The organism is Pseudomonas sp. Pseusp15 (genome assembly GCF_059492165.1).
In genome coordinates, this window is sequence record NZ_CP168523.1 from 5622400 (window position 1) to 5679167 (window position 56768).

Here is a 56768-nt window from a genome sequence, read left to right on the forward strand (position 1 = left end):
AGTGGTTCTTCGTCACGCCGTCCAATCATCGGGCTCACCATGCACAGAACGCTCTCTACATGGATCGCAACTACGGCGGGGTGTTCATTATTTGGGACCGTCTGTTCGGCTCGTTCCAGAAAGAGGACGATAACGAACCGGTGATATTCGGCGTGACCACGCCGCTGGCGAGCTGGAATCCGTTGTGGGCGAACGTGCAGTTTTACGCGCAGTTGTGGGATGACGCCCGGCGCGCCGAGCGCTGGTGGGACAAGCTGCGGATCTGGTTCATGCGCACCGGTTGGCGGCCGGCGGACGTGGCGGCCAAATACCCGATGAACAAGCCGGACCTGGCTCAGTTCCGCAAATTCGAGGTGCCGCTGGACGGACGTCAGCAGTGGTATGTGGCGCTGCAGTTCTGCGTCTACATCGCCTTGGGCAGTTACTTGATGAACTTGGAGCAGAGCCTGCCGACCGCAGCCCTGGTGTTGGGTTGGGGCGCCGTGGCGTTGGGGTTGTTCGTGTTGGGTGCAGCCCTGGAGAATCGCCCGCAGGCGTTGAAGCTGGAGCTGTTGCGGCTGGTGTCGAACCTGCCGCTGGTGTGGCTGGCACCGATGGTCGGGCTATGGCCGGGCAGCGCGGTGGGCTGGGTGGTGCTGCTCAGTTACAGCCTGCTCAGCGGCATCGGTCTCTACTGCTGTAGAAACCGCGTCACTCGATGGGCGTCGTAGGTTCGCTGGACTTGGCCTGTTCGGCTTTCAATGCCTGCTCATCGGCGTAGATCTTTTTCGCCAAGCGGGCATTCTTGAAGCGCCGCCGCAGCCACAGGACAAAGCCCAGGACCAGCAGGGCGCCCAGCACCCACAGCTCGTATTTCTTGACGCTGCCCAGCATACCTTCGAGCACCGCGCCGAAGTGATACGCAGCCGCTGCCAGCGCCGCAGCCCAGATGGCCGCGCCAATCCCGTTGAGCAGCAGATAGCGTCCCGGCGGATAGCCCGACAGACCGATTGCCACCGGCATGACGGTGCGCAAGCCATAGACAAAGCGGAAGCTCAGCACCCAGATGTCCGGGTGCTTGCGGATATGTTCCAGTGCCCGATCGCCCATCAATTGCCAGCGCGGTTTGCGCGCCAGCAATTTGCGCCCGTGCTTGCGCCCCAGGAAGTACCACAGCTGATCGCCGGCATAACTGCCGAAGAACGCCACGACCACCACCAGGTTGATGTCCATGTACCCACGGAACGCGAGGAAGCCTGCGAGTACCAGAATGGTTTCGCCTTCGAAAAACGTGCCGAGGAACAGGGCAAAGTAGCCGAAGTCATGTAGGAATTGTTGGAGCATTGTCTGGGTGCTGGCGAAATGAACGCGCAGCCTAACCCTTCGTGCACATTCATGAAAGTGTCCAAATGTGTCTCGACGTGAACATTTCCTACAAGGACAATGGAATGCGGCTACCTGTCACAGGGGTGCACACAACTGTCATACGTTGGTCATAATGGCCGCTTATAACTGTCACGCTCGCCCGCCAGCGCGGGCTCAGGAGTCTGCCGTGAGCTTTACCCCCGCCAACCGTTTGTTTCCTGCAACCCGCCTGCGTCGCAACCGTCGTGATGATTTTTCGCGTCGTCTGGTCCGTGAAAACGTACTGACCGTCGATGACCTGATCCTGCCGGTATTCGTGCTGGAGGGTGAAAACCGTCGCGAAGCAGTGGCGTCGATGCCGGGCGTCGAACGCCTGACCATCGATCTGTTGCTGGAAGAAGCTGCCAAATGGGTCGAGCTGGGCATTCCGGCGCTGGCACTGTTCCCGGTGACGCCACCGGAACTCAAGTCACTGGATGCCGCCGAAGCCTGGAACCCCAACGGCATCGCCCAGCGCGCTACCCGCGCTCTGCGTGCGCAGTTCCCGGAGCTGGGTGTGATCACCGACGTCGCCCTGGACCCGTTCACCACTCATGGGCAAGACGGCATCCTCGACGAAGAAGGCTACGTAGAGAACGACATCACCGTCGACGCACTGGTTAAGCAGGCTTTGTCCCACGCCGAAGCCGGCGCTCAAGTGGTGGCTCCGTCAGACATGATGGACGGCCGCATTCAGGCGATCCGCGAAGCGCTGGAGCTGGCGGGGCACGTTAATGTGCGGATCATGGCCTACTCGGCCAAGTACGCCAGTGCCTACTACGGCCCGTTCCGCGATGCGGTGGGTTCGGCGTTGAACCTGGGCAAGGCCAACAAGGCCTCCTATCAGATGGACCCGGCCAACAGCAACGAAGCCCTGCACGAAGTGGCGGCCGACTTGTCAGAAGGCGCAGACATGGTCATGGTCAAGCCAGGCATGCCGTATCTGGATATTCTTTATCGGGTCAAGGAAGCGTTCAAAGTGCCGACCTTTGTGTATCAGGTCAGCGGTGAATACGCCATGCACATGGCGGCGATCCAGAATGGCTGGTTGAGCGAAGGGGTTATCCTCGAATCCCTGACCGCTTTTAAACGTGCAGGCGCAGATGGCATCCTGACTTACTTTGCCGTCCGTGCTGCTCAATTGTTACGAGAGCAAAAATAGCCCTCCCAGGAACATTCGATGAATACCGAAGGACTCACTGAAGTTGCCGTAAAAGACGCTCAACCTGTGGTGGAGCAAATCGCTGAAACTCCGCCGGAGCTGGAGCCCGCTCCACCTGCGGTGGTGGCCGAGCCCGTTGTGGCGGCGCCAGCGATTGCCATTCCCGGTCTGGATGACAGCAGCCTGTACATCCATCGCGAGCTCTCGCAACTGCAGTTCAACATCCGCGTGCTGGAACAGGCGCTGGATGAGTCCTACCCATTGCTGGAGCGGCTGAAGTTTCTGCTGATCTTCTCCAGTAACCTGGACGAGTTCTTCGAGATTCGTGTGGCCGGCCTGAAGAAGCAGATCACCTTCGCCCGTGAACAGGCTGGCGCCGATGGCCTGCAACCGCATCAGGCCCTGGCTCGCATCAGCGAATTGGTGCACGGTCACGTCGACCGCCAATACGCGATTCTCAACGACATTCTGTTGCCGGAACTGGAAAAACATCAGGTCCGCTTCATCCGTCGTCGTTATTGGACTACCAAGCTCAAGACTTGGGTCCGCCGTTATTTCCGCGACGAGATCGCGCCGATCATCACCCCGATCGGTCTCGACCCGACGCACCCGTTCCCGTTGCTGGTGAACAAGAGCCTGAACTTCATCGTCGAGCTCGAAGGCATCGACGCCTTCGGTCGCGATTCCGGCCTGGCGATCATCCCGGCGCCGCGTCTGCTGCCGCGGATCATCAAGGTGCCGGAAGAAGTCGGCGGCCCGGGTGACAACTATGTATTCCTGTCGTCGATGATCCACGCGCACGCCGACGACCTGTTCCAGGGCATGAAGGTCAAGGGCTGCTACCAGTTCCGCCTGACCCGGAACGCCGACCTCGCGGTCGATACCGAAGACGTGGAAGACCTGGCCCGCGCCCTGCGCGGCGAGTTGTTCTCCCGTCGCTATGGTGATGCGGTGCGGCTGGAAGTGGCCGACACCTGCCCGAAACACCTGTCCGATTACCTGCTCAAGCAGTTCAACCTGCAGGAGACCGAGCTGTATCAGGTCAATGGTCCGGTCAACCTGACCCGGCTGTTCAGCATCACCGGCCTGGACAGTCATCCGGAGCTGCAATACACGCCGTTCACCCCGCAGATCCCGAAACTGCTGCAGAACAGCGAGAACATTTTCAGCGTGATCAGCAAGCAGGACATCTTGCTTCTGCACCCGTTCGAGTCCTTCACCCCGGTGGTCGACTTGCTGCGTCAGGCGGCCAAGGATCCACACGTGTTGGCGGTTCGCCAGACGTTGTATCGCAGCGGCGCCAACTCGGAGATCGTCGATGCGCTGGTGGATGCGGCGCGGAACGGCAAGGAAGTGACGGCGGTGATCGAATTGCGCGCGCGGTTCGATGAAGAATCCAACCTGCAGCTGGCCAGCCGTCTGCAGGCGGCCGGCGCCGTGGTGATTTACGGCGTGGTCGGCTTCAAGACCCACGCCAAGATGATGCTGATTCTGCGTCGCGAAGCCGGCGAGATTGTTCGCTACGCTCACTTGGGTACCGGCAACTACCACGCGGCCAACGCTCGTCTGTACACCGACTACAGCCTGCTGACCTCCGACGATGCCTTGTGCGAAGACGTCGGCAAACTGTTCAGCCAGTTGATCGGCATGGGTAAAACCCTGCGCATGAAAAAACTGCTGCACGCGCCGTTCACGTTGAAGAAGGGCATGCTCGACATGATTGCCCGGGAGACGCAATTCGCCCTCGACGGCAAACCGGCGCACATCATCGCCAAGTTCAACTCGCTGACCGATCCAAAGGTCATCCGCGCGTTGTACAAGGCCAGCCAGTCCGGGGTACGCATCGATCTGGTGGTGCGCGGCATGTGCTGCCTGCGACCGGGCATCGCCGGGGTATCGCACAACATCCACGTACGTTCGATCATCGGTCGTTTCCTGGAGCACACCCGGGTTTTCTACTTCCTCAATGGCGGTGAAGAGCAGATGTTCCTGTCCAGTGCCGACTGGATGGAACGCAACCTCGACAAGCGCGTCGAGACTTGCTTCCCGGTCGAGGGCAAGAAGCTGATTTTGCGGGTCAAGAAAGAGCTGGAGCTTTATCTTACCGACAACACCCACAGCTGGAGCCTGCAGTCGGACGGTCGCTACGTCCGTAATACACCGACCGGCAACCAGAACCCGCGCAGCGCCCAGGCCACCTTGCTGGAGCGGTTGGGCAGCCCGATTCTGGCGGTGCGTTAACGCAAACCTTGGGCGATAAAAAATGGCGATCCATGTGGATCGCCATTTTTTTTTACCTCGCCCGAGCGATGAGCGATGAATGACTGTGGCGAGGGAGCTCGCTCCCGCTGGACTGCGTAGCAGTCCTTCTTTTGGGGCCGCTGCGAGGCCCAACGGGAGCAAGCTCCCTCACCACAGGCTTAGCGAACGTTCAGCACGAAGCTGACGCGGGTCAGCCATTCGGCTTCCAGGGCGAAGTCGGCCTGGGTCAACTGGTTGTCATCCAGCCAATGTTCCGGGAATAACACATCCAGGCTGTCGCCGTTGGCGTGCAGCACGACCTGTGGCATTTCCTGGGTGCCACGGATGTGGTGGAACAGAATCGCAAAGCGCAGCAGCACGCACAGGCGAATCAGCTTGATGCCATCGTCGCCAAAATCGGCAAACCTGTCCTTGGGAATATTTCGACGGTGGCCACGCACCAGTAGCGCGAGCATCAGTTGGTCTTCGCGGGAGAACCCGGCCAGGTCCGAGTGCTCGATCAGGTACGAGCCGTGTTTGTGATACTGATAGTGGGCGATGTCCAGGCCCACTTCATGGACCTTGGCTGCCCAGCTCAGCAGTTCGCGCCAGACGCCGTCATCCAGCTCCCAGTCCGCGGCCACTTGATCGAAGGCATGCAGCGCCTTGCGTTCGACCCGCGCGGCTTGCTCCAGATCGACGTGGTAACGCTCCATCAGCGAGCTGAGCGTGCGCTCACGGACATCTTCGTGATGATGACGGCCCAGCAGGTCATAGAGCACGCCTTCGCGCAGGGCGCCTTCACAGTGGTCCATGCGTTGCAGTTCGAGGGCATCGAAGATTGCTTCGAGAATCGCCAGCCCGGCGGGGAAGATCGCCCGGCGGTCGGGCTTGATGCCTTCGAAGTCGATTTTCTCGACATCACCGAGTTTGATCAGCTTGCGCTTGAGCCAGGCCAAGCCTTCGGCGTTCACCTCGCCCGTGCCATGCCCGCCGGCCTTCAGCGCCAGGCCAATGGCGCGAATGGTGCCCGAGGAGCCGATGGCTTCATCCCAGGTCAGGCGGTGCAGGGCGTGTTCGATGCTCATGATCTCCAGCCGCGCCGCGGTGTACGCCTGGGCGTAGCGGGCCGGGGTGATCTTGCCGTCCTTGAAATAGCGTTGGGTGTAGCTGACGCAACCCATTTGCAGGCTTTCGCGCAGCAGCGGTTCAAAGCGCTGGCCAATGATGAATTCGGTACTGCCGCCGCCGATGTCGGCCACCAGGCGTTTGCCCGGGGTGTCGGCGAGGGTGTGGGAGACGCCGAGGTAAATCAGGCGCGCTTCTTCACGGCCGGAGATGACTTCTACCGGATGGCCGAGGATTTCTTCGGCACGGCGGATGAATTCGCCGCGGTTGCGGGCTTCGCGCAGGGCGTTGGTGCCGACGATCCGCACGGTGCCCGGTGGCATACCGTTGATCAGTTGGGCAAAACGCTTCAGGCAATCGAGCCCGCGCTGCATGGATTCTTCGCTAAGTTGACGCTCTTCGTCGATGCCGGCGGCCAGCTGAACCTTCTCCCCGAGACGCTCGAGAATCCGGATTTCGCCGTTCTGGGCCTTGGCCACGACCATGTGAAAGCTGTTGGAGCCCAGGTCGATTGCGGCGATCAGGGACAGATTCTTGACTTGGGATAGCGGCATGGTCAGGGGGTCTCGGTCGATAACCTCGACATCCTGCCACGATCAAACGCTCGCGCCAACGCGTACGGTTTAATGCCTTGATCCAGCGCACGGACGACGTGGGTTCCTGTGGCGAGGGAGCTTGCTCCCGCTGGGCAGCGCAGCGGCCCCAAAACCATTCAACGCAGTGCTTCAGGAAAAGCCGGCCAGCAGGTTTACGACTGCTGCGCAGCCGAGCGGGGGCAAGCTCCCTCGCCACAGCGGTTCAGCCCGCCGCCTCCACGGTCCCAATGAAGTTCGCCAGCTCCGCCGTCTGCGGATTGGCAAACAACACCTTCGGATCTCCCACCTCATGCACCTTGCCCTGGTGCATGAACACCAATTTGTCGCCCACTTCCCGGGCAAAGCGCATTTCGTGGGTGACCATGATCAATGTCATGCCTTCCCTGGCCAGTTGCCGGACCACGCTCAACACCTCATTGACCAGTTCCGGGTCCAGGGCCGAGGTGATTTCGTCGCAAAGCAAGACTTTCGGTGACATCGCCAGCGCCCGGGCAATCGCTACCCGCTGTTGCTGGCCGCCGGAGAGTCGATCCGGGAAAGCGTCGAATTTCTCGCCCAGCCCGACCCGTTCCAGCATCTGTCGCGCCAGTTCGGTGGCTTTGGCTTTCGGCACTTTCTGCACCACTTGTGGCGCAAGCATGACGTTTTCGCCGACGGTCAGGTGTGGGAACAGGTTGAACTGCTGGAACACCATCCCGACTTTCTGCCGCAGGCTGCGCAGGTCGGCGCGGGCGGCGTCGAGGTATTCGCCGTCGACTTCGATCACGCCGTCGTTGATCGATTCCAGACCATTGAGGGTACGCAGCAAGGTGGACTTGCCCGAGCCGCTGCGACCGATGATCGCCACCACCTGGCCTTCCTCGATACTCAGATCGATGCCTTTGAGCACATGGTGGTCGCCGTAATATTTATGCAGGGCGGAAATTCTAAGCAGAGGCATGCAGTCTCCTTTCCAGGTAGCGCGCACTGAGGGACAAGGGGTAGCAGAGCAGGAAGTAACCGAGGGCGACGAGGCCGTAGACCATGAACGGTTCGAAGGTCGCGTTGGCGAGCATGCCGCCGGTCTTGGTCAGTTCGGTAAAGCCGATGATCGAGGTGACGGCGGTGCCCTTGACCACTTGCACCGAGAAGCCCACGGTCGGCGCCACGGCGATGCGCAGCGCTTGCGGCAGGATCACGTAACGCAATTGCTCCAGCGGGTTGAGCGCCAGGCTCGACGAGGCTTCCCACTGGCCGTTGGGGATTGAGTCGACGCAACCGCGCCAGATCTCCGCCAGGTAGGCGCTGGTGAACAGCGTCAATGCAATCGCCGCCGCCATCCACGGTGAAATTTCCACACCGGCCAAGGCCACACCGAAGAACACCAGAAACAGCTGCATCAACAGCGGCGTGCCCTGGAACAATTCGATGTAGGTGCGGGCGAAGTGGCTGGGCAGGGATTTCTTTGAAATCCGCATCACCATGATCAGCAAGCCGATCAGCCCACCGCCGATAAACGCCACCAGCGACAACGCCAGCGTCCATTGCAGGCCCGTAAGCAGGTTGCGCAGGATGTCCCAGAAGGTGAAATCGCTCATTGGCTGCTCCTTGCACTGCTTTTGGACAGGTAGCGGCGGCCGATCCAGTTCAGCAATTGGCGGATCAGCAGTGCCATGCACAGGTAGAGCAGCGTGGTCAGGGCGTAGGTTTCAAAGGCGCGAAAGTTGCGCGACTGAATGAAGTTGGCGGCGAAACTCAGCTCTTCGGTGGCGATCTGCGAACAGACCGCCGAGCCGAGCATGACGATGATGATCTGGCTGCTCAGGGCCGGCCAGACTTTGCCCAGTGCCGGCAGCAGAACCACGTGGCGGAAGGCTTCGAAACGCGACATCGCCAGGGCGGCTGCGGCTTCCAGTTGCCCGCGGGGGATCGCTTGAATGCCGGCGCGGATGATCTCGGTCGAATAGGCGCCCAGGTTGATCACCATCGCCAGCACCGCCGCCTGCCATTCGGAAATCTGCAGGCCCAGCGACGGCAAACCGAAGAAGATGAAAAACAACTGCACCAGAAAGGGTGTGTTGCGGATCAACTCGACGTAGACCCCGAAAATGCCGGCGAACGGGCGGATGTTCCACGCCCGCACCAACGCGCCGACGATGCCCAGAGCGACCCCGAACACTGCGCCAACGGCCGTCAGCTCAAGGGTGAACAACGCACCGCGCAGCAGCAGGTCGGTGTTTTCCACCACCGGCAAGAAATCGAACTGATAAGCCATAAGTCGTCTCCCGAGCGAACGATCAGAGATCGGCCGGCAGCGGTTCTTTCAACCAGGTTTGCGAGTTCTTTTCCAGCGCACCGTCAGCCTTGGCGGTGGTGAGGATCTGATTGACCTTGTCCAGCAACGCCGGCTCGTTCTTGTTCACGCCGACGTACACCGGAGAGTCCTTGAGCTTCACTTTCAGGGCCGGTACGCGTTTCGGGTTTTTCTCGCTGATCGCCACCATCACCACGTTGCCGCTGGCGATCAGGTCGACTTGCCCGGCAAGGTAGGCGGCGATGGTCGAGTTGTTGTCTTCGAAGCGTTTGATGGTCACGCCTTCGGGGGCGACTTTGGTCAGCTCGATGTCTTCGATGGCGCCACGGGTGACGCTGATGGTTTTGCCCTTGAGATCGTCCAGGCCCTTGATGGCGGCGTCTGGCGGACCGAATACGGCGAGGTAGAACGGCGCGTAGGCACGGGAGAAATCAATGACTTTCTCGCGTTCAGGGTTCTTGCCGAGGCTGGAAATCACCAGGTCGACCTTGCCGGTGGTCAGGAACGGGATGCGGTTGGTGCTGTTGACCGGGGTCAGTTCGAGTTTGACCTTGAGTTGGTCGGCCAGCAGTTTGGCGGTATCGATGTCGAGGCCGCGCGGTTTCATGTCCGGGCCGACCGAACCGAACGGCGGGAAGTCCTGGGGCACGGCGACTTTAAGGGTGCCGCGTTTGACCACATCCTCCAGACCGTCGGCGTGGGCGGGTGCCTGGCTCAGCATCAGGCTGGCAAACAGGGCTGCGAGGAGGGCGCTGTAACGCTGGGTCATGGCAAATCTCCGGATCGGCGGGAAGTGATTTCTGCGGATCGACAGAGCACGGGCCATGCCAAGATTCGGTTTCAGGGGTTGCAGGCCACGGTTTTGCTGGTGTTGCTCGGTCTTACTGGTCTGAACAGTTGGGTGGCATTTCGCACCTTGATGGCGCAACCGTGAAAACTCCCGAACCCCCATGGGGCACGACTTGCCGGACGTCGCGAATAGCTTTACAACTAGCCGCTCATTGGCCTGGTTCGTCTGAAGAAACCATGAACTCGATCTCCCGCGCAGTACCTGAAGTGGCGCTGCAAGCCATCCGCAAACTGATCACCGAGCAAGGTTTCGGGGCGGGTGATGCCTTGCCCTCGCAACGGGACCTGGCGGTGCAATTGGGGGTCAGCCGGGCGTCGTTGCGCGAGGCGTTGTCGTCCCTGAGTGCGCTGGGCGTGATCAGCATCCAGCCGGGCAAGGGCGTATTCGTGCAGTCACCGGTCGATCTGCCCCGGGGCGATGCGGTGCCGGGCTGGCCATTCGCGGCCCAGGCATCGCCGCTGGACATCTTCCAGTTGCGCTATGCGCTGGAGGGTTTTGCTTCGGGTTTGGCGGCCGTGACCCTGAGCACCGAGGATCTTGATGCCCTGGAAGACAACGTCGCCGCCATGCGCAACGAACTGCGTGCCGCCAACTTCGATGCAGCGGCGCGACTGGACTTCGAGTTTCACCGGCGCATCCTCCTGGCCAGCGGCAATCAGGCGATGCTGAGCATCCTGACAGCCAGCGCCGACATCTTTCTGGAGAGCCAGAAGCTACCGTTCATCCGGGCCGAACGGGCCATGGAAACCTGGCAGGAACACCGTAAAATCCTCCGTGCACTGGCGCGCCGATCGTCCGGTGCCGCACAGAAGGCCATGCAGGAGCATGTGCGCAACGCCGCCCTGCGCACCGGGATTGCCTTCGTCGCTCCCGCCACCTCGTGACTTGAGCTATACCCAAATTCATGGGCCACCATAGCGAGACTCAATCATCTGCGGCTTCCTGAACGGGGGAAGGGCAGCTATGATGGGCCACGTTTTTTTGCTTACAACCTGGAGACTTCCATGAGCAGCGATCTTATCAAACACGTTAGCGACGCTAGCTTCGAGGCCGACGTACTCAAGGCCGAAGGCGCTGTACTGGTCGACTACTGGGCTGAGTGGTGCGGCCCTTGCAAAATGATCGCTCCTGTCCTGGACGAAATTGCCGAGACCTACAAAGGCAAGCTGACCGTTGCCAAACTGAACATCGACGAGAACCAGGAAACCCCGGCCAAGCATGGCGTGCGTGGTATCCCGACGCTGATGCTGTTCAAGAACGGCAACGTCGAAGCCACCAAGGTCGGCGCGCTGTCGAAGTCGCAATTGGCCGCTTTCCTCGACGCCAACATCTAAGCGTTGTTATAAAGCGTCATGAAAAGGCCCCGCATTATGCGGGGCCTTTTCGTTATTGAGGGCTAGACGCTCCGAAACTCAGGTGGTACATTCGGCCCCGCACTGGTTTCTCCACTGCCCCCTGCTAGCCGTCGCCGACGCACTCCTTTTCGAATAAGTACGCGATCCTGTCGCCTTCTCTGCGGCGCGGCCTCATTAAGCCAAAAGCTTAATTTCCCCCCTCCATAAATGATTACGTCATTCCTATATGAATCTGACTGAACTCAAGCAAAAGCCGATTACCGAACTGCTCGAATTGGCCGAACAGATGGGCATAGAAAATATGGCCCGTTCGCGCAAGCAGGACGTGATTTTCTCCCTGCTCAAAAAGCACGCTAAAAGCGGCGAGGAAATCTCCGGTGATGGCGTGCTGGAGATTCTCCAGGACGGCTTTGGCTTCCTGCGCTCCGCTGACGCTTCCTATCTCGCCGGCCCGGACGATATCTACGTCTCGCCGAGCCAGATCCGTCGCTTCAACTTGCGCACCGGTGACACCATCGTTGGCAAGATCCGTCCTCCGAAGGAAGGCGAGCGGTATTTCGCGCTGCTCAAGGTCGACACGATCAACTACGATCGTCCCGAGAACGCGAAAAACAAGATTCTCTTCGAGAACCTGACCCCGCTGTTCCCGACTGTGCGCATGAAGATGGAAGCCGGTAACGGTTCCACCGAAGACTTGACCGGTCGTGTCATCGACCTGTGCGCCCCGATCGGCAAAGGCCAGCGCGGCCTGATCGTCGCTCCGCCGAAAGCCGGTAAAACGATCATGCTGCAGAACATCGCGGCAAACATCGCGCGTAACAATCCTGAAGTTCATCTGATCGTGCTGTTGATCGACGAGCGTCCGGAAGAAGTGACCGAAATGCAGCGCACCGTGCGCGGCGAAGTGGTTGCCTCGACGTTCGACGAGCCGCCAACCCGCCACGTGCAGGTTGCCGAAATGGTGATCGAGAAGGCCAAGCGCCTGGTCGAGCACAAGAAGGACGTGGTGATTCTGCTCGACTCCATCACCCGTCTGGCGCGTGCCTACAACACCGTGATCCCGAGCTCCGGCAAGGTGCTGACCGGTGGTGTCGATGCCCACGCCCTGGAGAAACCGAAACGTTTCTTCGGTGCTGCACGGAACATCGAAGAAGGCGGCTCGCTGACCATCATCGCTACCGCGCTGGTTGAAACCGGTTCGAAGATGGACGAAGTGATCTACGAAGAATTCAAAGGCACCGGCAACATGGAATTGCCTCTGGATCGCAAGATCGCCGAAAAACGTGTGTTCCCGGCCATCAACATCAACCGCTCCGGTACTCGCCGCGAAGAGTTGCTGACAGCCGACGATGAACTGCAGCGTATGTGGATCCTGCGCAAACTGCTGCACCCGATGGATGAAGTCTCTGCCATCGAGTTCCTGGTCGACAAGCTGAAACAGACCAAGACCAACGACGAGTTCTTCCTGTCGATGAAGCGCAAGTAACACGAAGTACTGTCTGGTCCTGGAGTTGGTTAAACCTGTCCAGGACGGGACAAACGCTTCAAAGAAGGGCGCCCCCAAAAGGGCGCTCTTTTTTTTGCGCTCGGTATTTTGTATCTGGATTGATACTTGTCGTGCTGTAAACTGGAGCCCATTCAATGGGTGCCGCCGCCCGCTAACAGCAGATCAATTGCCCCTGTATTCAATCTGGCTGGCGATTGAGTCAAGTGTTTTGACAGATCTTTCCAGAAGTTGATCTCCGTCGAATCTCCGCAGTCGCGCTACCGGTGAGTCCCTTTTCAATCAGCTTTGTATCGGGAACGACAAGGAACGTTATGCACACATTTGGCAATCGCCGTGATATCGACGGATTGCGGGCTCTGGCCGTTATTCCGGTCGTGCTGTTTCATTTTGGCTTCAGCACTTTCAGCGGTGGCTTTGTCGGTGTCGATGTCTTCTTTGTCATTTCCGGATTCCTGATTACCAGCATTCTGTTCCGTGAGATCGGCGCGCAGCGTTTCAGCTTCGTCGATTTCTGGGCTCGCCGTGCACGACGGATCATTCCGGCCCTGAGTGTGGTGCTGCTGGCGACGCTGGCTCTGGGCTGGTTGCTGCTGACGGCCAAGGACTTCTCCGAGTTGGGAAGAACGGTTCGTTATCAGTCGCTGTTCATTTCAAATATTCTGTTCATGCGCGAAGACGGCTACTTCCAGCCTGCGTCGGAATTGAAGCCGCTGCTGCATACCTGGTCCCTGGCCGTTGAAGAGCAGTACTACATCTTCTTTCCGCTGTTGATGGTGTTGTTGATGCGCCATGTACGCCATTGGCGCTGGATGCTGTTTGCCATGCTGCTGGTGTCTTTTGGGCTCAATATTGCCTATATCGACCGCAAGCCCGACGTCGCTTTCTTCTCGCTGCCGACACGCGCCTGGGAGCTTTTGTGCGGTGCCATGCTTGCGGTCTTGCCCGCCTCAAAACAGGCTGTGCGGCCCTGGCTCTATCAGTCTGTGGGAGTGGCCGGGTTAACGGCGGTCCTGGTGGCAGTTTTCACTTTTGACAAGGCGACGGTGTTCCCAGGCTGGGCGGCACTGCTGCCTGTGCTCGGTGCAACCGCGCTGATCTGGTCTGGCGGGTACGGTTCTACATGGAGTGGTCAGGTTTTAAGTGCTCGCGCGCTGGTATGGATCGGCTTGCTCTCCTATTCCTTGTATTTGTGGCACTGGCCGGTCTATGTCTACGCCAATGCCACTTCGATCGACGGCATTCAGCCCTTGGAGGCTACGGGCTGGATGCTATTGGCGCTCGGGCTTGCTTGGTTGAGCTGGCGCTTCGTCGAGCTTCCATTCCGTGAACGGCTCCTGCTTGCCGGACGCAAGCCTGTGTTATTGGGGGGCTTGCTAGCCATGATCGCGCTGGCCGTCACCGGTTCGATGGTGCGATCGGCGGACGGTTTTCCTCAACGCCTTACCGGCAAAGCGCTGGAATATGCGCAGTCTCGAGAGTGGCGGGCCGGGCAGATGAAATGCATGTTGGTGACTTCGGACAAAGAACTGGACAAGGCGTGTCTGGTGGGTGGTAACGAAGAGATTCCGGCGACACAAATGTTCTGGGGCGACAGTCACGCGGCCGCGCTGTTACCGGCGATCGAAAGTAGCGCAAAGCGCGAGGGTCGCCCGGTATGGCTTTACAGCATGAGTGCCTGTCCGCCGGTTCTGAGCAATGACCTGCGCCAGCGTTGCAAGGATTTCAACGAGCAGACAATGGAGCGGGTTCGCAGTCTGCAGATCAAGGATGTGGTGCTGGCATCCAATTGGAACCTGTACATTTACGGTCGCGAAGACGGCGATAAAAAGGTCCTGCTTAATCAGTATGACAATATGGCTCAGGCCGAGGAACGCATGGCCATGGCGCTCAAGGCGCGGGTGGCGGCGATAAGAGGCGCGGGCGCGCAAGTCTGGTTGTTCAAGGAAGTGCCGCTGCAGCGCAAGGGCTCCATTGACCGACTGACGAGCCTGGCCCGCATCGGGCGATCGGCCGAGGGACTGGGCCGACCGCTCGAAGAGCATCTGGCGCGCCAGCGTTTTCTCAATACCTTGTTCGACTCGATGAGTGCCGCCGACTCAGGTGTGCATGTCATCGATCCCACGCCATTGATGTGTGTGGGCCAGATTTGCAGTATCGAGGTCAATGGTCATTCGCAGTACAAGGACGAGGATCATCTTTCGGACGCCGGCAGTGCCCGCTTGAGCCCGTTGTTTGCCCCGGTGCTGCTGGGTGCAAATCACAATTGATTGCTGCTGCGCACTGACAGGCTGCTGTTTGGGCGGCAGAGCAGGTAGGATGTACGCCTATTTTAGGGGTGCCATCGTCAAATGAAATTCAAGGATCTTCGGGATTTCGTGCAGCAGCTTGAGCAGCGCGGAGAGTTGAAACGCATCCAGATCCCCGTCTCTCCAGTGCTGGAGATGACCGAAGTCTGCGATCGCACGCTACGGGCCAAGGGCCCGGCGTTGCTGTTCGAAAAACCTGTCGGCTATGACATTCCGGTGCTCGGCAACCTGTTCGGCACCCCCGAGCGGGTGGCCATGGGCATGGGGGCCGAATCGGTCAGCGAGTTGCGCGAAATCGGCAAGTTGCTGGCGTTCCTCAAGGAGCCCGAGCCGCCGAAAGGTTTGAAGGACGCCTGGTCCAAGCTGCCGATCTTTCGCAAGATCATCTCGATGGCGCCGAAAGTCGTCAAAGACGCGGTGTGCCAGGAAGTGGTCATCGAAGGCGACGATGTCGACCTCGCGATGTTGCCGGTGCAGACCTGCTGGCCAGGCGATGTCGGCCCGCTGATCACTTGGGGCCTGACTGTCACCAAAGGTCCGAACAAGGATCGCCAGAACCTCGGCATTTACCGTCAACAGGTGATCGGTCGCAACAAGGTGATCATGCGCTGGTTAAGCCACCGTGGCGGCGCGCTGGATTACCGCGAATGGTGCGAAAAACACCCCGGCCAGCCGTTCCCGGTGTCCGTGGCGCTGGGCGCTGACCCGGCCACCATTCTTGGCGCCGTGACGCCGGTGCCGGACAGCCTCTCCGAATACGCTTTCGCCGGTCTGCTGCGGGGCAATCGCACCGAACTGGTGAAATGCCGCGGCAACGACCTGCAAGTACCGGCCACTGCCGAAATCATCCTCGAAGGCGTGATCCATCCGGGCGAAATGGCCGATGAAGGTCCGTACGGCGACCACACCGGCTACTACAACGAAGTCGACAGCTTCCCGGTGTTCACCGTCGAGCGCATCACCCATCGGATCAAGCCGATCTACCACAGCACCTACACCGGCCGTCCGCCGGATGAGCCGGCGATTCTCGGTGTGGCGCTGAACGAAGTGTTCGTACCGATCCTGCAGAAGCAATTCCCGGAGATCACTGACTTCTACCTGCCGCCCGAAGGCTGCTCGTACCGCATGGCCATCGTGACCATGAAGAAGTCGTATCCCGGTCACGCCAAGCGGGTAATGCTCGGTGTCTGGTCGTTTTTGCGACAGTTCATGTACACCAAGTTCGTTATCGTCACCGACGACGATATCAACGCACGGGACTGGAACGACGTGATCTGGGCCATTACCACGCGCATGGACCCCAAGCGCGACACGGTGATGATCGATAACACGCCGATCGACTACCTGGACTTCGCCTCGCCGGTCTCCGGCCTGGGTTCGAAGATGGGGCTCGATGCCACGCATAAATGGCCAGGCGAAACCACCCGTGAGTGGGGCCGGGTCATCGTCAAGGATGAAGCCGTTACCCAACGGATCGATGCCATCTGGAATCAGTTAGGAATAGATTGATGCGTGTAACCTTGCAGCCCTCCGGAGCAGTGCTTGAGATTCTGCCCGGCGAGCGGATTCTCGATGGCGCGCGGCGCCTGGGCTATGAATGCCCGCAAAGCTGTCGTAACGGCAATTGCCATGTGTGCGGCGCATTGCTGGTGGAAGGGCGGGTCGAACAGGCTGGCGATGTGCGCGACCATGGCGAGTTCTACACTTGCATTGCAGAGCCGCTGGAAGACTGCATCGTGTTGTGGGATGGCGTGCTCGCGCTGGGAGAACTGCCGGTGCGCAGCGTGTCGTGTCAGGTCATTGAATGCAGGGACGTCGGTGGCGATACCTGGCGCGTGCGTCTGCGTGCGCCAGCGGGCAAGCCGCCGCGCTATCACGCCGGCCAGTACCTGATGATCGAGCGTGAGAGTGGCGAGAAATCCGCTTTTTCCCTGGCCTCTGCACCGCATTCCGGCCGCGACCTGGAAATTCATGTGCTGGCGCGCGAAAGCAGCGCGCTGAGCCTGATCGAACAGCTCCAGCGCAACCCGATGGTGCGGATCGAGATGCCGTTCGGCGACACCCATCTGGCGGAACTGCCGAACGGTCCTCTCGTACTGATTGCTGCCGGTACCGGCATGGGCCAGATCCACAGCCTCATCGAACATTGCCGCGCCACGGGCTTCAAGCATCCGGTGCACCTGTATTGGGGCGTACGTCGTCCCGAAGACTTTTATGAGATCGAACATTGGGATGAATGGCTGAAGCTGCCCAATCTGTTCCTGCATAAAGTCGTCAGCGATCAATGCGGCTGGCAGGGGCGTTGCGGCATGTTGCATGAGGCGGTGTGTGAAGATTTCCCTGATCTGAAAGCACTGCACGTCTATGCCAGCGGCTCTCCAGCCATGGTCTATGGCACGCTCGATGCTTTGGTCGAAGCGGGGATGGATGCCCATCAAATGCGTGCCGATGTATTTGCTTACGCCCCGCGATCATAGGTGCGTGAACCGTTCTAGAAGCGCACCCCGGTTGTCACCATGGCGGCATTGAAGCCGAGCAACACCAGCTCGGCTGCCAATGGTCCGTAGTGTGCCCCGACTGAAGGAATGATCACCGGCGCGACCCCGAAGTGATTCAGAGGGATCTTGTCCTGAGACTTGCCGCTGTAACCTTGCAACAGACCACCGGTAAGTTTTATGTACACGGGATAGTCAGCGCTCTCGTAGCGTTTGCCCGCATACGCATAATATGAACGCTGGCTGAACGAGTTGCGAAAAGTTGCGCCACCAAACAACCAACCGGACGCTTGCTCGCGCTCAAGACCGATGAGGTCCTGATTGTTATTGTGGTCGGAGTCGGGGGAGAAGTGTCTGGTATAGACGCTGGCCTGCAAATACCAGGAGCCGGTGTCTTTCGCAGAGGTGTCCTCGGCCAGCGAGTGCTGCGCCGTGAGCATTAGAAGTAACCCGTAAATCCATGGTGTTTTCATTGTTCAGGCCTTTGAGGCAGTTTGGTTTGCGTCTTTGGGTGGCCGTTATACGCGACGTAAAGCTGCAATGGGTAGGCGGTAAATCCGAAGGGTTTGTAGGCATTTTCTCCTAGGTGAGCTTTATCCTAGACGCGCCGAATGCTTATGTATATTTCGTTCTGGTATTTAAGAATTCTCTTAAATGATATTAGGGTATATCGCCAAGCCCTCCAGCTTCAGTATTGGATTTTTTATAGGGGGCGCAAGGTCATAGGGCGCTTAGTACTTTTCGTTTTAGTATTACTGCTATATGTTCTATGAAGTGAAAGTTGTTTATATTTTGTAATAATTGCTGGGCCAAAATTTTATTGCCATGAGCGCCATTGAATCTGCTTTTTTGAATCTGGCTTACCCTCCGCGGCTCGATCTGGGGCCGCAGCTTACACACGAACAATTGCTCAGCTCGATGCAGTCGACCATGGCGCGCCACAAGGGTGGGCCGGTCTGGTTATTCGCGTATGGTTCGCTGATCTGGCGGCCTGAATGTGCGGCGGTTGAGCGGGTGCGCGGCCGGGTGCATGGCTACCATCGCGGTTTGTACCTGTGGTCCCACGAGCATCGCGGCACGCCGGAAGTGCCGGGGCTGGTATTTGGCCTGGATCGCGGTGGTTCGTGCAGCGGGTTCGCCTATCGTTTGCCCGAAGAACAACTCGAGGCTTCACTTTATGCACTCTGGCAGCGCGAGATGCCATTCCCTTCCTATCGTCCACACTGGCTCAACTGCCGTCTTGAAAACGGAAACCAGGTTCAGGCATTGGGATTTGTATTGGAGCGGCACCTGCCCAGCTATGCCGGCAACTTGCCGGATCACGTGCTGAGCCAAGTATTCGAGAACGCTTGCGGGCGCTATGGCACTACTCGCGAGTATGTCGAGCAGACCGCCCACGCCCTGCGTAGCCACGCCATGCCAGACCGGAATCTGGAGGCGCGGCTCAAGCGCTGTAAATCAAAGGCAGATCAGGCGAGCGCTTCGCGGCCCTGACTGGCGACGTTTTTGTGGCCCAGGGTGGGTGCCAGGAACGCCATCGCCAGCAGGCAGGCAACGACCAACAGAATGAAGCCGCCATTCCAGCCGAAATAGTCCACGGTGTAGCCCATCATGGCACTGGCCGCGACGGAACCACCCAAGTAACCGAACAGGCCGGTAAAGCCTGCGGCCGTACCCGCGGCCTTCTTCGGCACCAGTTCCAGCGCCTGCAGGCCGACCAGCATCACCGGGCCGTAGATCAGGAAGCCGATGGCGAACAGCGAGATCATGTCGATCATCGGATTGCCCGGTGGATTCAGCCAATACACGATCGTCGCAACGGTCACCAACGCCATGAACACCATGCCGGTCAGGCCACGGTTGCCACGGAAGATCTTGTCCGACATCCAGCCGCACAGCAGCGTGCCGGGAATGCCCGCCCACTCGTACAGGAAGTAAGCCCACGAGGTCTTGTCGAAGTCGAAGTGCTTGACCTCTTTGAGGTAGGTCGGCGCCCAGTCCAGAATGCCGTAGCGCAGCAGGTAGACGAAAACGTTAGCCAGTGCGATGAACCAGAGCATTTTGTTGCGCAGCACGTATTTGACGAAGATGTCCTTGGCGCTGAATTCCTCTTCGTGACTGGCGTCGTAGCCTTCCGGGTAATCGTTTTTGTACTTCTCAATCGGCGGCAGGCCCGTCGACTGCGGAGTATCGCGCATCACGATGAAGGCAAACACGGCGACCAACAGCGCCACGGCAGCCGGTACGTAGAACTTGCTGTGCCAGTCGTTGAACCAGCCCATGCCGAGAATCGCCAGCGGGCCGATCAAGCCACCGCCAACGTTATGCGCGGTGTTCCAGACCGAAACCACGCCGCCACGCTCTTTCTGTGACCACCAATGCACCATGGTTCGCCCGCTCGGCGGCCAGCCCATGCCTTGCGCCCAGCCGTTGATGAACAGCAGGATGAACATCATGGTCACGCTGGAGGTGGCCCAAGGTGCGAAACCGAAAACGAACATCACCGCGGCGGACACCACCAGGCCAAAGGGCAGGAAGTAACGCGGGTTGGAGCGGTCGGACACGATGCCCATCAGAAACTTGGACAGGCCGTAGGCGATTGCAATCGCCGACATCGCCACACCCAGTTGGCCTTTTGTATAGCCTTGGGCGATCAGGTCCGGGAACGCCAGGGTGAAGTTCTTGCGCAGCAGGTAGTAACCGGCATAGCCAATGAAAATCCCGGCGAAGATCTGCCACCGAAGGCGTCGGTAGGTGCTGTCTATTTTTTCTTCAGGCAATGGAGCCTGATGTGCGGCAGGACGAAAGAAAGCAAACATTCAAGAGCTCCAGATTTCTTGTTTTGACTGCGGATGCGAATGTTACAGTTTCGTTACCGAAAATAGCACCGGTTCGCATCGGCAAAACAGCGGAAATGTTGGAGATTGCATGTTCCTTTATGAACATGTCGCTCAGGTATAAATGAGAGTCGGTACGGGGATGACGGAGCCAGGTCGCAGGCTGCGACCTGGCTTGAAAACGATCAACGAACCTGCACGACCACCTTTCCGACCGCCTTGCGCTGGCCAAGATCATTGATCGCCTGCGCCGCATTGCTCAGTGGATACACCTGCGACACCAGCGGCTTCAATTTGCCTTCGGCGAACCAGTGAAACAACTGCTGGAAGTTCGCCGCGTTGTCCTGTGGCTGGCGCTGGGCAAACGAGCCCCAGAACACGCCGACCACTGCAGCACCTTTGAGCAGTGCCAGGTTCACTGGCAGTTCGGGGATACGTCCACTGGCGAAACCGACCACCAGAAGACGACCGTTCCAGGCGATGGCGCGGATGGCCTGGTCGAACAGGTCCCCGCCCACCGGGTCGTAGATCACGTCGGCGCCCTGGCCGTCGGTCAGGCGTTTGATTTCGTCCTTGAGGCTGGTTTCGCTGTAGTTGATCAGCTCATCGGCGCCGGCGGCTTTGGCCACCGCGAGTTTTTCCGCACTGCTCGCGGCGGCGATCACCCGGGCGCCCATGGCTTTGCCGATTTCCACGGCGGCGAGGCCGACGCCGCCGGACGCGCCGAGCACCAGCAAGGTTTCGCCGGGTTGCAGGTTGCCTCGTTGCTTGAGGGCGTGCATCGAAGTGCCGTAGGTCATGCTGAAAGCGGCGGCAGTGTTGAAGTCCATCGATGGCGGGATCGGCAGCACGTTGTAGCCCGGCACCGCGACCTGCTCGGCGAAACTGCCCCAGCCAGTCAGGGCCATGACCCGGTCACCGACCTTGAGGTGGCTGACCTTTTCCCCCACCGCGCTGACCACGCCAGCCGCTTCGCCACCCGGTGAAAACGGGAAGGGCGGTTTGAACTGGTATTTGCCCTCGATGATCAGCGTGTCCGGGAAATTCACCCCGGCCGCGTGCACGTCCAGCAGGATTTCGTTCTTCTTCGCAACAGGACTGGCGACGTCTTCCAGCACCAGCGATTCGGCAGGGCCGAAGGCTTTGCACAGCACGGCTTTCATCAGGGCTATTCCTTTGGGAGTGATGGCCGATAAGTGTAGGTGTGTGAGTTAACGGGTCAACGAGCATGCCCGACCCTGATAGTCAGCCATAAGCTTGTGCTTGAGCGGCGGGTCGTTATGCTAGGCCGCAAACCGGATAAGGAGCGAATTGTGAAAGCGTGGATCATGTTGATGCTGGCCCTGTCTCTGCCTGTGGCAGCGATGGCCGAAGAAGCCAAAGAAGGTGAAGCCCCGAAGGTCAACTACATCACCCTGAGCCCGCCGTTCGTGGGCAACTATGGGTTGGATGGCACGCCGAAGCTCAAGGTCTACAAGGCCGATGTGGCGCTACGGGTGACTGGTGACGAGGCGACCAAGGCGGTGAAGGCCAATGAGCCGTTGATCCGCAATCAGCTGGTGGCGTTGTTTGCCCAGCAGACCACTGAAACCATGAACAACGTCGAAGCCAAGGAAAAGCTGCGTCAGGAAGCCTTGAAGCAGACCCAGCAAGTGATGAACGACGAAACCGGCAAGCCGGTGGTTGAGGATCTGTTGTTCAACAACCTCATTATCCAGTAAGGCTTTTGTTGTCTGGGGCGGCCCCTTCGCGGACTTGCCCGCGAAGGGCGACTCGGCCCTTCAGGACGCCAGGCTCTTGCGAAACCGCAGCAGTGCAATGGTAAAGAACAGCAGGCCGATGGCGCTTAATGCCAGCAAGTCCGGCCAGACCACGCCGATGCCGGCGTCGCGAAACAGTATCGCGGCGCTGAGGCTGACGAAGTGCGTCGATGGCGAGCCCTGCATCACCCATTGCAGCCATTGCGGCATGCTGTCGAGGGGCGTACTGCCCCCGGAAAGCAGCAACATCGGGATAATCACCGGAATCGCCAACAAGCCGAACTGCGGTGTCGAGCGGGCGAGGGTCGCGAGGAATATCCCCAGCGCCGTGCTGGCGAACAGATAAACCGCCGTTACCAGCAAGAAAAAGCTCATGGAGCCAGCCAGCGGCACGCCAAGGGCGCCTTTGACAATGACTTCCAGCGACACCCAGGTGCACAGCACCACCACCAGCATGTTGCTCCAGACTTTCGCCAGCATGATTTCCAGTGCCGTCAGCGGCAGCACCAGCAAATGGTCGAGAGTGCCGTGTTCGCGTTCACGCAGCAGCGCCGTGCCCGTCAGGATGATGGCCAGGATCGTGATGTTGTTGACGATCTGAATCACCGCCAGGAACCAGCCACCCTCCAGATTGGTATTGAACAGCGCTCGTGTTGTCAGCCGCACGGGTGTCTGGCTCGCCGCATCGCCCTGGCCACTGTAGGTCAACAGCTCGCGCTGGAAAATCCTCCCGATATAGCCTGCCCCCATGAACGCCTGGCTCATGGCCGTGGCGTCGACGTTGACCTGCACCGCCGGCTGGTGGCCGCCCAGCAGATCGGCCTGAAAATTGGCTGGAACATTGATCACGAAGGTGTACCGCCCGTTGTCCAGCACCTCGTCCAGTTGACCATAAGGCAGCGGCACCGGTGGTTGAAATTCCGGCGGCCGCAGAACCTGGGCCAGTTGGCGTGACATGGGGCTGTGATCTTCATCGACCATGGCCACACTGGCGTTGTGCACACCGATCACTGAGCCCGCGGCCGGCATGTAGATCGCCACTGTAAAGGCGTAGAACAGGAACAGCAGCAATACACTGTCATGTCGCAGGCTGGTGAGTTCCTTGAGGCCAAGACGCAGGATGTGCGCGAGCTTATGCATCAGACCTCCTGCTTTTTCAGCATGGCCAGGCTGAGCCCGGTGAACCCGAGAAAGAACCCGAACAGCGCCAGGCATTGTGGCCACAACTGCCGGATATCCAGCGCCTTGGTAAAGGTGCCGACAGCGATATCGAGAAAATAGCCTGCCGGAAACAGCATCCCCATGACCGCGGCGGCGCCATCAAGGGATGACCGTGGCACGATCAGACCGGAAAACTGGATGGTCGGCAGACTGGTGATGATCATGGTGCCGAGAATGGCGGCGATCTGGGTTCGGGTGAACGCCGAAATCAACAGGCCCATGCTGGTGGTCGCCAGCACGTAGAGCAATCCGCCGAAGGCCAGGGTCAATGCGCTGCCCTTGAAAGGGACGCCGAACAGCCAGCGGTTCATGGCTGTCAGCACGGCGAGATTGATCAGGCTGACGGCCAGATACGGCACCTGTTTACCTAACAGGAACTCCAGGCGGGTCAGCGGTGTGGCGTAGAAGTTGGTGATCGAGCCCAGTTCCTTCTCCCGCACAATGCCCAGCGCAGTCAGCATGGCCGGGATGAACGCCAGGATCAGCGCCATCACTCCAGGGCCGATGGCGTTGACGCTGACGACATCCTGGTTGTAGCGGAAACGGGTTTCCAGTTTGGCTGGCGCTTGCCGGGATGGTGCGGGACTGGACTGATCCGCCAGTTGCTCCAGGTTGGCCTGGTGTACCGCTTCCACATAGTTGCGGCTGGTTTCAGCGCGAAACGGCATACCGCCGTCGAGCCAGGCCGCCACCGTAGGCTGGCGACCGGCGAACAGATCCCGACCGAATCCGGGGGGAATCTCCAGCGCCAGTTTGATTTCCGAGCGTTGCAGTCGTCGATGCAACTGCGCCGGATCGCTTATCGGGGGTTGTTCGTCGAAGTAACGGGAGCCGCGGAAGGCCTCCAGATAAGCCCGGCTTTGCGGGGTCTGGTCCTGGTCGTAGACCGCGAAGGCGAGTTTCTCCACGTCCAGGGAAATGCCATAGCCGAAAATCACCATCATGAGCATCGCCCCGAGCAGAGCGAAGGCCAGGCGTACTCTATCGCGCAGCAGTTCCTTGCCTTCACGGCTCGCCAATGCCCGCAGTCGCCCAAAGCTGAAGCGACGGTCTTTCATCGATGGGGTGGGTGCGAGCGTTGTGTCGATGGGCGTTGGTGGCGCCTCTGTCGCGCCCGGGCTCTGGGCCTGTTCCAGGCAGGTGACGAACGCGGCCTCAAGTGTCTGGCCGTTGAACTGCTGTTGCAGTGCTGCCGGGGTGTCGCAGGCCAAAACCTTGCCTGCGTGCATCAATGAGATGCGGTCGCAACGCTGGGCTTCGTTCATGAAATGGGTGGACAGGAAGATCGTCACGTCCTGTTCACGGGACAGTTCGATCAGCAGTCGCCAGAAATCGTCCCGCGCCGCCGGGTCGACGCCGGAGGTAGGTTCGTCGAGGATCAGCACTTCCGGGCGATGCAGCACCGCCACCGCCAGGGATAATCGTTGGCGCAGACCCAGCGGCAATGCACCGGACGGCTGATGGGCGACGCTGGTTAGGCTGAAGCGCTGGATCAGTTCGTCGATGCGCTGAGTGCTGTCGGCCTGGGGCAGATCGAACAGTCGCGCGTGCAGGTCCAGGTTCTGCCGGACACTGAGTTCGCCATAGAGCGAGAAGCTCTGAGACATGAAGCCGACGCGCTTGCGGGTGGCCAGATCCTTGGCGTTCACTGGGTTGCCCAGCAGCATGGCACTGCCTTCGCTGGCCGGAATCAGTCCGGTAAGCACTTTCATGGTGGTGGTTTTGCCGCAGCCGTTGGAGCCCAGAAACCCGAAGATCTCGCCGCGGCCGATGGCGAAGCTGACTTTATCCACAGCGGTGAAATCGCCGAAGCGCAGGGTCAGGTCATGGGCTTGGATGGCGATGTCGGCCGTAGCATTGGTTCGGGGAGGGATCACTAGCGGCTGGTTGTCGTGGCCGGTGTCACCCTGAAAGTGAGTGAAGGCTTCATCGAGCTTGCCGCTGGGGGTTACCGCCGCCAGATCGCGGCTCAAACCGGCGGCGATCAGTTTGCCGCCGTCGAGCATCAGGCAGTGTTCGAACTGCTCGGCCTCTTCCATGTACGCGGTGGCGACCAGTAGTGTCAGTTGCGGGCGTTGGCGCCGAACGTCATCGATCAACTCCCAGAAATGCCGTCGGGACAAAGGGTCGACGCCAGTGGTCGGCTCATCGAGGATCAACAAATCCGGCTCATGGATCAGTGCGCAACAGAGTCCGAGCTTCTGTTTCATTCCGCCCGACAGCTTGCCGGCCGGGCGCTCGGCAAATCGCAGTAGATCGGTGGCCTGTAGCAGGCTGTGCATGCGCTGATCGCTTTCGGCCGCGGACAGCCCGAACAGTGTGGCGAAAAAGTGAATGTTCTCGCGGATCGACAGATCAGGGTACAGGTTACCGCCCAGGCCTTGAGGCATGAACGCGATGCGCGAGTAGAGGCTGTTGCGGTGGCGCCGGTCCTGGATCGAGCCACCGAGCACTTCCAGTTGGCCCTCCTGTAGCGTCTTCACGCCGGCGATCAATCCCAGCAGGCTGGATTTGCCGGCGCCATCCGGGCCAATCAACCCACACCGGGTACCGGTAGGCAGACTGAGCGTGATGTCGGTCAGCGCATGCCGTTCGCCATAGCGGTGCTGAAGGCGAGTGGCATGCAGTGCCAGGCCGGTCATTGAAGATTGGCCGGCCAGTCAATGGGAGCGGTGCGCACGTAACCATTGCCGGGCATCCCCGGTTTGGCCTGGGGCACGGCGCTGGGACGGGTCAGGCGTAGCTTGACCCGAAATACCAGTTTCTGACGTTCGTCGCGAGTCTCGACTTCTTTGGGCGTGAACTGCGATTTGGCCGCCACGAAGCTGATTTTTGCCGGCAGTGGCTGGTCGGGCAGGGCGTCCAGCAGGATCCGCGCTTCATCGCCGACCGCCAAGCGTCCGGCGACGGATGCTGCAAGGTAGAGATTCATGTATTGATCATTCGGGTCAATCAGCAGCAACACTCGCCCTCCGGCGCCGAGCACTTCCCCGGGTTCGGCCATGCGAAGCTGAATGATCCCGTCGATGGGGGCTCGCAAACTGCTGTCGTCGATTTCGCTGGTTAACTGAGCCACTTGTGCCTGCGCCGCGCCAATGGCTGCGCCGACGGCGGACACCTGGGCGCGGGCCGCAGTAACGGCGGCGTTGGCGGTGTCGAAGCGTGACTGCTGTTGGTCGATGATCTGGCCGCTGGCGAAACCGCGATTGAACAATGCCTGGGAGCGCTTGAGCTCTTGCTGGGCAAGCAGTTGCTCGCTCTGGCGCAGTTTCACATTGGCCTGGGCCGCGGAAAGATTTTCCCGGGCGCGTATCACTTCGGCTTCAGCCTGGTTGCGCTGTGCTTCGAGGGTACGGGTGTCCATGCGGGCCAACAGTTGCCCCTGGGTTACCTTGTCGCCTTCGTCCACCAGCACTTCAGCCAATCGACCGGGTGTTTTGCTGGCGATCTGCACTTCAGTGGCTTCAAGTCGACCATTGCCGACAGACAACCCTTGGGGCAGTCGGTTAACGGTCGACCGCCAATAACCAAACCCTCCGGCGGCCAGCAATACAGCCCCCAGCAAAAAAACGAAGAAAAGCGAAGAGCGGCTGTGCGTCGACATATCTGCATCCTGCGTCTATTGCGTCCCAGTCTGACAGGAAAGTGCTAGGGCGACTTGATGTCAGTCAACTGAGGGGTAAGCCTGACCGTTTGGCAAGGTAAGCCAGAGTCACAGGCTGTAGCGCAGTATTTAGCGCAGATTAAGCACCACTGCCCATTGCTCGGCTGTCACCGGCATTACCGACAGGCGCGAGCCTTTCTGCACCAGTGGCATCTCGGCGAGTGCCGTTTGCTGCTTCAGATAATCGAGTTTAAGCACCTTGGAAAACGTCTCGACGTGAGCGACATCGATCGCGCTCCAGGCGTTTTTCTCGGCAGTGGCCTTCGGATCGAAGTAATGACTCTCGGGTTCCAGCGCCGTCGGGTCCGGATACGCTGCCTCGACGATCTTTCCGACCCCGGCAATCCCCGGCTCAGGGCAGCTGGAGTGATAGAAGAAAAACTCGTCGCCCACTGCCATGGCCCGCAAAAAGTTGCGCGCCTGGTAATTGCGAACCCCGTCCCAGCGCGCTCGGCCAAGCTTCTCCAGGTCTTTGATGGAGAGTTCGTCGGGCTCGGATTTCATCAGCCAATAAGCCATGTTTTTGCTCCTTGCGAGGTGGGTGGGCAAGTGGTCAGGCAATTTTATGACAAACCGACAGTCGGTTGACGCCAGCGTTTGCGTGTCGGTTCACGTTGTCGCAAAATGCCGGCCTTCTTAGCTTGACGCTGCTGCACGGCCTACACCTACAACGGAAACCGCTGCTGTCATCGTGTTGATGTGCCTTTGGGGGGCAGTCGATGAAACGCAAACCGGATTTACTATGGATTTTGGTTATTTTATTCGGCCTTGGTGTCGTGACCACCGGCTATGCCCAAAGCCTGTGGAACAACAAACCCGATGCTCCCGTCGAGATCGCGCAGCAACAGCCGTCGGCCTTCAAGCGCTGAGCCCGTCTTTTGGACGCCGCTGATATCAGTGGCGTCTAGTCCGCGAAATACCACGCCTTGTCAGTGACCGTGCCCTGCAACGGCACATCCCAGCTCGCCTGAGCCAATCGTTGAACCTTCTGACATTCATGGGCCAAGCCCAGCAGCGTCGGCTTGTGCCAGCTTTTTCGGCGCGCCAGGTACGCCAGGCTTCGGTCGTAGAAGCCGCCGCCCATACCCAGGCGTCCGCCGACATCGTCAAACCCCACCAATGGCAGCAACACCAGATCCAGCGCCCAGACCTTGCGTTGCCGGGCGATATTGGCCCGTGGTTCTGGAATACGGAAACGGTTGGGTTTGAGTTTTTCACCGGGACGAATCCGCTGGAACACCATTTTGGTTCGCGGCCAGGCGCTGAGTACCGGCAGGTACGTCGCCTTGCCCCGACGTTGCGCGGCACGCATCAACAGACGCGGGTCGATTTCACCGTCGGTGGGCAGGTACAGGGAGATGTGTTTTGCGCGGCGGAACAGTGGGTGCTGGGCCAATTGCTTATACAGCCCGCGAGCGGCCTCGCGCTGCTGACTGGGGGTCAGTGCGCGGCGGGCCTTGCGCAGCATGCGTCGAAGTTGCGGTCGGGGCAGCAGCGCAGGTTCGGTCATGGATTCAGGCTTCAGAAGTGCGAGTACTAAAAGCGTACCCGTAAACATGCCGATGCCGGTATGAAAACCGGCATCGGATTGAAATCAGGCTCCCCGGATGAACCGCTGCTGACTTAGCCCTTGAACCCGAAAGTTCAAGGTGGAAGATGCAGTAGGCTTTAAGGCTTTCCGTCTAGCGGACATGCACACCAGCCCAACGTGCAACCTCCAGGGTAGTGCGAATCGGCTCAGGGACGTGGTCAACTGGCAAGCACCCCAGGGAGTGATGCGAGTATAACTCAAGCGGCCTGGCGAATCAGCCCTTGGTGACATCCGGATCGGTCGACAGCGCCAGGTCGACGCGGTCCAGCAGGTCGCGAACCTGTTCGCGGGTCGAACCGCTGGCCTGCACATCTGGACGTTCTTCCTTGTGCAGAAGGTCGTGCGTGATGTTCAGCGCAGCCATCACGGCAATGCGGTCGGCGCCGATGACTTTGCCGCTGCTGCGGATTTCGCGCATCTTGCCGTCCAGGTAGCGGGCGGCGCTGATCAAGTTGCTGCGCTCTTCCTGGGGGCAGATGATCGAATATTCTTTATCGAGGATCTGCACGGTAACGCTATTGCTTGAACTCATGAGTCTTGCTCCAGGGCCTTGAGGCGCGAAATCATCGATTCGACCTTACGCCGGGCGATTTCATTTTTTTCAATGAGGTGCGCGCGTTCCTCGCGCCAGGTCTTTTCTTGAGCTAGTAAGAGTGCGTTTTGACTCTTTAGTTGCTCGACTCGGGTAATCAGCAGCTCGAGTCTGGCCATCAGCGCTTGCAGGTCGGTGTCTTCCATTGTGTCCACGTGTTCGTCTGATGGGAGGTAGCTGGCGGACAGCCTTTAATAGTCTTGGCGAGTCTGTCGATGTAGGATACAAGGCCTTCATTCTAGACATAGCGCCGTCTGGCGCCTAGCTACCCATGCCCATTCAGAATTCTCCGTACCAAGCCTTCGCCACCCTGCTGAGTACCAGCGGCCATCCCGTCTCGCCTGCCGAGTTGCACGGCCTGCTGCTCGGCCGTAGCTGCGCCGGTGCCGGTTTCGATGCCGACAGCTGGCTGGCAGACGCCGCCGAGCTGCTCGAAGGCGAGCCGCAAGACAACGTTCGCAACGCCTTGATCGGCCTGCAAGAGATGGTCAAGGGCGAGCTTACCAGCGACGACATGACCGTTGTTCTGCTGCTGCCGAGCGACGACGCGCCGCTCACCGAGCGCGCAGCCGCGCTGGGCCAGTGGTGCCAGGGCTTTCTCACTGGCTTCGGCCTGACCCGTCGCGAATATGCCCTCAGCGCTGAAGCGACTGAAGTGCTGCAGGATCTGGCCGCCATTTCTCAGGTGCAAGACGCCCTGGAAGAGTCCGACGACGGCGAAAGCGACTACATGGAAGTCATGGAGTACCTGCGCGTCGCACCGTTGCTGCTGTTCACTGAAACCAAGAAAACCGACGAAGCAGCCGCCAAACCGTCGTTGCATTAATCGCGAGCCAGGAAAAGCCATCTGCCCATGATTCATATCCCGAAATCGGAATACAGCCGTCGCCGCAAGGCCCTGATGGCGCAGATGGAACCCAACAGCATCGCCATCCTGCCCGCCGCCGCGGTTGCCATTCGCAACCGTGACGTCGAGCACGTTTACCGTCAGGACAGCGACTTCCAGTACCTCAGCGGCTTTCCCGAGCCTCAGGCCGTTATCGTTTTGATTCCCGGTCGCGAACATGGCGAGTACATCCTGTTCTGCCGTGAACGCAATGCCGAGCGTGAGCTGTGGGACGGCCTGCGCGCCGGCCAGGAAGGCGCGATCCGCGACTTCGGCGCCGACGACGCTTTCCCCATCACCGACATCGACGACATCCTGCCGGGCCTGATCGAAGGCCGCGACCGGGTGTATTCGGCCATGGGCAGCAATCCGGAATTCGATCGGCACCTGATGGACTGGATCAACGTGATCCGCTCCAAGGCGAATCTCGGTGCCCAGCCGCCGAACGAATTCGTTGCCCTGGATCATCTGCTGCACGACATGCGCCTGTATAAATCGGCGGCAGAAGTGAAGGTGATGCGCGAAGCCGCGCGGATTTCCGCCCAGGCGCATATCCGGGCGATGCAGGCCAGCCGTGCCGGTTTGCATGAGTTCAGCCTCGAAGCCGAGCTCGATTACGAGTTCCGCAAGGGCGGGGCGAAGATGCCGGCCTATGGTTCGATCGTCGCCGCCGGGCGCAACAGCTGCATCCTGCATTACCAGCAGAATGACGCGGTGCTCAAAGATGGCGATCTGGTGCTGATCGACGCCGGTTGCGAGATCGACTGCTATGCCAGCGACATCACCCGCACCTGGCCGGTCAACGGCAAGTATTCACCGGAACAGAAGGCGATCTACGAGCTGGTGCTGGCTTCCCAGGAAGCGGCGTTTGCCGAAATCGCACCGAACAAACACTGGAATCAGGCGCATGAAGCCACGGTTCGCGTCATTACCGCGGGCCTTGTGAAGTTGGGCCTGTTGCAGGGCGAGGTTGATGAACTGATCGCCAGCGAAGCCTACAAGGCGTTTTACATGCACCGCGCCGGCCACTGGCTGGGCATGGATGTGCATGATGTCGGCGAGTACAAGGTCGGCGGCGAATGGCGCGTGCTGGAAGTCGGCATGGCGCTGACGGTCGAGCCGGGCATCTACATTGCCCCGGACAACCAGAACGTGGCGAAGAAATGGCGCGGCATTGGCGTGCGCATCGAGGACGACGTGGTGGTCACCAAAACCGGTTGTGAAATCCTGACGAGCGGCGTACCGAAAACGGTCGCCGAGATCGAGGCCTTGATGGCCGCCGCACGGACACAAGCGGCATGAGTCGAGTCAATCTGGCAATCATCGGCGGCGGCCTGGTTGGCGCCAGCCTGGCGTTGGCGTTGCAGGCCGGGGCCAAGGCCCGTGACTGGAAGATCGTGCTGATCGAACCCTTTGCCCCCGGCGATACGTACCAACCGAGCTATGACGCTCGCTCTTCAGCGCTGTCGTTCGGCGCCCGGCAGATTTATCAACGGCTGGGCGTGTGGCAGGAAATCTCCCGCCGCGCTGAGCCGATCAAGCAGATTCATGTCTCCGACCGTGGGCGTTTTTCCACCGCGCGGTTGTCGGCGATGGAAGAGGGCGTTCCAGCACTGGGTTATGTGGTGGAAAACGCCTGGCTCGGCCAATGCCTCTGGCACAGCCTGGACAAGGACGTGATCAGTTGGCGTTGCCCGGCGGAAGTCACCGCCATGGAGCCGCTGACCGACGGCTATCGCCTGACGCTCAACGATGAAACCCTGGTGGAATGCGACCTCGCGGTGTTGGCCGATGGCGGCCGTTCGGGCCTGCGTGAACAGCTGGGGATCGGCATCAAGAAGCGCCCGTACAACCAGAGCGCGCTGATCGCCAACATCACTCCGAGCGAAGCGCACAACGGCATGGCCTTCGAACGCTTCACTGACGACGGCCCAATGGCTTTGTTGCCGCTGCCGGAAAACCGCTGCGCCCTGGTCTGGACCCGTCTGGGCATGGACGCGCAACGGTTGGCGGCCCTTGATGACCGCAGCTTTCTCAACGAGTTGCAGGGCGTGTTCGGTTATCGCCTCGGCACGCTGAAACAGGTTGGCGCCCGCAATTTGTATCCGCTGTCGCTGATCGAAGCCGAGGAGCAAGTCCGCCCGCATCTGGCGATCCTCGGCAACGCCGCGCACAGTCTGCACCCGATTGCCGGACAAGGCTTCAACCTGTCCCTGCGCGATGCCCAGGCTTTGGCTGACACCTTATTGAGCAGCGAGACCGCGCTCGGCGACTTTGCGACCTTGCAGGCTTATCGCGAGCGTCAGCGTCTGGACCAGAACCTGACCGTGGGTTTCTCCGATCAGGTCACCCGGTTGTTTGGCAGCACCCAGCCGCTGGTTTCCCTGGGGCGCAACATCGGCCTGCTCGGTCTCGATCTGCTGCCGCCGGCCAAGCGCTGGTTCGCCCGGCAGGCCATGGGCCTGGGTACACGTCCCGATGTTTAAGCGGGCGCACCTGCACATCAATATTCATGACGACGCGAGCACTTCGGTGACGCGCGTCGAGAGAACCCTTTACCTGCGGCTCAAGCCGCAAGAGAGACAGGCCTAAAGCATGGAAATGCGCGCAGATCTGCTGATTGTCGGGGCCGGAATGGTCGGCAGCGCCTTGGCGCTGGCGTTACAAAACAGTGGACTCGAAGTCTTGCTGCTGGATGGCAGCCCCCTGAGCGTCAAACCCTTCGATGGTCAGGCGCCGTTCGAACCACGGGTGAGCGCCCTGTCGGCGGCCAGCCAACGAATACTCGAACGCCTGGGCGTGTGGGACGGCATCGCCAACCGGCGCAGCAGTCCTTACACCGACATGCACGTCTGGGATGGCAGCGGCACCGGGAAGATCCATTTCTCGGCGACCAGCGTACATGCCGACGTACTCGGGCATATCGTCGAGAACCGTGTGGTTCAGGATGCCTTGCTCGACCGGCTGCACGACTGCGACCTCGGGATGCTGGCCAACGCACGTCTAGAGCAGATGCGCCGTTCCGGTGACGATTGGCTGCTGACCCTGGCCGATGGCCGCACCTTGCGGGCACCGTTGGTGATCGCGGCGGATGGCGCCAACTCGGCGGTGCGGCGCCTGACCGGCATTGCGACCCGCGAATGGGATTACATGCACCACGCGATCGTCACCAGTGTGCGCTGTTCCAAACCGCATCAAATGACCGCGTGGCAGCGTTTCACCGACAACGGCCCGCTGGCGTTTCTGCCGCTGGAACGGGACGGCCAGCAGGATTGGTGCTCGATTGTCTGGTCGACCACGCCGAGCGAAGCCGAACGCCTGATGGCGCTGGACGACGAAAGCTTCTGCAAGGAGCTGGAGCGGGCCTTCGAAGGCTGCCTCGGCACGGTGCTCAGCGCCGACCCGCGTCTTTGCGTGCCGCTGCGTCAGCGTCATGCCAAGCGTTACGTGGCAGAAGGTCTGGCGCTGATCGGCGACGCGGCCCATACCATCCATCCACTGGCCGGGCAGGGCGTGAACCTCGGTTTCCTCGATGCCGCTGTATTGGCCGAAGTACTGCTGCAAGCGGCCGCGCGCGGTGAGCGGTTGGCGGATGTGAAAGTGCTCAGTCGCTACGAGCGTCGGCGCATGCCCCACAACCTGGCGTTGATGGCGGCGATGGAAGGGTTCGAACGGCTGTTCCAGGCCGATCCGTTGCCGGTGCGCTGGTTGCGCAATACCGGGTTGAAGATGGTCGACCAGATGCCCGAGGCCAAGGCGTTGTTCGTGCGCGAAGCGCTTGGGTTGATCGGGGATCTGCCGGCGTTGGCCAAGGCCTGAAGCCCCCTCGCCACATTGTCATTCATTCGATTGTGCAACATCTGGTAACTCCTCCACCCAGTGTTCGATTGAGAAGCGAAATGTGAGTCCTTATCATTTGGCCTCACTTCCCCATTTCGAGAGACCGCTTCCATGTTGGCACCCAAGCGTCTACTGACCGCACTGGCCCTGACCCTGATAGGCAGCACCGCCGCCCAGGCTGCCGACGAGGTGGTGGTTTACTCCTCGCGTATCGATGAGCTGATCAAACCGGTCTTCGATGCCTACACCCAGAAAACCGGCGTACAGGTGAAGTTCATCACCGACAAGGAAGCGCCGCTGATGCAGCGGATCAAGGCCGAGGGCGAAAACGCCACTGCCGACCTGCTGCTGACCGTCGATGCCGGCAACCTCTGGCAGGCCGAGCAGATGGGCATCCTCCAGCCGTTCACCTCCAAGGTGATCGACGCCAACATTCCGCTGCAATACCGCGCATCCTCCCATGCCTGGACTGGCTTGAGCCTGCGGGCGCGGACCATCGCCTACTCCACCGACCGGGTGAAACCCGGTGAGCTGACCACCTACGAGGCGCTGGCCGATAAACAGTGGGAAGGCCGCCTGTGCCTGCGCACGGCGAAGAAGGTCTACAACCAGTCCCTGACCGCCACCATGATCGAAGTCCATGGCGCCGAGAAAACCGAGAAGATCCTCAAAGGCTGGGTCAACAACCTGTCCACCGACGTGTTCTCCGACGACATCGCCGTGCTGGAAGCGATCAATGCCGGTCAGTGCGACGTCGGCATCGTCAACACTTACTACTATGGCCGTCTGCACAAGCAGAAGCCGGACCTGCCGGTGAAACTGTTCTGGCCGAATCAGGGCGACCGTGGCGTGCACGTCAACCTGTCGGGTATCGGCCTGACCAAACATGCACCGCACCCGGAAGCCGCCAAGGCGCTGGTGGAGTGGATGACCACGCCTGAAGCGCAGAAGATTTTCGCTGACGTGAACCAGGAGTTTCCGGCCAACCCTGCCGTTCCGCCTTCGGCTGAAGTCGCGAGCTGGGGCAAGTTCGTGGCCGATACCTTGCCAGTGGAAATCGCCGGCAAGCGTCAGGCTGAAGCGATTCGGATGATGGATCGGGTCGGCTGGAACTGAGTCTGCTGTTTTAAAGATCAAAAGATCGCAGCCTGCGGCAGCTCCTACCGGGTAAATACCATCCCGACGTAGGAGCTCCCGTAGGCTGCGATCTTTTTGCGGTTTGCATACACTTCGTTGATTTACCCGAGAGCTTTTCCTTGGCCCACCCCGCCCAACGCCGCTGGTATCCCCTGGTCTTCGCCATCGCTGCGCTGGTCCTGCTGCCCCTGAGCGTCCTGCTTCTTTCCTGGCAAACCATCGATCAGCAGATCTGGTCCCACCTGTGGGGTACGCAGATGCCGCGGCTGCTGGGCAATACCCTCACGCTGGTCGTCGGCGTTGGCATCGGCGTGACGCTGTTGGGCGTCAGCCTCGCCTGGCTCACCAGCCTCTGTGAGTTCCCGGGGCGGCGGTGGCTGGACTGGGCGTTGATGCTGCCGTTCGCGATTCCTGCCTACGTGCTGGCCTTTGTCTTCGTAGGCCTGCTGGATTTCGCCGGGCCGGTGCAAACCCTGTTGCGCGAATGGTTCGGCAGTGGTCTGAGGCTGCCGCGAGTGCGTTCCACCGGTGGCGTGATTCTGGTGCTGGTGCTGGTTTTCTATCCCTACGTTTACCTGTTGGCGCGCACTGCATTTCTGGCTCAGGGCAAAGGCCTCATGGAAGCGGCGCGAGTCCTTGGGCAATCCCCGTGGCAGGCGTTCTGGCGAGTGGCGTTGCCCATGGCTCGTCCGGCGATCGGCGCGGGGGTGGCGTTGGCGCTGATGGAAACCCTGGCGGATTTCGGTGCGGTGTCGGTGTTCAACTTCGATACGTTCACCACCGCCATTTACAAGACCTGGTACGGCTTTTTCAGTCTCTCCACCGCCGCGCAACTGGCCAGCCTGCTGCTGTTAGTGGTGATGGTGGTGTTATATGGCGAACGCCGTGCCCGCGGCGCCAACCGGGCGGGCAACGAACGGCCGCGGGTCAAGGCGCTGTATCACCTGCATGGGGTCAAGGCGCTGGCGGCGATGAGCTGGTGTGGTCTGGTGTTCGCCTGCGCCTTCGTCATTCCCGTGCTGCAACTGCTGGTGTGGTTCTGGCAACGCGGGCGCTTCGATCTGGACGAGCGGTATGCCGGGCTGATCGTGCACACCCTGTACCTGGGCGGCATGGCGGCGTTGATCACCATCAGCGTCGCGCTGCTGCTGGCGTTTGCCCGTCGATTGGCACCGACCCGGGCGATCCGTTCCGGAATCAGCCTGGCCAACCTCGGCTACGCACTGCCGGGCTCGGTATTGGCGGTATCGATCATGCTGGCGTTCAGTTATCTGGATCGCGAACTGGTGATTCCGCTGTCGGGCTGGCTTGGCGGCGCGGGCAAACCGTTGCTGCTGGGCAGTCTGTCGGCGTTGTTGCTGGCCTATCTGGTGCGATTCATCGCCGTGGCTTACGGGCCGCTGGAAAGCAGCCTGGCGCGTATACGGCCTTCTTTGCCCGAAGCAGCACGTAGCCTTGGCGTCAGTGGGCCACGACTGTTTTTCAAAGTGTATCTGCCGCTGCTGCTTCCGGGCACGTTGAGCGCTGCGTTGCTGGTGTTCGTCGACGTGCTCAAGGAAATGCCCGCGACCCTGCTGATGCGCCCGTTCGGCTGGGACACGCTGGCGGTGCGGATCTTTGAAATGACCAGCGAAGGCGAGTGGGCGAGGGCCTCGTTGCCGGCACTGACCCTGGTTCTGGTCGGGCTGTTGCCGGTCATCGGATTAATCAGAAGGTCGGCGCATCGAAACGGCTAGGTGTCAGTCCTACACCTTGCGGCTACAATGCGCGGCATTCGGTGCGGTCCGTCTTTCAGACCGGGTTGCTGAAATCGGCTGAAAGCCTGTATTTCAAGGCATTTCACCCCGTACAGCGGCTGTCCGCACCTTCGCCACGCCCGGAAGGAGAAACCCATGGGACAGCGCACGCCTCTGTATGACCTTCATCTCGCCCTCGGCGCGAAGATGGTCGATTTTGGCGGTTGGGATATGCCTCTGCATTACGGCTCGCAGGTCGAGGAACACCATCAGGTGCGCCGCGATTGCGGGGTTTTCGATGTATCCCATATGACCGTGATCGATGTCGACGGCCCCCAGGCCAAGGCCTGGCTGCAATACTTACTGGCCAACGACGTCGAGCGCCTGCACAGCCCCGGCCGTGCCTTGTACAGCGCCATGCTCAACGAGCACGGCGGTATCGTCGATGACATGATCGTCTATCGCCTCGATGACGGATATCGGCTGGTGGTCAACGCCTCCACCCGCAATCAGGACCTGGCCTGGATGCAGGCTCATCTCGGCGACTTCGATGTGCGGCTCAACGAGCGCTCCGAACTGGCGATGCTGGCCATTCAAGGGCCTCACGCCCGGCACAAGATTGCCGAACTGGTGACCCAGTCCCGCGCTACGTTGATCCAGCAGCTCAAACCTTTCGAAGGTCAGGCCGACGGTGACTGGTTCATCGCCCGCACCGGTTACACCGGTGAGGACGGTCTGGAAATCGTGCTGCCGGCCGATCAGGCGCCGGGGTTTTTCAACGATCTGGTGGGCGCAGGAATTTCCCCGATCGGCCTCGGGGCGCGCGATACCTTGCGGGTCGAAGCCGGCATGAACCTGTACGGTCAGGATATTCATCAAGACGTTTCGCCATTGGCTTCCAACATGGCCTGGAGCATTGCCTGGGAACCGGCCACGCGCCAGTTCCTTGGCCGCACCGCCCTGGAGGCCGAGCAGGCCGCTGGCGTGCAGCACAAACTGGTCGGTCTGGTCCTTGAAGAACGTGGCGTTCTGCGGGCTCATCAGGTGGTTCGCATCGCCGATGTTGGCGAAGGGGAGATCACCAGTGGTAGTTTCTCTCCTACGCTTAGCAAGTCGATTGCACTGGCGCGCGTGCCGGCGGCTACCGCCGACCGCGCTGAAGTGGAAATCCGTGGCAAGTGGTACCCGGTTCGAGTGGTCAAGCCGACCTTCGTACGCCATGGCAAAACCTTGATCTAACCTTTTTTGGCGGTCAATGACTGCCGACATTTTTCTTGAGGACACAGAACATGAGCGAAATTCCTGTCGACCTGCGTTTTGCCGAAAGTCACGAATGGGCCCGTCTAGACCATGATGGCGGCGTGAAAGTGGGTATTTCAGACCATGCTCAGGAAGCCTTGGGTGATGTGGTGTTCGTCGAGCTGCCGGAAATCGGCAAAGTATTCGCTGCCGGTGAGGCTGCGGGTGTCGTCGAGTCGGTCAAGGCTGCGTCGGATATCTACTCGCCGGTCTCCGGCACAGTCATTGCCGTCAACGAAGAGTTGGCCAACAGCCCGGAACTGGTCAACAGCGCGCCTTATGACAGCTGGTTCTTCAAACTCGAGCCAAGCGATACCTCTGAGCTGGACAAGCTGCTCGACCCGATGGGCTACAAGGCCGCCATCGGCGAGTAATGCCCGCTTTGCAGGAGCTGTCTTCGGCAGCTCCTGCAAAGGCCGAATCAAGTCCGCAACACGGCTTTCACCGCAGCCACCGAACGCTCGACATCCGCTTTATCCATGGCCGTGAACATCGGCAGCGAGACGATCAGTCGTCCGACCCGTTCGGCGACCGGGAACATGCCTTCCTTGAACCCGCGTTCGCGGTAAAGACTCAGCAGGTGGATCGGCGGGTAGTGATAGCCGATACCCACTCCCAGTGCCTGCATCTGCTCCATGAAAGTGGCCCGTGCCGGTTTGCCATCCTGGCGTTCCGGGAGCACCAGTTGGAACAAATGCCAATTGCTGTTCTCGAAATCCGCCGGGGGCAGTTGAGCACCGTATTGCGCTTCGAAGTCCTCGCCGAAGCAAGCGAAGTAATGTTTGGCCAGCTCACGACGATGAGCGGTGATCGCTTCGATGTGGGCAAACTGCCCCAGGCCAATGGCTGCAGCGACATCGGTCATGTTGAACTTGCCGCCCAGCACATCAACGTCCAGCCCGTCGAAACCGCTTCGGGTGACGCCCTGCAAGCGGTACTTTTCCGCCAGCCGCGCTTCCTCGGCGTTGTTCAGTACCAGGCAACCGCCTTCTGAACAGGTGACGTTCTTGTTCGCCTGGAAACTGAAGGACACGAAATCGCCAGTCGCACCGATTCGCTGGCCGTTCCAGCTCGAACCCAATGCTTGGGCGGCATCTTCCACCACTCGCAAACCATGCTTTTTTGCAATCGCGTAAAGGCGCGTCATGTCCACGGGCAGTCCCGCGAGAAACACCGGGATGATGGCTTTGGTGCGTGGGGTAATCGCTGCTTCAAGCTGCGTCAGGTCTATATTGCGGGTGACTGGGTCGATGTCGGCAAACACCGGCGTGGCGCCAACTTCCAGAATCACGTTGGCGGTGGCCACCCAGGAAATCGGCGTGGTGATCACTTCATCACCCGGTCCGACGCCGGCAATTCGCAATGCGATCTCCATGGTGCAGGTGCCGGAATTGAACGTACGCACTGGGCGCCCGCCGAAATATTCCGAGAGTTGCGCTTCAAAAGCCTGCACCTTGGGGCCGCTGGTAATCCAGCCCGAGCGCAGCACATCGCCGACAGCGGCAATCGTGGCTTCATCGATGGTGGGTTTGGAGAAGGGCAGGAAAGACAGTTGGCTCATAAATGTGGATACCCGATCAGCGAACGTTTGTAGGCGCCGAGCATAATGATCCGGATTGACCGACAGCGCCACGCCATCCGTGCCGGTATCGACTGCTATGCTGGTTTGACCGAGTTGCATCGACGCTGAGCGCCAGTCATGAGAGAGCCCGTCATGTCCCAGTTGCCGTCCTTGAGCCAGTTACGCGACCCCAATACCTTCCTGCGCCGCCACCTCGGGCCCGATGCCGCCGAGCAGCAGGCGATGCTCGACAGCCTGGGCCTTGGCAGCCGCGTCGAGTTGATCGAGCAGACGGTGCCGCCGGGAATCCGCCTGAACCGACCGCTGGACCTGCCGCCGGCCCTCGATGAGGTAGCCGCACTGGCCAAACTGCGCGGCTACGCCGAACAGAACCAGGTCTGGACCAGCCTGATCGGCATGGGGTATCACGGCACCCTCACGCCAGCCGTCATCCTGCGCAACGTTCTGGAAAATCCCGGTTGGTACACCGCTTACACGCCTTACCAACCGGAGATTGCCCAAGGCAGGCTCGAAGCGCTGTTGAATTTCCAGCAACTGACCATCGACCTGACCGGCTTGGAACTGGCCAACGCCTCGCTGCTGGATGAAGCCACGGCGGCCGCCGAGGCCATGGCGCTGGCCAAGCGTGTCGCCAAGTCCAGAAGCAATCTGTTCTTCGTCGACGAAAACTGCCACCCGCAGACGATTTCCGTGGTGCAGACCCGGGCCGAAGGGTTCGGTTTCGACCTGGTCATCGACGCTGTGGATAACTTGAAGCAGCATCAAGTGTTCGGCGCGTTGCTGCAATATCCCGACACCCATGGCGAAATTCGCGACCTGCGTCCGCTGATCGATCATCTGCATGCCCAGCAAGCCTTGGCCTGCGTCGCCACCGACCTGCTCAGCCTGTTGTTGCTGACTCCGCCGGGAGAGTTGGGCGCCGATGTGGTGTTCGGTTCATCCCAGCGCTTCGGCGTGCCCATGGGGTACGGCGGCCCGCACGCGGCGTTTTTTGCCAGCCGCGACGAGTACAAACGCGCGATTCCCGGGCGGATCATCGGCGTGTCGAAAGATGCTCGCGGCAATGTCGCCCTGCGCATGGCCCTGCAAACCCGCGAGCAACACATTCGCCGGGAGAAGGCCAACTCGAATATCTGCACCGCCCAGGTGCTGCTGGCCAATATCGCCAGTTTCTATGCGGTCTACCATGGCCCGGAAGGGCTTAAAAATATTGCCCAGCGTGTCCATCGGCTGACCTGCATCCTCGCCGCCGGTCTGGAACGCCATGGCGTTACACGTGTGAACCAACAGTTCTTCGACACGCTGACCCTGGAGGTCGGTGGCACTCAGACCGCGATCATCGAAAGTGCCCAGGCGGCGCAGATCAACTTGCGCATTCTCGGTCGCGGGCGGTTGGGCCTGAGCCTCGATGAAACCTGTGACGAAGGCACCGTGGCGAAGCTGTTCGATGTATTTCTCGGTGCCGACCATGGGCTCAACGTCGGCGAGCTGGATGCTGAGACCCTGGCGTCCGGCATTCCTGCAGGATTGCAGCGCAGTACGCCTTATCTGCGTCATCCGGTGTTCAACGCCCATCACAGCGAAACCGAAATGCTGCGTTACTTGAAGCAGCTGGAAAACAAAGACCTGGCGCTCAATCAGTCGATGATCCCGCTGGGATCCTGCACCATGAAGCTCAATGCCACCAGCGAGATGATCCCGATCACCTGGCCGCAGTTCGCCAACCTGCACCCGTTCGTGCCGAAAGAGCAGGTGGTGGGTTATTCCTTGATGATCGAGGAACTGGAACGCTGGCTCTGCGCAATCACCGGTTTCGATGCGATCTGCATGCAGCCCAACTCGGGCGCCCAGGGCGAATACGCCGGGTTGCTGGCGATCCGTAAATATCACGAGAGTCGTCATCAGGGCGCGCGGGATATCTGCCTGATCCCGTCTTCGGCCCACGGCACCAACCCGGCCTCGGCGCAAATGGCCGGGATGCGGGTAGTGATCGTCGAGTGTGACGAGGCGGGTAATGTCGATCTGGAAGATCTGAAAGAAAAGGCCATCGAGGCGGGGGATAAACTCGCCTGCCTGATGGCGACTTATCCTTCGACCCATGGGGTTTACGAGGAAGGCATCAGCGAGATCTGTGAAGTTATCCACCGCCATGGCGGTCAGGTGTACATGGATGGCGCCAACCTCAACGCGCAAGTCGGGTTGGCGCGGCCGGCAGATATCGGCGCCGACGTGTCGCACATGAACCTGCACAAGACTTTCTGTATTCCCCACGGCGGTGGTGGGCCGGGGATGGGCCCGATTGGTGTCCGGGCGCACCTGGCGCCGTTTGTCGCCAATCACCCGGTGGTGCCGATCGATGGCCCGCTGCCGGGGAACGGAGCGGTAAGCGCAGCCCCTTGGGGCAGTGCAAGCATTCTGCCGATCAGCTGGATGTACATCGCGATGATGGGGCCGCAACTGGCGGATGCGAGTGAGGTGGCGATCCTCGCCGCGAATTACCTGGCGCAGCATTTGTCCGGGGCGTTCCCGGTGCTCTACACCGGGCGCAACGAGCGCGTGGCCCACGAATGCATCCTCGACTTGCGTCCGCTCAAGGTGCTGACCGGGATCAGCGAAGAAGACGTTGCCAAACGCCTGATGGACTACGGCTTCCATGCGCCGACCATGTCATTCCCGGTGCCGGGGACGTTGATGGTCGAACCGACCGAGAGTGAATCGAAGGCGGAACTGGACCGTTTTATCGATGCGATGCTGAGCATTCGCGCGGAAATCAACGAGGTGCAGAACGGCAACTGGCCGGCGGAGGACAACCCGCTGAAGCGTTCGCCGCATACCCTGGCCGACATCACCGGTGTCTGGGAGCGGCCGTACAGCATCGAGCAGGCGGTGACGCCGGATGCACACACCAAGGCCCATAAGTATTGGCCGGTGGTGAACCGTGTGGACAATGTCTACGGCGATCGCAACCTGTTTTGCGCGTGTGTGCCGGTGGATGAATACCGCTGAAGTCACTCGCCCCTACAAATCAGGGGCGAAAAAATGCCGCTCATTTAGAGCGGCATTTTTTGTTCAGCAACGAACCTTACTTCGAGGCGATGGCATTCTTCGCCAGGATGGCGTTCGCCAGTTCCATGTCCGTGGCTTGCAGGCCAGGGTTTTCAGCGCGGACTTTCTGCATGGCGGCTTCCAGATAGGGGCCGCGAATGGCGCCGTCACTGGCGACAAAGCTACCGGCGTCGTCCTGGGCGGCGACGATCAGCTTGTGATCCCTGGAGGTCAGGTAGGACGTACCGGTGGTGGCACCGGAAGTAAGGACGTTACGCAAAAAGCTGTCATCAGCCATCGCCGAACCGACTTGAAGGGACAACACGGCGACGGTAGCGACAGCAAGTTTGAGACGCATAAAAGGTGACTCCACTGGGTTTTAACTGCGGCCTTTGATTGCCAATAACCCAATCGAGTTCCGTGACGTTAGTCGGCCCGCTCCACCAGTAAAATCGCCCCTTGTTGCCCGATCACCCGAACACGGCTGCCGGACGCGGCATCAGGCCCTCGGGCCATCCACACACCGTCGGCGACCTTGATCTTGCCGCGGCCATCGACAATCGCTTCAGTGACCACGAACACCTTGCCGATCAGCTCTTGCCCTCGCAGGTTCAGGTTCGGCTGATCGCTGGCCCGCACCACACTGCGCTGACGTCTCCACCAGTACAGGGCGGTGAGAATCGAAAAAACGGCAAACAACAGCACCTGCCATTCCCAGGGTAAACCCGGTATCAGGAACTTCAGCACGCCGACGGCGGCGGCTGCCATGCCGATCCACAGCAGATAACCGCCGGCACCGAACACCTCGAGGATCAGCAACAGCGCACCCAGGGCCAGCCAGCTCCAGAACGAGAACAGTTCCATGGGCGGCGACCTCAGCCTTTCTTGCCGTCGAAGGTGGCCTTGACGATTTCGCCGATGCCGCCGACTGCACCAATCATCGAACCGGCTTCGAGCGGCATCAGGATCACTTTGCTGTTGTTGGCCGAGGCCAGTTTGCCCAAGGCATCAATGTACTTCTGTGCGACGAAGTAGTTGACCGCCTGCACGTTACCGCCGGCGATGGCTTCGGACACCACTTTGGTGGCCTGGGCTTCGGCCTGGGCCTGACGTTCCCGGGCCTCGGCTTCGAGGAACGCCGCCTGACGACTGCCCTCGGCTTCGAGAATCTGCGCCTGCTTCTTGCCTTCGGCGGTGAGGATCGCCGAAGCGCGCAAACCTTCGGCTTCCAGAATCTGTGCGCGCTTGATCCGCTCGGCTTTCATCTGGCCGGACATGGCGGCCATCAGGTCGGCGGGAGGGCTGATGTCCTTGATCTCGATCCGGGTGATCTTGATGCCCCACGGCGCCGTGGCTTCGTCGACGGTGCGCAGCAGTTTTTCGTTGATGTTGTCGCGCTGGCTGAGCATCGCGTCCAGCTCCATGGACCCGAGCACGGTGCGGATATTGGTTTGCAGCAAATTGCGCACGGCATGTTCGAGGTTGTTCACCTCGTAGGCGGCCTGGGCAGTATTGACCACCTGGAAGAAGCACACGGCGTCGATCTGCACGGTGGCGTTGTCGGCGGTGATGACTTCCTGGGGCGGAATGTCCAGCACGCTTTCCATCACGTTGATCTTGCGGCCGATGCGGTCCATCACCGGAATGATGATGCTCAGGCCTGGCTTGAGGGTGTTGGTGTAACGGCCGAAGCGTTCGACCGTCCATTCAAACCCTTGGGGCACCACTTTGAAACCCATGAAAAGAATGGCCACGACCAGCGCGACGAAGAGAATCAGTGCAATGCTCATAACGGTCCCTGTCCAGTCTGGATTGAGTTGCGATGACCAGAGTGTAGGGCAAAAGGTTTGGATGCGACTTGGGGGAAGTATCCGAGCGCAATCTGTAACCTATTTCTGCTCACTCTGCGGTGTCACCCGCAACACCTCTTCAATCGTGGTCAATCCCGCCGCCACTTTCTGCGCCCCCGACAACCGCAAACTGCGCATGCCTTCCTTGAACGCCTGACGCCGGACCGCCAGCAAATCGGTGTCGGGGTTGATCAGCGCTTTGATGCCATCCGTAAGCTGCATGATTTCGTAAACCCCGGCGCGACCGCGATAGCCGGTTTCGCGGCATTCCAGGCAACCGATGGCGCGCTGGGCATTGGTCGGCAGTGGCGCTTGCCAAGGCCGGGTCAGGGTTTGCCAGTCGTCTTCGCTCAACGTCAAGGGGGCCTTGCAGTGAGGGCATAACGTACGCACCAGACGCTGGGCCATGACTCCGAGCACCGTGGCCTTGATCAGGTAATGCGGCACGCCGAGTTCCAGCAGGCGGCTGATGGCGCTGGGGGCGTCGTTGGTGTGCAACGTCGACAGCACCAGGTGCCCGGTGAGTGCCGCCTGAATCGCCATCTCGGCGGTTTCGAGGTCGCGGATCTCGCCGATCATGATGATGTCCGGGTCTTGTCGCATCAGCGCGCGCACGCCGGCGGCAAAGGTCAGGTCGATGTTGTGCTGGACCTGCATCTGGTTGAACGCCGGTTCGACCATTTCGATCGGGTCTTCAATGGTGCAGAGGTTGACCTCCGGCGTCGCCAGTTTTTTGAGGGTGGTGTACAGCGTGGTGGTCTTGCCCGAACCGGTTGGCCCGGTCACCAGAATGATGCCATTGGGCTGGCGGATCATGTCTTGCCAGCGGCGCAGGTCCTCGGCGGAAAAACCCAGTTGATCGAAGTCCTTGAGCAGCACTTCCGGGTCGAAGATCCGCATCACCATCTTCTCGCCGAACGCTGTCGGTAATGTCGACAACCGCAGCTCGACTTCGCCGCCGTCCGGGGTCTTGGTCTTGACTCGGCCGTCCTGGGGTTTGCGTTTTTCCGCAACGTTCATCCGCCCCAGGCTTTTCAGGCGGCTGACGATGGCCATGGTCACCTGCGGCGGGAATTGATAGACGTTGTGCAGCACGCCGTCGATGCGAAAGCGCACCGTGCCTTGCTCGCGCCGGGGTTCGATGTGGATATCGCTGGCCCGCTGCTGGAACGCGTATTGGAACAGCCAATCGACGATGTTGACGATGTGCGCATCGTTGGCGTCCGGCTCCTGGTCGCTGGCGCCGAGGTTGAGCAATTGTTCGAAGTTGCCCAGGTTGCTTGTCTTCTGATCGGCGTTGGTGGCGCCGGTGACCGATTTAGCCAGGCGGAAAAACTCCACGCTGAAGCGCTGGATATCCACCGGGTTGGCCACCACGCGCTTGATCGGCAGTTTCAATACGTGGGTCAGGTCGACTTCCCAGCCGCTGACGAAGGGCTGGGCGCTGGCCACGGTGACGGCATCACGGTCGATGGCCACCGCCAGAATCTTGTGGCGTTGGGCGAAGGCATAGGACATCAGCGGCGTAATGGCGGCGACGTTGATTTTCAGTGGGTCGATGCGCAAGTAAGGCTGGCCGGCCTGCTGGGACAGCCACAGCGTCAGGCTTTCCAGATCGAGGTGTTTACCGGGACGGCTGAGGTCGTCCAGATGTTGGCTGGCGATGAACTCCAGCGGATGTTGCTGAGCATTGGTGGCGTGACGGCGGCGGGCGTTGAGTGCGTGTTCGGCAGAGTCCTGGCTGACAAAGCCCTGGGCGACCAGTTCACGCAGCAAATCGTTAAGGTCCAGCCAGCGGTCCTGAGTGGCAAGTTGAACGGACATGCGGGCTCCTTATGAACAACCGTTCGCAAAGGATAGCTGGGCACCCGCAGACCGTTGGGCCACTACCCGACCAACACGTGTCGGGTTTTTTCAGGGGAGGGGGTCAGCCCGCTGCCTGCGCCGGCTCCTGCCACGCCGAATCGGCCGTTTGCAGATTCACCGAGCAGACGCTGATCAGGTTACGCAGCTTTTCCGCGATCACCTGGGCTCGGTGCCAGCTCAGGCCGTCCATGACGATGTCGATCGACAGCAGATCGTCCAGGCGCTGCACGTTGACCTGCTGCGGCGTCAGAAACTGCAAGGCGAACAGATTGAGCGCGCGGCACAGCAGGTCCGGCTCGGCCTCGGCCAGCAGTTGGTATTGAACGCGGCAGTGGGTGTTGCTGACGTTCCAGACATCGGCGCGGGCGGGCGCGGTGTTCACGGCTTCGAGGGGCGGCATGGTCAGGCTCCAAAATCATTGGAGGAATTTTTACATTCGGTGTGGGGTATTTCTTATCTATGATTGGGCTTGTTGACGATTTATCGAATCGATCAATTCAAGATCATATTAATTTCAGGTTTTTCTATGCATAGCGAGCTGGATGGCTACGACCGCAAGATTCTCGCGTTGCTGCAAGAGGACGCTTCGCTCTCCAGCGCGCAGATCGCCGAACAGGTGGGACTCTCGCAGTCGCCCTGCTGGCGGCGGATTCAGCGGATGAAGGAGGAGGGGATCATTCGCGGTCAGGTGACGTTGCTTGACCGCAAGAAAATCGGCCTCAACACGCAAATCTTCGCCGAGATCAAACTCAACGCCCACGGGCGCTCGAACTTCACTGAGTTCACCGAAGCGATTCGCGGTTTTCCCGAAGTGCTGGAATGTTATGTGCTGATGGGATCGGTGGATTTCTTGTTGCGGATCGTCACGGCAGACATCGAGGCTTATGAGCGTTTCTTCTTCGAGAAACTGTCGATGGTACCGGGGATACAGGAGGTCAACTCGATCGTGGCTTTGTCGGAAATCAAATCCACGACGAGTTTGCCGGTGTTGCGTTGATGATGTTCGAGGGCCTTTGTGGCGAGGGAGCTTGCTCCCGCTGGAGTGCGAAGCGCTCCTAATCCGGCCATTGCGGTATGCCAGACAAACCGCGATGCCCGGATTACGACTGCTTCGCAGCCGAACGGGAGCAAGCTCCCTCGCCACAGGTGTTGGGTGTTACATGCGCAATAGCATTTTCCAGGCACGATTCTGATACACCGCAATCGCCTGCTGCTTACGCGCATCCAGCGACTCATCGGTGATCGGCTCGTTAGCCAGCAGGGCAAGCTGTTTCAGCTCACCGTACAGGCGATCCATTTCCGGGATGTCCAGCACGCTACGGGCGTGGTGCAGCCAGGCCTGGATACGCTCGATGCGCGGCAGTTGCTCGGCCAGGTCTTCCGGCTGTTGCTGGTAACGCTGCAGTTGCAGCGAGTTGGCTTCTTCGCCCAGAAGGCGTGGCAGCCAGCTGCCCAGTTGCGCGGCGCCCTGGCGATTGCCACGGGTGTTGCGATCGGCAGCCCAGGTACGGGCCAGCAACCAGCGCGAAGTGTTCAGCGAGAACAGGCCCCAGCGCGGATCTTCCAGCTCTTCGAGGAACTGCTCCGGCGCGGCTTTGCGCACGTCTTCGTCGTCCAGGCCGGCCTGTACCAGCGGGCGCCAGTCTTCCAGCAAGGCATCCAGCGCGACCCGCAGATCGTGAGTCGACTGACGCGGCGCGGCTTGACCGAGGCTACTGATCAGCGCGCGCATTTCAGCGAGGTTTTCGACCCAGTCCTGCAGCAGGCGCCAGTGGCCATTAAAGCGATATTGCTCGGCCAGGCGCTGGCTGCTGCCAAGCAAATGCCAGCACAAGGCGGCGAACGCATCGTCCAGTGGCATTTCGGCGGTGATCTGCGGCGCCGGCAAGCTCAGCGAGTAGCTGTTGGCGTCGAACAGGCGATAACCGCGTTCGGCCTTGCTGATGTCGCATGGCATCAGCGGCAGGGTCGCGGCCAGTTCGGCGGCCAGTTCCAGCAGTGCGGCCGGCTCGCCTTCGCGCAGTTCCAGTTCCAGCTCGCAGATTTCTTCTTTCTGCTTGCCGACCACCACGTGGCCCAGGTCCAGCGCGGCTTCGATGACCACTTTGGTCTTGCCACGGCCCCAGGCGATTTCCGCGCGTTCACGCACGAAATCGGTGGTGAAGATGGCTTTCAGGGTTTTCTTGTCCAGTTCGGCCAACTGCTCGGGCCAGCATTCGCCGTCGAGCTTCTTCACGTCGAGTTTGGCTTTGGGCAGGTGCCAGTCGTACTCGTGACGTTCGGACAGACCGGCGACGCTCTGGCCACGGGTCTTGAGGGTCTGAATCACTTCTTCGCCATCGCGGCGCAGGCGCAGGGCAACCTTGGCGCGGGCCAGGTCGCGCTCGGGCGTGTCGAAGTACTGGTTCATCAACTCACGGCGTTCCCAGCCACTTTTGTTGCGTTTCTTCAGTAACGGGTGCTCGCGCAGGGCGGCGAGGGTTTCGCGGCTGACGCGGAGTTTGATTTCGGTTTCTTTCTGCATGGCCGGAAAATCCAGGATCGGGAGCGCAGCCGGGGAAATGTGTGGCTGCCAAGGTCGTGCAGTGTACAGGACTCAAGGGTTGTAGGGTCTGTTGACGCTTGGTGACGGCCGCGACGGTTTATTCCTGTCGCCGGATGGCTCTATGATGGACTTCAATTCGGGAGTTGGGAGTCAGCGATGCCTTTGCCGTCCATGAAAGATCAGTTCGCTGCGCTGATCGCCGCGCCGTCCGTCAGCTGTACCCAACCGAACCTGGATCAAACCAATCGGCCGGTCATCGACTTGTTGGCGACATGGCTCGGGGAGCTGGGTTTTGCCTGCGACATCCAGCAGGTCAGCCCCGGCAAATTCAACCTGCTGGCCAGTTTCGGTTCCGGTCCCGGCGGCCTGGTGCTGGCCGGTCACAGCGATACGGTGCCGTACGACGCGGCGCTGTGGCAGACCGACCCGCTGAAACTGACGGAAGTGGACGGCCGTTGGGTCGGCCTGGGCAGTTGCGACATGAAGGGCTTTTTTGCCCTGGCCATCGAAGCCGTCAAACCCTTGCTCGACCAACCATTCAAGCAACCCTTGCTGATTCTTGCGACCTGTGATGAAGAAAGCTCGATGTCCGGCGCGCGTGCCTTGGCCGAAGCCGGGCGGCCACTAGGTCGTGCGGCGGTGATTGGCGAGCCGACGGGGTTGAAGCCGATCCGCTTGCACAAAGGCGTGATGATGGAGCGCATCGACATCCTCGGTCAGAGCGGCCATTCCTCGGACCCGAGCCTGGGCCACAGCGCCCTCGAAGCCATGCATGATGCGATTGGCGAACTGCGCGGCTTGCGTCTGGCGTGGCAACGGGAATTTCGTAATCCGCAGTTCAGCGTGCCACAGCCGACGATGAATTTCGGCTGCATTCACGGTGGCGATAACCCCAACCGCATCTGCGGCCAGTGCTCACTGGAGTTTGACCTGCGTCCGCTGCCGGGCATGGATCCCAGCGCCCTGCGCGCGGCAATCTTGCAGAAGCTCAAACCCATTGCCGAGCGGCACCAGGTGAAGATCGATTACGCGCCGCTGTTCCCCGAAGTGCCGCCGTTCGAGCAGGCCGAGGACTCGGAATTGGTGAGGATCGCCGAAAAGCTCACCGGCCATCGCGCCGAAGCAGTGGCATTCGGCACAGAAGCGCCTTATCTTCAGCGCCTTGGCTGTGAAACACTGGTATTGGGCCCCGGCGACATCGCCTGCGCCCACCAACCGGGGGAATACCTCGAAATGTCACGTTTGCAGCCTACCGTGCATCTATTACGTCAACTGATCCAACATTACTGCCTGACGCCGGCGTCGCTCGTATAAATCGCCCGTGTCACAACCCGTACTTATGAGGAGAGCACGCGTGTCGCCAAGCCTGTTCCGACGATAACCATCAGCCCGCTGTGCGTTTACTGCGTTACTCTTTTTTCGGCTGCTATTTATTACAGGCCCAGGTTCATGCCCGAATACGTCAATTGGCTTCGTCACGCTTCGCCTTACATCAACGCCCACCGCGATTGCACCTTCGTCGTCATGCTGCCCGGCGACGGTGTGGAGCACCCGAACTTCGGCAATATCGTCCACGACCTGGTGCTGCTGCACAGCCTGGGCGTGCGACTGGTGCTGGTTCACGGTTCGCGTCCGCAAATTGAAACCCGCCTCGCTGCTCGCGGCCTGACCCCGCACTACCACCACGGCATGCGCATCACCGATGCAGCGACGCTGGAGTGCGTGATCGATGCGGTCGGCCAACTGCGCATCGCCATCGAAGCGCGGTTGTCCATGGACATGGCCTCGTCGCCGATGCAGGGCTCGCGCTTGCGGGTGGCCAGCGGCAATCTGGTCACTGCGCGGCCGATCGGCGTGCTCGAAGGTGTCGATTATCACCACACCGGCGAAGTGCGCCGGGTCGACCGCAAGGGCATCAATCGCCTGCTGGACGAACGCTCCATCGTGCTGTTGTCGCCGTTGGGTTACTCGCCGACCGGCGAAATCTTCAACCTCGCCTGCGAAGACGTCGCGACCCGCGCGGCCATCGACCTGGGCGCAGACAAGTTGCTGCTGTTCGGCGCCGAGCTCGGTCTGCTGGATGAACAGGGTCGTCTGGTTCGCGAGTTGCGTCCGCAACAAGTGCCGGCACACCTGCAACGCCTGGGCAGCAACTATCAGGCCGAGCTGCTGGATGCGGCCGCTGAGGCATGCCGGGGCGGTGTGGCGCGCAGTCATATCGTCAGCTACGCCGAAGACGGCGCGCTGCTGACCGAACTGTTCACCCGTGACGGTGGCGGTACGCTGGTGGCCCAGGAGCAATTCGAGGTGGTGCGCGAGGCGGCCATCGAGGACGTCGGCGGTTTGCTGGACTTGATCAGCCCGCTGGAAGAGCAGGGCATTCTGGTACGCCGTTCCCGCGAGGTGCTGGAGCGTGAGATCGAGCAGTTCAGTGTGGTCGAGCGTGAAGGCATGATTATCGCCTGCGCGGCGCTGTATCAGATTGCCGATTCGGATGCGGGGGAGCTGGCGTGCCTGGCGGTGAACCCGGAGTACCGTCATGGCGGTCGCGGTGATGAATTGCTGGAGCGCATCGAAACCCGCGCCCGGGCTCAGGGCCTGAAAACCCTGTTCGTGCTCACCACCCGGACCGCCCACTGGTTCCGTGAGCGGGGTTTCGTGCCGAGCAGCGTCGATCGCTTGCCGTCGGCGCGGGCGTCGCTTTACAACTATCAGCGTAATTCGAAGATCTTCGAAAAAGCCCTCTGACTGAGCGGCTGTGATCGTTCCCACGCTCCGCGTGGGAATGCAACCCGGGACGCTCCGCGTTCCATCGAGAGCCGAACGCAGAGCGTCCGAAGAGGCATTCCCACGCAGAGCGTGGGAACGATCATCACTCAGTGACGTATTTGGCGCTGACATACGGCGAATAATCCGGCAGCACCGTTTCTACCTTCCCTTGCTCCCGCAAGAACTTCGCCATCTCTCCAATCGTCTTCGTCGTGCCGCCAACGCACCGCGGTCTGCTGCGCGGCGCTGACCACTTACGAACCGCGATTGAAACGACGCCAATCGACTTTATGGCCTATGGTTTCTCGAATCGCCGTCGGCTCGAAGGCCTTCGGTGGGGGGCGCCGGTTTGATAATCGACCGTGAGCGTCGTCGCCTGAGTGGAAAGAGAAAAATATTAGCGATACACAAACTGTAACAAATTGACTAGATAGTGCGCGTTTAGCCATGATGGCGTCGCCTTTTCGATAGGGATTGACGCGTACGGGATGTGCCAAAGCCAATGGGAATAAAAAAAGGCTGGTAAATACCCTTTAGGAATTAGCTTTTGGGCCAATGCCGTTATATCCGGTTCGATGAGCCGCCGGCAGGGACTCAATATTCGACGTTAGACCTTGGTCGTAGACATACATGGTTACGATTGACTTGGTAGTCACGGTCTGGCGCTAATCGCGCATCTGTGGATCCAGGGCTTTCGACCCAAGACCAAAGAACACAAAAATTAGAAAACGAGAGGAGCGAAACATGAATAAGTCCACCTTAGCCCTGGCTGTGGCCGTGGGGGTTTTGGCGCAGCAGGCAGGCGCAGCGGGTTTCCTGGAAGACAGCAAGGCTTCCGTCAGTTCCCGGACCATGTATTACGACGCCGATGTCCGTGAAGGCGACAATAGAGCTGCAAACCGTCAGCGAGAAACCGCTGAAGGTCTCAAGTTCGATTACCTGTCCGGGTTCACCCAGGGTACCGTTGGTTTCGGTATCGACGCCCAGGCACTGGTCGGCATCCACCTGGATGGCGGCAGGGGACATCACCCGCTCGGTAACAGCAACTCCTTCTTCCCGAGCGACGGCGACAGGTCCGCCGACGAGTGGAGTCGTCTGGATGGTAACGTCAAGGCGCGCTTCTCGAAGACCGAGGCCCACTTGGGTGGCGCTCTGGCACCTAACTTGCCGATCCTGATCGCGAACGACAGCCGTGTGCTGCCGCAGACCTTTGACGGTGGCACCATCACCTCGAAGGAAATTGACAATGTGACCTTCAACTTGGGTCAACTGGAGCACGCGTCGGGTCGCGCCTCCTCCAACAGAACTGGCCTGGCAGTGGCTGGCGGTGCTCAGGACAGCAACCAGTTCCGTTACGCCGGTGCTGACTGGAAAGTCACCAAAGACCTCACGCTGCAGTACTACTACGCGAACCTGGAAGACTACTACAAGCAGAACTTCCTCGGCCTGGTGCACGTCTACCCGATCGCCCCGAACCAGTCGTTCAAGACTGATATTCGTTATTTCGACAGCAGCTCCGATGGCAAGAACGGCGACGTCGGCTACCGCTTCAACAACAACAATGGCTACGCCAAGAATCCAGGCGAGGTCGATAACAAGACCTGGAGCGCGACGTTCACCTACACCCTGGGTGGCAGCGCGTTCCTGCTTGGTCATCAGCGTGTCAGCGATGACGGCGGCTTTGTCTTCTTGAACCAGGGCAGCCTGATCGATAGCAAAGGTCGTCCAGAAGGTGCCGGTGGCGCCAGCTTCTACTCGTTCACCGACGCCACCGTGGGCAGCTTCATCCGTGCCGGTGAAAACACCACGTACGGTCAGTACTCCTATGACTTCGCCTCACTGGGCGTGCCAGGTTTGAAAGCTTCGATTGCTTACCTCGATGGCCGAGACATCAAGGCAACCAACGGCGTGGGTAAAGACCTGAATGAGCACGAGACCGACGCGCGTGTGGACTACGTGATTCAAACGGGCCCACTCAAAGGGTTTGGCACGACTCTGCGTCACGGTACTTACAGCGGTAATACCAGCACCGCTGACCAAGACCAGACCCGTCTGATCTTCAACTACACCTACAGCTTCCTGTAATAACCCTCAAAAAAGAGCCTCGCCTGTTGGCGAGGCTTTTTTTTGTGTGTTTTTTCATATTCCAAAAAAATAGTTTCAGTTGATTATTTATTCTTTTTTGTTTTTTGCCCAAGTCTATAAAATGAATCCATCAGGTACTCATTGGCAGCAACACGAGTATCGGATTCAGCACCCCCCGATTTTGAAGATCAAGGAATTGGTTCATGAGCCGATACCTTGAGTCCCGGCATGGATATATATGCCTAAATGGCATTAAAAAATACCGCGGTAAATCTTTTGGTTTGTCATGTCGGCAAAAACAAGGGGGGCTGACCACCCGGCGCTCATTGCGCATCTTTGGATCCGGGCACTCGACCAGGACCAGGAACCCAGAATTAGAAATGAGAGGAGCGAAACAATGAACAAGTCCACCTTGGCCCTGGCTGTGGCCGTAGGGGTTTTGGCGCAGCAGGCAGGCGCCGCCGGTTTCATCGAAGACAGCAAGGCTACATTGGGGCTGCGCAACTTCTACATCAACACTGATAACCGTGATTCGGCAGCTAGAACTGCTTCCAATGTTCAGAGCAAAAACGAAGAGTGGGGCCAAGGCTTCGATCTGCGTTTCACTTCGGGCTACACCCAAGGCACCGTTGGCTTTGGTATTGATGCCATCGGCCTGCTGGGCGTCCGTCTGGATTCGGGTGGCGGCACCAACGGCGCAACTCCTACCTCTTACGGCGGCACTGTTTTCCCAAGTGAGTCCAACGGCAAAGCGGTTGATAACTTCTCCAGCCTGGGCCTGACTGCCAAAGCCAAGATCTCCCAGACCGAATTGAAGTTGGGTACCCTGCAGCCAAAACTGCCGGTGATCGTGACCAACGACGGTCGTCTGCTGCCGCAAACCTTCCAGGGCGGTCAGATCACCTCGAACGAAATCAAAGACCTGACACTGGTCGGCGGTCAGATCGAGCACGCCAAGGGTCGTAACTCCAGCAACAACGAAGAGTTGTCGATCGCTGGTGCGAACACGCGCGGTGCTGGTTTCCGTGACAGCAACAAGTTCATCTACGGTGGCGGTGACTACAAAATCACCAAAGACCTGACTGCCCAGTACTACTACGGCAACCTGGAAGACTTCTACAAGCAACACTTCCTGGGCCTGGTTCACAACTGGTCGATTGGTCCTGGTGTGTTGAAGTCTGACTTGCGTTACTTCAACAGCTCCGATGACGGTGCCAACGGTCACGACTCGGCTTATTTCAGCTCCGGCAACTATCAGGGCTTCCGTGCCGGTCGCGGTAAAGTCGACAACAACCTGTATAGCGGCCTGTTCCTGTACTCCGTTGCCGGTCACACCTTTGGCGGCGGTTATCAGGTCAGCAATGGCAGCAGCGACTTCCCTTGGTTGAACCAGGGTGACGGCTCGTCGGCCTACATAATTACCGACAGCCAGATCGCCAAGTTCGCCCGTGCCGGCGAACGTACCTGGCAAGCTCGCTACTCGTATGACTTCGCCAAGGTTGGCCTGCCAGGCGCTACTGCCGGCATCGTTTACCTGCGTGGTGACAACATCGACACTATCGCCAACACCGCTGCTCACCCGGTATCCGGTAGTGGCCGTTCCGAGTGGGAACGCGACCTGACCCTGGCGTACGTAGTACAAGAAGGTCCGTTGAAAAACCTGGGCCTCACCTGGAAAAACGCCATGTGGCGCAACGACATCCCAGGTCAGCGCGACCAGGACGAAAACCGTCTGATCGTCAGCTACTCGATCCCGCTGTTGTAATAGCGCCCGCATAACCGACGAAAAAAAGCCCCGCCCGGCATCACGCCGGGCGGGGCTTTTGCGTTTTCAAGGCGGGCTCACCCCCGTAAACCCGCCTTGAAGTTCCCTTTTTGCAACAACTCAAGGCCTTCTCGAACCTTGGGATCGATGTTCGTCCCGATGGCGGATCAGGTCCAGTGAACAGATCTTTAATATTTCTTTATGATCTAAATAAATTGATATTTATTCTTTTTAATTAAATTGGAACGCAGGCACAGTTGAGCTCAACAAGCACTCACCAGGAGCAGCACCATGAGCCTCAGACTTGGCGATATCGCCCCCGATTTCGAACAGGATTCCAGCGCCGGCACCCTCCGTTTCCACGAATGGCTGGGCGATAGCTGGGGCGTGCTGTTTTCCCACCCGGCGGACTTCACGCCGGTGTGCACCACCGAGCTGGGCTTCACCGCCAGGCTCAAGGATGAATTCGCCCAGCGCGGCGTCAAAGCCATTGCTCTGTCCGTGGACCCGGTGGATTCGCATCACAAGTGGATCGAGGACATCAACGAAACCCAGAACGCCATCGTCAACTTCCCGATCCTCGCCGATGCGGACCGTAAAGTGTCCGACCTGTATGACCTGATCCACCCGAATGCCAACGACACCTTGACCGTGCGCTCGTTGTTCGTGATCGATCCGAACAAGAAGATTCGGCTGACCATCACTTACCCGGCGAGTACCGGCCGTAACTTCAATGAGATTCTGCGGGTAATCGATTCGCTGCAGCTCACCGACAACTACAAGGTGGCCACACCGGCCAATTGGCAGGACGGTGATGAGGTGGTGATCGTGCCGTCGCTCAAGGACGAAGATGAAATCCAGCGACGTTTTCCCAAGGGTTACCGTGCGGTGAAACCGTACCTGCGCCTGACGCCGCAGCCGAATCGCTGAACCCTTGTAGGAGCGAGGCTTGCCCGCGAAGCGAACGCCTCGGTCTTTCTAGCGTCAGGGATGACGCCTTCGCGGGCAAGTCGGATCGCCGCACCGCTCGCTCCTACAAGGGCTGTGTAGATTTACAAAGCAGGGGATTTTCAGGCCGTTTCGACGGCCTGTTTTTTTGTCTGGAAAAAGATGAACAGCATATTCATTTAAGATATAACCAAATGAATAAATATGATTTATGGATATATAAATCACCTGTTAAGGTCATTCCATCGATGCGAGATCTCAAGCTGCGAATCGCCAACACCGCTCAAGGAATTGTCTGAATGCTGGTCGTCTCACTCGGTGGCAGCCCCAGCCTACGCTCCCGTTCCGGGGTGTTGCTGGAGCGCGCCAAACGCTGGTTGCAAGAGCAAGGTGTGGAAGTGGTGAGTTATCAGGTACGGGACTTCCCGGCTGAA

The 56768-nt window shown here is 59.8% G+C and carries 51 protein-coding genes, 1 other RNA gene and 1 pseudogene (2 of these 53 only partly in view); 28 read left to right on the plus strand and 25 right to left on the minus strand.

What is annotated here, in order from left to right:
- Positions 1–710, plus strand: partial view of a sterol desaturase family protein gene (locus ACEN8R_RS25365; RefSeq protein WP_495624426.1) — the 3' portion only. 526 nt of this gene lie to the left of the window's left edge; the window shows 710 of its 1236 coding nt (coding positions 527–1236); its start codon lies off the left edge, out of view; it ends in the stop codon at positions 708–710.
- On the opposite strand, the gene ACEN8R_RS25370 is transcribed toward ACEN8R_RS25365, so the two are convergent.
- Positions 691–1323, minus strand: a complete 633-nt coding sequence (locus tag ACEN8R_RS25370) for a DedA family protein (RefSeq protein ID WP_018927562.1) — start codon at positions 1321–1323, stop codon at positions 691–693. The two genes, ACEN8R_RS25365 and ACEN8R_RS25370, sit on opposite strands and share 20 nt — an antisense overlap.
- A 208-nt stretch (positions 1324–1531) precedes the next feature.
- Between ACEN8R_RS25370 and hemB the strand changes: the two genes are divergently transcribed.
- Together hemB and ppk1 are read left to right on the plus strand one after the other, a co-directional pair.
- On the plus strand, positions 1532–2545 hold the full coding sequence (gene hemB, locus ACEN8R_RS25375; protein ID WP_495624427.1) for a porphobilinogen synthase: 1014 nt from the start codon (positions 1532–1534) through the stop codon (positions 2543–2545).
- An 18-nt stretch (positions 2546–2563) separates the two neighbouring features.
- The gene (gene ppk1 / locus ACEN8R_RS25380; protein ID WP_018927564.1) at positions 2564–4786 is read left to right on the plus strand and encodes a polyphosphate kinase 1; all 2223 of its coding nucleotides are present in this window, start codon (positions 2564–2566) and stop codon (positions 4784–4786) included.
- Positions 4787–4965: 179 nt separating this feature from the next.
- Here ppk1 and ppx read toward each other — a convergent pair whose 3' ends face one another.
- The 5 genes from ppx to ACEN8R_RS25405 form a co-directional block, all read right to left on the minus strand.
- Positions 4966–6468, minus strand: a complete 1503-nt coding sequence (ppx, locus tag ACEN8R_RS25385; protein WP_495624428.1) for an exopolyphosphatase — start codon at positions 6466–6468, stop codon at positions 4966–4968.
- 244 nt (positions 6469–6712) lie between these two features.
- On the minus strand, positions 6713–7450 hold the full coding sequence (locus tag ACEN8R_RS25390; RefSeq protein WP_018927566.1) for an amino acid ABC transporter ATP-binding protein: 738 nt from the start codon (positions 7448–7450) through the stop codon (positions 6713–6715).
- The gene (locus ACEN8R_RS25395) at positions 7437–8087 is read right to left on the minus strand and encodes an amino acid ABC transporter permease (RefSeq protein WP_007899375.1); all 651 of its coding nucleotides are present in this window, start codon (positions 8085–8087) and stop codon (positions 7437–7439) included. Before ACEN8R_RS25395 ends, ACEN8R_RS25390 begins: the two co-directional genes overlap by 14 nt.
- The gene (locus tag ACEN8R_RS25400) at positions 8084–8764 is read right to left on the minus strand and encodes an amino acid ABC transporter permease (RefSeq protein WP_305410475.1); all 681 of its coding nucleotides are present in this window, start codon (positions 8762–8764) and stop codon (positions 8084–8086) included. Before ACEN8R_RS25400 ends, ACEN8R_RS25395 begins: the two co-directional genes overlap by 4 nt.
- A 22-nt stretch (positions 8765–8786) precedes the next feature.
- A complete protein-coding gene (locus ACEN8R_RS25405) occupies positions 8787–9572 on the minus strand; it encodes a transporter substrate-binding domain-containing protein (protein ID WP_018927568.1) in 786 nt (261 codons plus the stop codon).
- 257 nt (positions 9573–9829) lie between these two features.
- On the opposite strand from ACEN8R_RS25405, the gene ACEN8R_RS25410 reads away from it, so the two are divergent.
- The 6 genes from ACEN8R_RS25410 (at position 9830) to ACEN8R_RS25435 (ending at position 17298) form a co-directional block, all read left to right on the plus strand.
- On the plus strand, positions 9830–10537 hold the full coding sequence (locus tag ACEN8R_RS25410; protein WP_019580526.1) for a FadR/GntR family transcriptional regulator: 708 nt from the start codon (positions 9830–9832) through the stop codon (positions 10535–10537).
- A 120-nt stretch (positions 10538–10657) separates the two neighbouring features.
- Positions 10658–10987 carry a thioredoxin TrxA gene (gene trxA, locus ACEN8R_RS25415; RefSeq protein ID WP_003206727.1) on the plus strand — a complete coding sequence of 110 codons (330 nt, stop codon included), beginning with the start codon at positions 10658–10660 and terminating at the stop codon, positions 10985–10987.
- Between the two features lie 247 nt (positions 10988–11234).
- Positions 11235–12494 (plus strand): transcription termination factor Rho, encoded by a 1260-nt coding sequence (gene rho / locus ACEN8R_RS25420; protein WP_007899384.1) that lies wholly within the window; start codon positions 11235–11237, stop codon positions 12492–12494.
- A gap of 332 nt (positions 12495–12826) precedes the next feature.
- Positions 12827–14782 carry an acyltransferase family protein gene (locus ACEN8R_RS25425; protein ID WP_495624429.1) on the plus strand — a complete coding sequence of 652 codons (1956 nt, stop codon included), beginning with the start codon at positions 12827–12829 and terminating at the stop codon, positions 14780–14782.
- An 81-nt stretch (positions 14783–14863) separates the two neighbouring features.
- On the plus strand, positions 14864–16330 hold the full coding sequence (gene ubiD, locus ACEN8R_RS25430) for a 4-hydroxy-3-polyprenylbenzoate decarboxylase (RefSeq protein ID WP_018927571.1): 1467 nt from the start codon (positions 14864–14866) through the stop codon (positions 16328–16330).
- Positions 16330–17298, plus strand: a complete 969-nt coding sequence (locus ACEN8R_RS25435; protein ID WP_018927572.1) for a CDP-6-deoxy-delta-3,4-glucoseen reductase — start codon at positions 16330–16332, stop codon at positions 17296–17298. The genes ubiD and ACEN8R_RS25435 overlap by 1 nt, the downstream gene beginning before the upstream one ends.
- Before the next feature lie 14 nt (positions 17299–17312).
- On the opposite strand, the gene ACEN8R_RS25440 is transcribed toward ACEN8R_RS25435, so the two are convergent.
- Entirely contained in the window at positions 17313–17756 is a 444-nt protein-coding gene (locus tag ACEN8R_RS25440; protein WP_019580529.1) for a hypothetical protein, read from the minus strand.
- Between the two features lie 385 nt (positions 17757–18141).
- On the opposite strand from ACEN8R_RS25440, the gene ACEN8R_RS25445 reads away from it, so the two are divergent.
- On the plus strand, positions 18142–18810 hold the full coding sequence (locus ACEN8R_RS25445; RefSeq protein WP_018927574.1) for a gamma-glutamylcyclotransferase: 669 nt from the start codon (positions 18142–18144) through the stop codon (positions 18808–18810).
- Here the strand turns inward: ACEN8R_RS25445 and glpT are convergent.
- Both glpT and ACEN8R_RS25455 read right to left on the minus strand, forming a co-directional pair.
- Complete coding sequence (gene glpT / locus ACEN8R_RS25450) at positions 18786–20135, minus strand: glycerol-3-phosphate transporter (RefSeq protein ID WP_018927575.1); 1350 nt, start codon at positions 20133–20135, stop codon at positions 18786–18788. The two genes, ACEN8R_RS25445 and glpT, sit on opposite strands and share 25 nt — an antisense overlap.
- A 203-nt stretch (positions 20136–20338) precedes the next feature.
- Positions 20339–21316: an NADPH:quinone oxidoreductase family protein gene (locus ACEN8R_RS25455; protein WP_018927576.1), complete on the minus strand. Its 978-nt coding sequence runs from the start codon at positions 21314–21316 to the stop codon at positions 20339–20341.
- Between the two features lie 150 nt (positions 21317–21466).
- On the opposite strand from ACEN8R_RS25455, the gene ACEN8R_RS25460 reads away from it, so the two are divergent.
- Positions 21467–21874, plus strand: coding sequence for a flagellar basal body-associated protein FliL (locus ACEN8R_RS25460; protein WP_019580533.1), 408 nt, complete (start codon positions 21467–21469; stop codon positions 21872–21874).
- 60 nt (positions 21875–21934) lie between these two features.
- Here ACEN8R_RS25460 and ACEN8R_RS25465 read toward each other — a convergent pair whose 3' ends face one another.
- From ACEN8R_RS25465 to ACEN8R_RS25480, 4 genes are all read right to left on the minus strand, one after another.
- Entirely contained in the window at positions 21935–23053 is a 1119-nt protein-coding gene (locus ACEN8R_RS25465) for an ABC transporter permease (protein WP_258612824.1), read from the minus strand.
- Positions 23053–25776, minus strand: coding sequence for a ribosome-associated ATPase/putative transporter RbbA (gene rbbA / locus ACEN8R_RS25470; protein ID WP_495624430.1), 2724 nt, complete (start codon positions 25774–25776; stop codon positions 23053–23055). Before rbbA ends, ACEN8R_RS25465 begins: the two co-directional genes overlap by 1 nt.
- The gene (locus ACEN8R_RS25475) at positions 25773–26738 is read right to left on the minus strand and encodes an HlyD family secretion protein (protein ID WP_018927580.1); all 966 of its coding nucleotides are present in this window, start codon (positions 26736–26738) and stop codon (positions 25773–25775) included. Before ACEN8R_RS25475 ends, rbbA begins: the two co-directional genes overlap by 4 nt.
- 129 nt (positions 26739–26867) lie before the next feature.
- Positions 26868–27317 (minus strand): EVE domain-containing protein, encoded by a 450-nt coding sequence (locus ACEN8R_RS25480; RefSeq protein ID WP_064621039.1) that lies wholly within the window; start codon positions 27315–27317, stop codon positions 26868–26870.
- A gap of 200 nt (positions 27318–27517) precedes the next feature.
- Between ACEN8R_RS25480 and ACEN8R_RS25485 the strand changes: the two genes are divergently transcribed.
- Positions 27518–27667, plus strand: a complete 150-nt coding sequence (locus tag ACEN8R_RS25485) for a hypothetical protein (protein ID WP_018927582.1) — start codon at positions 27518–27520, stop codon at positions 27665–27667.
- A 35-nt stretch (positions 27668–27702) separates the two neighbouring features.
- Here ACEN8R_RS25485 and ACEN8R_RS25490 read toward each other — a convergent pair whose 3' ends face one another.
- From ACEN8R_RS25490 to ACEN8R_RS25505, 4 genes are all read right to left on the minus strand, one after another.
- A complete protein-coding gene (locus ACEN8R_RS25490; RefSeq protein ID WP_018927583.1) occupies positions 27703–28308 on the minus strand; it encodes a 5-formyltetrahydrofolate cyclo-ligase in 606 nt (201 codons plus the stop codon).
- 86 nt (positions 28309–28394) lie between these two features.
- A non-coding RNA gene (gene ssrS / locus ACEN8R_RS25495) (6S RNA) lies at positions 28395–28573 on the minus strand.
- Between the two features lie 30 nt (positions 28574–28603).
- Positions 28604–28921 (minus strand): cell division protein ZapA, encoded by a 318-nt coding sequence (locus tag ACEN8R_RS25500; RefSeq protein ID WP_018927584.1) that lies wholly within the window; start codon positions 28919–28921, stop codon positions 28604–28606.
- Positions 28918–29127 (minus strand): TIGR02449 family protein, encoded by a 210-nt coding sequence (locus ACEN8R_RS25505; RefSeq protein WP_007940359.1) that lies wholly within the window; start codon positions 29125–29127, stop codon positions 28918–28920. The genes ACEN8R_RS25500 and ACEN8R_RS25505 overlap by 4 nt, the downstream gene beginning before the upstream one ends.
- 125 nt (positions 29128–29252) lie before the next feature.
- On the opposite strand from ACEN8R_RS25505, the gene ACEN8R_RS25510 reads away from it, so the two are divergent.
- The 8 genes from ACEN8R_RS25510 to gcvH all read left to right on the plus strand — a co-directional run bounded on the left by ACEN8R_RS25510 (position 29253) and on the right by gcvH (position 38253).
- On the plus strand, positions 29253–29807 hold the full coding sequence (locus ACEN8R_RS25510; protein WP_007940361.1) for a YecA/YgfB family protein: 555 nt from the start codon (positions 29253–29255) through the stop codon (positions 29805–29807).
- Between the two features lie 27 nt (positions 29808–29834).
- Positions 29835–31169, plus strand: a complete 1335-nt coding sequence (gene pepP, locus ACEN8R_RS25515; protein WP_019650155.1) for a Xaa-Pro aminopeptidase — start codon at positions 29835–29837, stop codon at positions 31167–31169.
- Positions 31166–32353, plus strand: coding sequence for a 2-octaprenyl-6-methoxyphenyl hydroxylase (gene ubiH / locus ACEN8R_RS25520; protein ID WP_495624431.1), 1188 nt, complete (start codon positions 31166–31168; stop codon positions 32351–32353). Before pepP ends, ubiH begins: the two co-directional genes overlap by 4 nt.
- Positions 32354–32468: 115 nt before the next feature.
- A complete protein-coding gene (locus tag ACEN8R_RS25525) occupies positions 32469–33686 on the plus strand; it encodes a 2-octaprenyl-3-methyl-6-methoxy-1,4-benzoquinol hydroxylase (RefSeq protein ID WP_495625023.1) in 1218 nt (405 codons plus the stop codon).
- Positions 33687–33818: 132 nt separating this feature from the next.
- Complete coding sequence (locus ACEN8R_RS25530) at positions 33819–34823, plus strand: extracellular solute-binding protein (RefSeq protein WP_064621035.1); 1005 nt, start codon at positions 33819–33821, stop codon at positions 34821–34823.
- Between the two features lie 140 nt (positions 34824–34963).
- Positions 34964–36580, plus strand: coding sequence for an ABC transporter permease (locus ACEN8R_RS25535; RefSeq protein WP_495624432.1), 1617 nt, complete (start codon positions 34964–34966; stop codon positions 36578–36580).
- Positions 36581–36736: 156 nt separating this feature from the next.
- A complete protein-coding gene (gene gcvT / locus ACEN8R_RS25540) occupies positions 36737–37819 on the plus strand; it encodes a glycine cleavage system aminomethyltransferase GcvT (RefSeq protein ID WP_413697668.1) in 1083 nt (360 codons plus the stop codon).
- Positions 37820–37869: 50 nt separating this feature from the next.
- On the plus strand, positions 37870–38253 hold the full coding sequence (gene gcvH / locus ACEN8R_RS25545) for a glycine cleavage system protein GcvH (protein ID WP_138866476.1): 384 nt from the start codon (positions 37870–37872) through the stop codon (positions 38251–38253).
- 47 nt (positions 38254–38300) lie between these two features.
- Here the strand turns inward: gcvH and ACEN8R_RS25550 are convergent, their stop codons facing one another.
- Complete coding sequence (locus tag ACEN8R_RS25550) at positions 38301–39440, minus strand: DegT/DnrJ/EryC1/StrS family aminotransferase (RefSeq protein ID WP_064621367.1); 1140 nt, start codon at positions 39438–39440, stop codon at positions 38301–38303.
- 153 nt (positions 39441–39593) lie between these two features.
- On the opposite strand from ACEN8R_RS25550, the gene gcvP reads away from it, so the two are divergent.
- Complete coding sequence (gene gcvP / locus ACEN8R_RS25555) at positions 39594–42467, plus strand: aminomethyl-transferring glycine dehydrogenase (RefSeq protein WP_495624433.1); 2874 nt, start codon at positions 39594–39596, stop codon at positions 42465–42467.
- A gap of 76 nt (positions 42468–42543) precedes the next feature.
- On the opposite strand, the gene ACEN8R_RS25560 is transcribed toward gcvP, so the two are convergent.
- The 5 genes from ACEN8R_RS25560 to ACEN8R_RS25580 form a co-directional block, all read right to left on the minus strand.
- A complete protein-coding gene (locus ACEN8R_RS25560; protein WP_018927594.1) occupies positions 42544–42864 on the minus strand; it encodes a DUF2388 domain-containing protein in 321 nt (106 codons plus the stop codon).
- Between the two features lie 68 nt (positions 42865–42932).
- Entirely contained in the window at positions 42933–43370 is a 438-nt protein-coding gene (locus ACEN8R_RS25565) for an NfeD family protein (protein ID WP_018927595.1), read from the minus strand.
- A gap of 11 nt (positions 43371–43381) precedes the next feature.
- The gene (locus ACEN8R_RS25570) at positions 43382–44296 is read right to left on the minus strand and encodes an SPFH domain-containing protein (protein WP_007940374.1); all 915 of its coding nucleotides are present in this window, start codon (positions 44294–44296) and stop codon (positions 43382–43384) included.
- 99 nt (positions 44297–44395) lie between these two features.
- Positions 44396–46180 (minus strand): type IV pilus assembly ATPase TfpB, encoded by a 1785-nt coding sequence (gene tfpB / locus ACEN8R_RS25575; RefSeq protein ID WP_111453015.1) that lies wholly within the window; start codon positions 46178–46180, stop codon positions 44396–44398.
- 103 nt (positions 46181–46283) lie between these two features.
- Positions 46284–46622 (minus strand): ACT-like domain-containing protein, encoded by a 339-nt coding sequence (locus tag ACEN8R_RS25580; RefSeq protein WP_018927597.1) that lies wholly within the window; start codon positions 46620–46622, stop codon positions 46284–46286.
- A 126-nt stretch (positions 46623–46748) separates the two neighbouring features.
- Here ACEN8R_RS25580 and ACEN8R_RS25585 point away from each other — a divergent pair, with 126 nt between their 5' ends.
- Positions 46749–47219, plus strand: a complete 471-nt coding sequence (locus ACEN8R_RS25585; protein WP_018927598.1) for an Lrp/AsnC family transcriptional regulator — start codon at positions 46749–46751, stop codon at positions 47217–47219.
- 159 nt (positions 47220–47378) lie between these two features.
- Here ACEN8R_RS25585 and ACEN8R_RS25590 read toward each other — a convergent pair whose 3' ends face one another.
- Positions 47379–48746, minus strand: a complete 1368-nt coding sequence (locus tag ACEN8R_RS25590) for a CYTH domain-containing protein (protein WP_018927599.1) — start codon at positions 48744–48746, stop codon at positions 47379–47381.
- A 177-nt stretch (positions 48747–48923) separates the two neighbouring features.
- Here ACEN8R_RS25590 and argE point away from each other — a divergent pair, with 177 nt between their 5' ends.
- Entirely contained in the window at positions 48924–50081 is a 1158-nt protein-coding gene (gene argE, locus ACEN8R_RS25595) for an acetylornithine deacetylase (protein ID WP_305410455.1), read from the plus strand.
- A 135-nt stretch (positions 50082–50216) separates the two neighbouring features.
- On the plus strand, positions 50217–51515 hold the full coding sequence (argA, locus tag ACEN8R_RS25600) for an amino-acid N-acetyltransferase (protein WP_019580550.1): 1299 nt from the start codon (positions 50217–50219) through the stop codon (positions 51513–51515).
- A 124-nt stretch (positions 51516–51639) separates the two neighbouring features.
- On the opposite strand, the pseudogene tauA reads toward argA, so the two are convergent.
- Positions 51640–51756, minus strand: a pseudogene (gene tauA, locus ACEN8R_RS25605) (taurine ABC transporter substrate-binding protein); the annotation flags it as partial.
- Positions 51757–52280: 524 nt separating this feature from the next.
- Here tauA and ACEN8R_RS25610 point away from each other — a divergent pair.
- The 4 genes from ACEN8R_RS25610 to ssuE form a co-directional block, all read left to right on the plus strand.
- Entirely contained in the window at positions 52281–53621 is a 1341-nt protein-coding gene (locus ACEN8R_RS25610; protein WP_018927602.1) for an OprD family outer membrane porin, read from the plus strand.
- A gap of 397 nt (positions 53622–54018) precedes the next feature.
- Positions 54019–55386 (plus strand): OprD family porin, encoded by a 1368-nt coding sequence (locus ACEN8R_RS25615; protein WP_495624434.1) that lies wholly within the window; start codon positions 54019–54021, stop codon positions 55384–55386.
- A gap of 291 nt (positions 55387–55677) precedes the next feature.
- Positions 55678–56316 (plus strand): peroxiredoxin, encoded by a 639-nt coding sequence (locus tag ACEN8R_RS25620; protein ID WP_018928623.1) that lies wholly within the window; start codon positions 55678–55680, stop codon positions 56314–56316.
- A 317-nt stretch (positions 56317–56633) separates the two neighbouring features.
- Positions 56634–56768, plus strand: the 5' end (the start) of a protein-coding gene (ssuE, locus tag ACEN8R_RS25625) for an NADPH-dependent FMN reductase (protein WP_495624435.1). It continues 459 nt past the right edge of the window; the window shows 135 of its 594 coding nt (coding positions 1–135); the start codon lies at positions 56634–56636; its stop codon lies off the right edge, out of view.

Bases quoted from the DNA above. Each gene is read 5' to 3' on its own strand.
- ACEN8R_RS25370 (WP_018927562.1), bottom strand. From the start codon at position 1,323: ATGCTCCAACAATTCCTACATGACTTCGGCTACTTTGCCCTGTTCCTC.
- ppk1 (WP_018927564.1), top strand. From the start codon at position 2,564: ATGAATACCGAAGGACTCACTGAAGTTGCCGTAAAAGACGCTCAACCT.
- ppx (WP_495624428.1), bottom strand. From the start codon at position 6,468: ATGCCGCTATCCCAAGTCAAGAATCTGTCCCTGATCGCCGCAATCGAC.
- ACEN8R_RS25390 (WP_018927566.1), bottom strand. From the start codon at position 7,450: ATGCCTCTGCTTAGAATTTCCGCCCTGCATAAATATTACGGCGACCAC.
- ACEN8R_RS25395 (WP_007899375.1), bottom strand. From the start codon at position 8,087: ATGAGCGATTTCACCTTCTGGGACATCCTGCGCAACCTGCTTACGGGC.
- ACEN8R_RS25400 (WP_305410475.1), bottom strand. From the start codon at position 8,764: ATGGCTTATCAGTTCGATTTCTTGCCGGTGGTGGAAAACACCGACCTG.
- ACEN8R_RS25405 (WP_018927568.1), bottom strand. From the start codon at position 9,572: ATGACCCAGCGTTACAGCGCCCTCCTCGCAGCCCTGTTTGCCAGCCTG.
- ACEN8R_RS25410 (WP_019580526.1), top strand. From the start codon at position 9,830: ATGAACTCGATCTCCCGCGCAGTACCTGAAGTGGCGCTGCAAGCCATC.
- trxA (WP_003206727.1), top strand. From the start codon at position 10,658: ATGAGCAGCGATCTTATCAAACACGTTAGCGACGCTAGCTTCGAGGCC.
- rho (WP_007899384.1), top strand. From the start codon at position 11,235: ATGAATCTGACTGAACTCAAGCAAAAGCCGATTACCGAACTGCTCGAA.
- ACEN8R_RS25425 (WP_495624429.1), top strand. From the start codon at position 12,827: ATGCACACATTTGGCAATCGCCGTGATATCGACGGATTGCGGGCTCTG.
- ubiD (WP_018927571.1), top strand. From the start codon at position 14,864: ATGAAATTCAAGGATCTTCGGGATTTCGTGCAGCAGCTTGAGCAGCGC.
- ACEN8R_RS25435 (WP_018927572.1), top strand. From the start codon at position 16,330: ATGCGTGTAACCTTGCAGCCCTCCGGAGCAGTGCTTGAGATTCTGCCC.
- ACEN8R_RS25440 (WP_019580529.1), bottom strand. From the start codon at position 17,756: ATGCTCACGGCGCAGCACTCGCTGGCCGAGGACACCTCTGCGAAAGAC.
- ACEN8R_RS25445 (WP_018927574.1), top strand. From the start codon at position 18,142: ATGAGCGCCATTGAATCTGCTTTTTTGAATCTGGCTTACCCTCCGCGG.
- glpT (WP_018927575.1), bottom strand. From the start codon at position 20,135: ATGTTTGCTTTCTTTCGTCCTGCCGCACATCAGGCTCCATTGCCTGAA.
- ACEN8R_RS25455 (WP_018927576.1), bottom strand. From the start codon at position 21,316: ATGAAAGCCGTGCTGTGCAAAGCCTTCGGCCCTGCCGAATCGCTGGTG.
- ACEN8R_RS25465 (WP_258612824.1), bottom strand. From the start codon at position 23,053: ATGCATAAGCTCGCGCACATCCTGCGTCTTGGCCTCAAGGAACTCACC.
- rbbA (WP_495624430.1), bottom strand. From the start codon at position 25,776: ATGACCGGCCTGGCACTGCATGCCACTCGCCTTCAGCACCGCTATGGC.
- ACEN8R_RS25475 (WP_018927580.1), bottom strand. From the start codon at position 26,738: ATGTCGACGCACAGCCGCTCTTCGCTTTTCTTCGTTTTTTTGCTGGGG.
- ACEN8R_RS25480 (WP_064621039.1), bottom strand. From the start codon at position 27,317: ATGGCTTATTGGCTGATGAAATCCGAGCCCGACGAACTCTCCATCAAA.
- ACEN8R_RS25485 (WP_018927582.1), top strand. From the start codon at position 27,518: ATGAAACGCAAACCGGATTTACTATGGATTTTGGTTATTTTATTCGGC.
- ACEN8R_RS25490 (WP_018927583.1), bottom strand. From the start codon at position 28,308: ATGACCGAACCTGCGCTGCTGCCCCGACCGCAACTTCGACGCATGCTG.
- ACEN8R_RS25500 (WP_018927584.1), bottom strand. From the start codon at position 28,921: ATGAGTTCAAGCAATAGCGTTACCGTGCAGATCCTCGATAAAGAATAT.
- ACEN8R_RS25505 (WP_007940359.1), bottom strand. From the start codon at position 29,127: ATGGAAGACACCGACCTGCAAGCGCTGATGGCCAGACTCGAGCTGCTG.
- ACEN8R_RS25510 (WP_007940361.1), top strand. From the start codon at position 29,253: ATGCCCATTCAGAATTCTCCGTACCAAGCCTTCGCCACCCTGCTGAGT.
- pepP (WP_019650155.1), top strand. From the start codon at position 29,835: ATGATTCATATCCCGAAATCGGAATACAGCCGTCGCCGCAAGGCCCTG.
- ubiH (WP_495624431.1), top strand. From the start codon at position 31,166: ATGAGTCGAGTCAATCTGGCAATCATCGGCGGCGGCCTGGTTGGCGCC.
- ACEN8R_RS25525 (WP_495625023.1), top strand. From the start codon at position 32,469: ATGCGCGCAGATCTGCTGATTGTCGGGGCCGGAATGGTCGGCAGCGCC.
- ACEN8R_RS25530 (WP_064621035.1), top strand. From the start codon at position 33,819: ATGTTGGCACCCAAGCGTCTACTGACCGCACTGGCCCTGACCCTGATA.
- gcvT (WP_413697668.1), top strand. From the start codon at position 36,737: ATGGGACAGCGCACGCCTCTGTATGACCTTCATCTCGCCCTCGGCGCG.
- gcvH (WP_138866476.1), top strand. From the start codon at position 37,870: ATGAGCGAAATTCCTGTCGACCTGCGTTTTGCCGAAAGTCACGAATGG.
- ACEN8R_RS25550 (WP_064621367.1), bottom strand. From the start codon at position 39,440: ATGAGCCAACTGTCTTTCCTGCCCTTCTCCAAACCCACCATCGATGAA.
- gcvP (WP_495624433.1), top strand. From the start codon at position 39,594: ATGTCCCAGTTGCCGTCCTTGAGCCAGTTACGCGACCCCAATACCTTC.
- ACEN8R_RS25560 (WP_018927594.1), bottom strand. From the start codon at position 42,864: ATGCGTCTCAAACTTGCTGTCGCTACCGTCGCCGTGTTGTCCCTTCAA.
- ACEN8R_RS25565 (WP_018927595.1), bottom strand. From the start codon at position 43,370: ATGGAACTGTTCTCGTTCTGGAGCTGGCTGGCCCTGGGTGCGCTGTTG.
- ACEN8R_RS25570 (WP_007940374.1), bottom strand. From the start codon at position 44,296: ATGAGCATTGCACTGATTCTCTTCGTCGCGCTGGTCGTGGCCATTCTT.
- tfpB (WP_111453015.1), bottom strand. From the start codon at position 46,180: ATGTCCGTTCAACTTGCCACTCAGGACCGCTGGCTGGACCTTAACGAT.
- ACEN8R_RS25580 (WP_018927597.1), bottom strand. From the start codon at position 46,622: ATGCCGCCCCTCGAAGCCGTGAACACCGCGCCCGCCCGCGCCGATGTC.
- ACEN8R_RS25585 (WP_018927598.1), top strand. From the start codon at position 46,749: ATGCATAGCGAGCTGGATGGCTACGACCGCAAGATTCTCGCGTTGCTG.
- ACEN8R_RS25590 (WP_018927599.1), bottom strand. From the start codon at position 48,746: ATGCAGAAAGAAACCGAAATCAAACTCCGCGTCAGCCGCGAAACCCTC.
- argE (WP_305410455.1), top strand. From the start codon at position 48,924: ATGCCTTTGCCGTCCATGAAAGATCAGTTCGCTGCGCTGATCGCCGCG.
- argA (WP_019580550.1), top strand. From the start codon at position 50,217: ATGCCCGAATACGTCAATTGGCTTCGTCACGCTTCGCCTTACATCAAC.
- ACEN8R_RS25610 (WP_018927602.1), top strand. From the start codon at position 52,281: ATGAATAAGTCCACCTTAGCCCTGGCTGTGGCCGTGGGGGTTTTGGCG.
- ACEN8R_RS25615 (WP_495624434.1), top strand. From the start codon at position 54,019: ATGAACAAGTCCACCTTGGCCCTGGCTGTGGCCGTAGGGGTTTTGGCG.
- ACEN8R_RS25620 (WP_018928623.1), top strand. From the start codon at position 55,678: ATGAGCCTCAGACTTGGCGATATCGCCCCCGATTTCGAACAGGATTCC.